This window comes from Siccirubricoccus deserti (assembly GCF_014283215.1).
Classification (GTDB): domain Bacteria; phylum Pseudomonadota; class Alphaproteobacteria; order Acetobacterales; family Acetobacteraceae; genus Siccirubricoccus; species Siccirubricoccus deserti.
The window spans coordinates 1-53022 of record NZ_JACOMF010000037.1; the positions used below are offsets into that span (position 1 = coordinate 1).

Sequence of the window (53022 nt, forward strand, 5' to 3'; positions counted from 1 at the left end):
CGCCGCGCGGACCATCGACGGGCTCTGGGATGCCATCCGCGACGCCCTGCCACGCTTTACCCCGGAAGAGTGCCGAAACTACTTCACCGCCGCAGGCTATGAACCAGAATGATCGGATTCCGCCCTAGGTCGTCGCCGCCTCCCGCAGCCCGTTCGCCTGGTGCACCGCCAGCGCGGTCAGGTTGACGATGCCGCGCGCCGTGACGCTTGGCACCAGCACATGAATCGGCTTCTTCATGCCCAGCAGGATGGGGCCGAGTTGCAACCCGTCCGCCGCCGCCTTCAGCAGGTTGAAGCTGATGTTCGCGGCGTCGAGGTTGGGGAAGACCAGCAGGTTCGCGGTGTCGGTCAGCGTGCTCTCCGGCACCGCCCGGGCGCGGATCGCCGGGATTAGCGCCGCATCGGCATGCATCTCGCCATCCACCTCCAGCCCTGGGGCGCGGGCGCGGATCAGCTCCAGGGCCGCCCGCATGGTGCGCGCGGTCGGCGCATGCGAGGCGCCGAAGGAGGAATGGCTGAGCAGCGCCACCTTCGGGGTGATGGCGAAGGCCTGCACCTGCGCGGCGGCCAGCAGGGTCATCTCGGCAATCTGCTCGGCGGTCGGCTCGACCAGCAGATGGGTGTCGACGAAGAACAGCGTGCCGGAGGGGATGATGACCGCGGAGAGCGCATAGACCCGCCCGACATCCTCGCGCTTGCCGATCACGTCATAGGCGTAATGCCATTGCCGCATCCAGTTGCCGCTGCCGCCGACCAGGCAGGCATCAACCAGCCCGGCTTCCAGCAGCACCGCGGCGGTGACGGTCGGGCGGGTGCCGACCCGGCGCGCCGCGGCCTCCGGCGGCACGCCGCGGCGGCCTACCTTCTGCTGGTACAGCGCGATCAGCGGAGCAAGGGTCGCGGTGTCGGTGGTGGGGTCGATGATGTCGACGGATTCCGAGAAATCCATGCGCAGCCCCATTGCCTTGGCGCGCGCCTCGATCACCGCACGGCGGCCGATCAGCACCGGCTCGGCGATCCCCTCGTCCAGCACGGTCTGCACGGCGCGGAGCGTCCGTTCATCCTCGCCTTCCGCATAGGCGACCCGGCGGGGCGCCTGGCGCCCGGCCTCGAACATCGGCCGCATCAGATAGCCGGAGCGGAAGACGAAGCGTTCCAGCTCCCGCCGATAGGCGGCGAAATCGGCGATCGGGCGGCGAGCGATGCCGCTTTCCATCGCCGCGCGGGCGACCGCCGGGGCGATCTCCAGGATCAGCCTTGGATCGAAGGGCTTCGGGATGATGTAGTCGGGGCCGAAGATCGGGGCATTGCCGCCATAGGCCGCGGCCACCACCTCGCTCGCCTCGACCCGTGCCAGGGCGGCAATGGCGTCGGCGGCGGCGACCTTCATCGCCTCGTTGATCGCCGTCGCACCCACGTCGAGCGCGCCACGGAAGATGAAGGGGAAGCAGAGGACATTGTTGACCTGGTTCGGATAGTCGCTGCGGCCGGTGGCGACGATGGCGTCCGGCCGCACCGCGCGCACCGCTTCCGGCAGGATTTCCGGCTCCGGATTGGCCAGGGCCAGCACCAGCGGCTTCGGCCCAAGCTTGCCGAGCCATTCCGCCTTCAGCACCCGCGGCGCCGAGAGGCCCAGGAAGATGTCGACGCCGTCCAGCACCTCCTCCAGGGTCCGCGCCGAGGTTTCCCGGGCATAACGCGCCTTGTAGGGGTCGAGGTCGTTCCGGCCGGTGTGGACCACGCCGCCGATATCGCAGACGGTGATGTTCTCCCGCCTCAGCCCCATCTCGACCAGCAGGTCGAGGCAGGCCAGCGCCGCGGCGCCACCGCCGGTGTTGACCAGCCTGACGTCCTCGATCCGCTTGCCCTGCAGCACCAGCCCGTTGCGGACCGCGGCGGCGACGATGATGGCGGTACCGTGCTGGTCGTCGTGGAAGACGGGGATCCGCATCCGTTCCCGCAGCACCCGCTCCACCTCGAAGCATTCGGGCGCCTTGATGTCTTCCAGGTTGATGGCGCCGAAGCTCGGTTCCAATGCGGCGACCACCTCGATCAGCTTCGCGGGGTCGCGCTCCTCCACCTCGATGTCGATGGAATCGATGCCGGCGAATTTCTTGAAGAGGACCGCCTTGCCCTCCATCACCGGCTTGCTGGCCAGCGCGCCGATGGCGCCGAGCCCGAGCACCGCGGTGCCGTTGGAGATCACCGCGACCAGATTGCCGCGGGCGGTGTAGTCCCAGGCGGCATCGGGGTCGGCGGCGATCGCCTCGCAGGCGGCGGCGACGCCGGGGGAATAGGCCAGGCCGAGGTCGCGCTGCGTCGCCATGCGCTTGGTCGGCTCGATCGATAGCTTCCCTGGCCGCGGCAGGCGGTGATAGTCGAGCGCTGCCTTGCGGAAATCCTCGTCCATGCGGTCACCTCTGCGGCAGAGGGTACAGGGTGGGGGCCGATCAGGCGATAGTAGGCGGCAGGGCTGCACCGGGCATTTCCATCTGGCCAGGCGGGCGATCCGGCGCTTGACGCCAGCCGCCGGCGTTGCGATGCATTCGAGGGTGAGAGACCTTGTCAGCGTCAGCCGCAGCGACGAGGACACGCTCTGGGCCGTATACGCCACGGTCGGGCGCACCCATCGCGTGGCCGAGATCTTCCGCAGCCGGGCGGCGGCGCTGGCCGACCGGGATTGGCGGTCACAGCAGGTCAGCGCCTATGCGGATTTCCTGCGCCGTTCCAGGCAGCCGCTGCCCTTCTACAGCGTGGCGCCGATCCGCCGCAGCGACCTGCCGCGGAAATGGACGCCCTTGCCGGCGCTGGGCTTCCTGCGTGGGCAGTTCATCTGATAGCAGGGGCGGTACGGTTTCGCCCTGACCAGGGCGTGACCGGCTGCTGCGTTCCGTTCTGCGAATAGCGGGCTCCGCCTGGTGGAGTCCCGGCTTGGGAGAAGCGACATGAAGGTCGGGCTGTTCCTCAATACCCAATTCCCCGAGGGCGACAGCCTGCCGGCCCGGTTGCCCGAGCTGGTCTTGCAGGTGCGGCTGGCCCGCGAATCCGGCTTCGCCTCCCTCTGGTTTCCCGACCACTACATCATCGGCCCGGTGCAGATGCCCCAGCCGGTGCCGCTGATGGCCTGGCTGATGCGCGAGGCCGAGGGCATGATGATCGGTCCCAACATCCGCATCCTGCCGCTGCTGAACCCGGTGTCGGTGGCCGAGGAATCGGCGACGCTCGACCTGCTTTCGGGCGGCCGCTACGTGCTCGGCGTCGGCCTCGGCTACCGCGAGGCGGAGTTCACCGCCTTCGGCATTCCGCTGGCCGAGCGCGCCGCCCGCTTCGGCGAGAGCATCGGCCTGATGCGCCGGCTCTTCACCGAGGAGAAGGTCACCCACGAGGGCAAATTCTACACCGTGAAGGATGCGTCGCTGAGCTGCCGGCCGGTCTCGGCGGACGGCCCGCCGATCTATGTCGCCGCCATGGTGGAGGCAGCGGTTAAGCGCGCCGCGCGCATCGGCGATGCCTGGCTGATCGTCAACTCCGCCACCATCGACACGGTGCAGCAACAGATGGCGGTCTACCGCGCTGCGCTGGCCGCGGGCGGGCGCACCCCGCGGGAATACCCGATCGCCCGCGAATGCTACGTCGGCGCCTCCCACGCCACCGCCTTCGAGGAATGCCGCGAAGCGCTGCGCTACAAATACGCTGCCTATGCCTCCTGGGGCCTCGGCGGCGGCTCGGCGGCACCGACCGACGAGGCCATGTTCGGCATGCCCTTCGAGGCATTCGTCCGCAACCGCTTCATCATCGGCGACAAGGTCTCGGTGAAGGAAGAGGTGGCGCGCTACCGCGAGACGCTCGGCGTCGACCATTTCATCATGCGGGTGCAATGGCCGGGGCTGCCGCAAGAGAAGACGCTCGGCAGCATCCGGCGGCTGGGCGAGATCTTCGCTTAGAGCATGTCCAGACCGACCGTACCGATAGCCTGAAGGTCGTGTTCCAGCAGAACACGGCACTGTGCGCCGGGACGCGGAGAGGGCAGGGCGGTGGGCCACGCCCGCACTGGAGGCTGCCAAGCGCCATGGAACGGACGAGCGCTTTGGCGACCGCGTCGCCGTAGTGCCGGGGGCGATCGCACGACGGTGTCGCTGGTAGGGATAGGGGCTACAGCGTTATTGGCTGGTCGCGTGCTTCACGGCAGGCAACGACGTCGTGGGGTTGAGCCGGCCTGCAAGCGACATTCGACGTCCGGGCCCCGAAGCCGCCCTTAGCCCTGGCGACCGCTGCCTCTCGTCGAGTGCAGCGCGCTTCAGGGTTGGCCTGATTTCCGGCAAGCGGCGGGAGCGGTGAGATCCGCTCGTTTCCGCGCCGCTCAACATTCACATTGGTGTGTTTCACGGCCGCTTCACGCCTGACCGACGCGCCCCTCACGCCGTCCGCCTAAGCCTGCGCCATCAGCTTCGGAGGATCACATGACCAGGATGAGAGACGCATTGGGCAACACGCTAAGCGGGGCGAGCCCCACCGCGAGCGAGATCTACGGTCATGCCCTGGCAGAGTTTCAGGTCTACGCCGGCGACCCGGTGGCCACGGTGGACCAGGCACTCGCGATCAGCCCTGGATTCGTGATGGGCCATGCGCTGCGGGCTTGGCTTCACCTGCTGGGCACTGAGCCGACCGGCTTGCCGGTTGCACGTGAGACGCTGGCTGCCGCACGCGCCTTGCCGGCGACAGCGCAGGAGCGCGGCCACCTCGCGGCGATCGCGCACCTTGTCGAGGGCGACTGGATGGCGTCCTCCCGCGTGATGGAGGATGTTGCGATCGAGAACCCGCGTGATGCCCTGGCGCTGCAGGTCGGGCACCAGATCGACTTCTTCACCGGCAATGCCCGCATGCTGCGTGATCGGATCGCCCGCGCCCGGCCAGCCTGGAGCCAGGGCATGCCGGGCTTCCACGCCATTCTCTCCATGCATGCCTTTGGCCTGGAGGAGACGGCTGACTACGCGCGGGCCGAGGCAGAGGGCCGCAAGGCGGTGGAACTGGAGCCGCGCGACGGCTGGGGCCAGCACGCCGTCGCGCATGTGCTCGAGATGCAGAACCGCACGGCCGAGGGTATCGCCTGGATGCGACTGAACCCCGAGGCGTGGTCGGCCAACAGCTTCTTCGCCGGGCACAACTGGTGGCACCTGGCACTCTACCACCTCGATCGCGGCGAGATCGAGGAGGTGTTCGCCCTCTACGACGGGCCAGTGAAGGGTGGGCGGAGTCAGGTCGTGCTCGACCTGGTGGACGCGACCGCGCTGCTCTGGCGGCTGCACCTGCGTGGCATCGACGTCGGCGGACGCTGGGCGCCGGTCGCGGAGGCCTGGGATGCGGTGGGTGGCGCTGGCTCCTACGCCTTCAACGACTGGCACGCGGCCATGGCCTTCGCAGCGGGGCGGCGCCAGGATGGGTTGGATGCGGTGCTGGAGGCGGCCTCGCGTGCCGCCACCGGGGCAGGAGACAATGCCATGTTCACCCGCGATATCGGCATGCCGCTGATCCGCGCCATCCAGGCATTCGAGTCCGGTGACTACGCCCGGGCCGTGGCGCAGCTCCGTCCGGTGCGGGAGATCGCGCATCGGTTCGGCGGCAGCCATGCGCAGCGCGACCTGATCGACCTGACGCTGATCGAGGCGGCGATCCGCGGTGGCGATGCGGCGCTCGCCGCAGCACTTGCGGCGGAACGCGCGGCCATCCGGCCTCACTCGCCGGTGTCGCTGGACTTCTCGCGCCAGGCCCGATCGCTGCCACGGCTCGCGGCCTGACGCGACCATGGCAGGAGCGGCGCTCCCGCCGTTGCGGGACGCCTATGCATGATCGGGAGGCGACCGCGCTGCCGGCGAGCCGCCCACCACGCGACAATTCTGCCTGTTAGGTGCTTACCGGCGCTGCCGTGCCGGCGGGGGACGGGTGCGGGACGCCACGCAGGAGGTCGTCGGGCACGTCAAGACCCGCCAGGCGTACCCCGCCCAGCAGGCGCGCGAGGTCTTCCTGCCGGGCGAAGGGGTTCACATGGGCGAGCCAGCGCGCCGGCTCGTCCGGCCTTGGGTCGCGGCCGAAGGTGATGCGTTCGCGGAAGCGCGCGCGGAAGCGGTCGAGCGCCTTGCGCGCCTCCACCATATGCCCGAGATGCGCCTCGGAGGCCGCCCGATAGGCATCCATGTCCGCCGCGATCTCCGGCGCCCGCTGGGCAAGTGCGAGTGCCGCTTCGTAGTCTCCGAGACAGAATTCCGGCATGGCGGCGTAGGCATAGTACCAGTCGTCGTGGAAAGGATTGAGCCGTGCGGCGAGCGCTGCCGCCTCCCGTCCGCGCTCGGGTTGGCCCAGCACGCAATGCGTCAGCGCGAGCTGGGTCTGCATATCCGCGTCGTTCGGATTGAGTGCCTCGGCCCGCGCGAGGTGATGCTCTCCCTTCGCGAAGTTGCGGCGGTAGAGCAGCACGCGGCCAAGGATGAAATGCGCCAGCGCGTCAGCCGGGTCGAGTTCGACGGCGCGCAGGGCGTGGGTGTAGGCGCCACGCTCCCGTTCCGCCCAGCGGTCCCAGGCCATGCAGGACCATTCATTGAAGTGGGCGAGCGAAAGCCCCGCCTCGGCGCGGGCAAAACCGGGGTCGAGGGCAAGTGCGCGGCGGAAGAGCGCTTCCGCATTCCCCTGGTGCTCCGGCGCGCCGGTGCGCAGCAGCGAGAGTCCGCGCAGCCAGCATTCCCAAGCGCGCAGATCCGCTGCTGGCTTCGCGCGCGCCTCCTGCACCAGATCCTGTTCGAGCCGCTTGACGAGGGTGCCGGCAACGGCGGCGACCAGCTCGTCCGCCGCGGCCTGCATCCGTTCCGGCGAAAGATCGAGGCGCTGCGACCATAGGTGCCGTTCGTCCAGGACATCCGTCAGGTCGGCCACAAGCCGGACCTGTGCACCGCCCCGTCGCACGCTGCCGGTCAGCAGGTAGCGGGCGCCAAGCCGCTCGGCCACCTCCTTCGGCGAGGCCGCATGCGGCCGCACCGCGAGCACGGACGCGGTTGCGATCACCCGCAAGACGCTGAAGCGGCCAAGCTCGGCCGTGAGATCCTCCGCGAAGGCGCGTGCGAACCAGGCCTGCCCGGGATCCATGGAGAGGTCGGTGAAGGGCAGCACGGCGAGCGTCGGCCCGCTGTCCTCCTGAACATGGCGTGGCGCGCGGATGCGCCGGTGCAGCGCCTCCGTCTCGGGCGAGGAGACAACCCCGAGTTCGCGGGCCAGCGCGGCACGACAGCGCTCGTACTGCCGCATGGCCGCGCCGAGTGCGCCCCTTGCAAGATGCACCCGCATGAGCGCCTGGTGCGCCTCCTCCGCCGCGGGTTCGAGCGCGAGCAGCGCCTCCGCCAGCGCGATGCTTCGCTCATCGCTGCCGGCGCATGCGAGAGCGGCCGTGAGCGCGCCGGTGACGCGGTCGCGCAGCCGGGCAGCCTCGGCACGGCGCCAGTCCTCGAAGGGCTCCGCGCCGGCATCCAGGCCGTCCAGCAGGTCGCCAGCGAAGAGGACAGCCACATCCCCGATCCTGCCGGACGCCGCAAGCGCCGCCTCCAGGGCCGAGACGTCGCATTCCACCAGCTCCGCCGGGATGATGATCGCATCGCCTGCGGCACGGATGAGTCCGTCCTCCGCATCTCCGAGATCCCGGCGCAGCGTTGCCAAGCCCTGGCGGAGGCTCGTACGGGCGGCTCCCTCCGCGCTCTCCGGCCACAGCATCGCGGCAAGCCGCGCACGCGACATGTGAGCACCCGGTCGCAGCGTGAGCAGGGCCAGCAGGGCGGCGACCTTCCGGGTCGAGAACCGGACCGGGCGCCCCGCGCACTCCGCGCTGAAGCCGCCGAGCATGCGAATGCGCAACATACCCGTCTCCTCGCCGCGCGGCGTAGCGTCGTCGGCCATTATGCGTGCCGGCGTTCGGCGACGCATGGGAATTGGCACGACCAAGGCGCGGTCATGACGTGGTGGCGTCCATGGAGCCTATATCGCCCGTGGTTGCTGCGCCACTGACCCACAGGCCGCGCCAATGGACCAGCCGGGGCGACGGGTCTTGTCTTCATACGCCTCGCCTTCCGGCATCACGGCGCCGGTTCGGCCCCGGCCTGACGAACCTTGTCCGAGGCCGTCGCACGCGTGGCGCCGGATGGAGGTATCGTGGCCATGGTCCGAGGCCGCACATGCGGCCTTCTGCTATACCTCGCGATCCGGCTTCCCGGCATGCGCCGGCTGTATGGTGGTACGCCTTCCAAGCGCCGGTTTGACCAGCGGCATGCGGCAGAGGCGTGCGCGGCGCTTGGTGCCGCGCCGCTCATCGGGTGCGCTGTCAGGTAGGGCAGGAGTTTGGATCGCAGCAGCATCCGATGTCGAACGGGTCGCGGTTGACCTCACGCCGCCCGCATCTTGCAGCGCTGCGGTCGATCGGGCCGAAACGGTTGGGGTCGGGCGGGGAACCTCCGGAGGCGGGGATTAGCATCCGCATTCCGCCTTTGGCCGCCGCATGAAGGCGCTATGTGAGAAACCGAGCGAGGGTAAGATAAGCCATAAAGAATGCACGAGGATCCACGGGCGCGGGATCCGGCCTTTACGCCGCACGGGACAGGCGCCCTGCGCAATTCGTCTGCGATCCGCTCTAATGTAAGGCCCGCAGCGCCAGCCAGCTCCCGAGCAGCGCGAGTGAGGCGAGGAACCACAGGCGGAACCGCCGGGGCTCCACCCGGGCCCGGATCCTCTGGCCGACAACCATGCCGACCAGCGCCGGCCCGAGGGCCAGCAGGGAGGCCAAGGCCATCGAGGGCGCGAAGGCGCCGTGCAGGCCGAGCCCGGCCGCCAGGGCCAGGGTCGAGACGGTGAAGGAGAGGCCAAGCGCCTGGACCAATTCATCCCGCTGCAGGCCCAGCGCCTGCAGATAGGGCACCGCCGGCACGACGAAGACCCCGGTGGCGCCGGTCACCAGCCCGGTCGCCAGCCCGGCAAGCGGCCCCAGCCACGGCTCTGCCCGCGGCGGTATCCGCAGCCGCGGCGCCCAGAGCGCCACGGCGGCATAGACCACAAGCACGGCCCCGAGCGCCGCCGTGGCCATGCTGCCCCCGGTCAGCGACCAGCTGCCAGCCACGGTCCCGGCAAAGGCGCAGCCGAGCATCGGCCAGAGGCGTGCCAGCAGCGGCGCCAATCGCGTGCCGGCGGCCATCTGCCAGAGGTTGGTGACGAAGGACGGCACCAGCAGCAGAGTCGCCGCCTGCGCCGGTGGCATGGCAAGCGTCAGCAGCCCCATCGCCAGCGTCGGCAGGCCCAGCCCGACAATACCCTTCACCATGCCAGCCAGCAGGAACACCAGCCCGATGGCGGCGGGAAGCAGGGCCTCGCCGATCATCGGCGTGCTCCCGGTTCCGCTGCCCGCGCTGCCGGCCCGAACACTCGGTCATCGACCGGCGTCGCCTCGCCCTCCGTCCCCAGGGCGCGCGCGAACCAATGTGCGACCCGCATGGCGGAGACCTCAAACAGCCGCGGCTCCGGCGTCGCCCTGATGCGCCCGGCGCCGTCGGGCCGTGGCATCATGGTCGGCCCCTCGCTCCTGAAGGCCGGCCGGTCCCAGGCATAGCCGGTGCCGGCGATCTCGACGCGCTCCACCGGCCCCCATTGCGACAGCACCGCCGCCGCCTGGGCACACTCTGGCGGGGGATTCGCGGCGTCACGATCGCCGTGCATGAGAAGGACCGGCGATGATCCGGCGGAAACGCCGACCTCATACCGCAACAGATCGCGCTCCAGCCCGATGCAGCCGGGATAGAGCATTGCCCTGGCGGCAATCCGGTCGGTCCCGTCCGGCGCGGGCGGCGCGGTCAGCGCGGCGCGGCCGCCAACCCCGAAGCCTAGCACGCCGATGCGGCCGGCAATGACGCGTGGGTCGCGGGAAAGCTCCCGGATGATGATGGCCACGGTCGCCGCGAGGCCCGGCGGTGACGCACCGGGCCCGGCGGCCTCGGCCACCGCCTGCAGATCCACTTCGAGCACCGGCAGCCCCGCGGCGCCGAGTCGCGCCACATAGGCATCCGCACGCCAGTCGGGGCCGAGTGCGTCCGGCAGGATCACCACCATGGGCGAAGGCCCGGTACCCCGTCCCGATGGCCAGGAGATCACGCCGACCACCGCCGGTCTTCCGCTGGCCTGGAACATCTCGCGCCGCACGCCATCGGCCGGCGCAGGCAGCGGCGCTGCCGTGGCCACGCCGGCGAGGACAGCCAGCATCCGCACGGACATCAATGCCTTCATCGAACCCGGCCTCCTGCACGCCTGCGCACGACCTTGCGGGCGGCCCTCCGGGCGGACAATCTGGCTCTCGGCAAGTCAGCCTTCGGCTGGGACGAAGGCATGCACGCGGAGCGCCCCGGGCGATGCATTTCGACCTGACGGATCTGCGCCTGTTCCTGGCGACGGTGGAGACGGGCAGCATCACGCGCGGCGCGGACCGCTCCGCCCTCGCATTGGCATCGGCAAGCGGGCGGATCAAGCGGATGGAACAGGCGCTCGGCGTGCCCCTGCTGCTGCGCGGCCGGCGCGGGGTGGAGCCATCGCCGGCCGGTCACGCCCTGGCCCATCACGCACGGGTCGTGCTGCAGCAGCTCGAGCGGATGCGGGGCGAACTCGGCGATTACGCGCATGGGCTGAAGGGTCATGTGCGGTTGTTCGCCAACACCGCGGCGGTCAGCGAATACCTCCCCGACCTGCTCGCGCAGTGGCTCGCGCAGCACCCGAATGTGGACGTGGACCTTGAGGAACGGCCCAGCCATGCGATTGTCGAAGCGGTCGCCGGCGGGCTTGCCGATGCCGGCATCGTCGCCGATTGGGCACAGGCGACAGGGCTGGAAGTCCTGCCATTCCGTCTCGACCGCCTGGTGCTGGTCGTACCGCGCGGCCATGCCCTGGCGGGCCGGCGCAGGATCGCCTTTGCTGACATCATCGACCAGGATTTCGTCGGGCTGACGGAGGGTGCCGCGCTGCAGGACCACCTTGCCCGCAATGCCGCCGGCGTCCGGCGAAGGCTGCGGCTCCGTGTGCGGGTACGGAGCTTCGATGCGGTTTGCCGCCTGGTCGAGCAAGGAGTCGGCCTGGGCATCGTGCCGCGGACGGCAGCGGATCGTTGCCGCCGTTCCATGGCAATACGTGCGGTGCCGCTCAATGACGCCTGGGCGGAGCGCCGTCTCGGCATTTGCGTGCGGACCATGGCGCAGCTTCCCGCGCATGCGCGGCGGCTGGTGGAACACCTCGCACGCGAAGGCCAGCAGGCGGAGCTGGCCTGACGCGCTGCGGGGCGGCCATTTGCCCCATCGACCTGCCACGCCCAGGTCGCGCAACCTGCTGATCCGGCGATGGCACGCCAAACGTGCATTGCGCTGGCGACTGCGGCCGGTATGGAGAACAGGGCGATCTGCACTGAGATGGGTGCCGGCGCCGACACGGTCGGCAAGCGGCACCGCCCTTGGCAGGATGGGGGAAAGACAGCGTCTCCTCTCCGAGCTCAATGAGCCCGGCGCCAGGTTCAACGACGTGGCTGCCACCCGGCAGCCGGCGCTGTTCCACCCCATCGCCCGCAGCCGGATGGGGCCGAACCTGAGCCGATCATCTCCCGCAATTGACTGACGTTCGGGCTCTTCTCCTGCAGCCCGCGCAGCGCCATCCTGCCCTCGGGCACCGTCGCAGCCCTATCACCGCGGTGGCCGCCACACGGTTCGCTCCGCTCAGCATAGGCGATCCGCCCCAAACTCGCGCTCGGTCGCTCCCGCACCACCATCCGGGACACGGCGGGGGCGGGACGCAGCCCTCATTTCGTCACTCTCTATGCCTGCTCTCGTTGCGCCATGCGGGATGGCGCCCGGAGGTATGGCGAGCCTTGCATGCGTCAGCCAGCCATCCGCATTACCCGCGCCGCGCAGTATTTGAATCCCGGGATCTTGCCCTCGGGATCGAGCTGCGGATTGGTCAGCAGGTTCGCCGCGGCTTCCCGGTAGGCGAAGGGAATGAATGCCATGCCCTCCGGCAGGCCCGGATCCGCCCGTGCGCGGAGCTCGACCCCACCGCGCCGCGTCTCGACACGGAGCCGCTCGCCTGGAGTCGCGCCGAGCCGTTGCAGCTCGGCCGGGTTGAGCGACACCGTCGGGCCGGGCTCAAGCCGATCGAGTACCAGGGCACGGCGCGTCATGGTGCCGGTGTGCCAGTGTTCCAGCTCACGCCCCGTGGTCAGGACGAAGGGGAAAGCCGCATCCGGCAGCTCGGCCGGGTTCGACAGCCCTGCCGGCACCAGCCGCGCCCGCCCGGTCGGGGTCGGAAAGGCATCGCCGAAGACGATCTCCAGACCGGGTGCGTCGGGTCCGCCGCAGGGATAGGTGACGCTGCCCTCGCGCTCCAGCCGCTCCCAGGTGATGTTGGCGAGTGACGGCATCGCCTGAGTCATCTCGGCGAAGACCTCCCGCGGATGGGCATAGTCCCAATCCAGCCCCAGCCGCTGCGCGAGGTCGACGATGATCGCAAGATCCTGCCGCGCCTCTCCGGGCGGCTGCAGCGCGGCGCGGCCCAGCTGCACCTGGCGGTTGGTGTTGGTCACCGTGCCGTTCTTCTCCGGCCAGGCCGAGGCCGGCAGCACGATATCCGCCAGCGCCGCCGTCTCGGTCAGGAACAGGTCCTGCACCAGCAGATGATCCAGCCGCGCCAGCGCCGCCCTGGCATGCGCCACATCCGGGTCCGACATCGCCGGATTCTCGCCCATCACATACATGCCGCGGATCACGCCGCGCTCCGCCGCCTGCATGATCTCGACCACGGTCAGCCCGGGGGTGGGGTCGAGCGGCGCACCCCACAGTTCCTCAAGGAAGGCGCGGGAGGCAGGATCCTGGGTGCGGTGATAGTCCGGGAACATCATCGGGATCAGCCCGGCATCGGAGGCGCCCTGCACGTTGTTCTGCCCACGCAGCGGGTGCAGCCCGGTACCCGGCCGCCCGACCTGGCCGCAGAGCAGAGCGAGGGCGATCAGCGCCCGCGTGTTGTCCGTGCCGTGGATCGATTGGCTGATGCCCATCCCCCACAATGTCAGCGCCGCGCCTGCCCCGGCGTACAGTCGCGCGACGTGCCGGATCTGGGCTGCCGGCACGCCGCAGATCGGCTCCATCACCTCTGGCGCATAACCCGCGAGATGCGCGCGCAACGCATCCAGCCCGTCGACGCGGGCGGCGACGAATTGCCGGTCGAACAGCTCCTCAGTCACCACGACGTACAGGATGGCGTTCAGCAGCGCCACGTCCTGCCCGGGCAGAAAGCGCACCACCTCTTCGGCGAAGCGGTCGAGGCCGGTGCCGCGCGGGTCCATCACCACCAGCTTCGCGCCGCGCGTCGTGGCTTCCTTGAGAAAGGTGGCGGCAACGGGGTGGTTCTCGGTCGGGCGGGCGCCGATGACGAGCAGCAGGTCGGCCTCCGCCGCCGCGGTGAAGGGGGCGGTGACCGCCCCGCTGCCGATCCCTTCCAGCAGCGCCGTGACGCTGGCGGCGTGGCAGAGCCGGGTGCAGTGGTCCACATTATTCGTGCCGAAGCCGGTGCGGACCAGCTTCTGGAACAGATAGGCTTCCTCGTTCGACCCCTTGGCGCTGCCGAAGCCGGCCAGTGCCTGCGGGCCGATGCTGTCACGGATGCGGAGCAGCCCCGCAGCGGCGCGATCCATCGCCTCTTCCCAGGATGCCTCGCGGAACTTCGCGCGGGCGCGTCGCGGATCGAGGCAATCCGCCGGGTCCTTCGCCGCGCCCTCGATGCGCAGCAGCGGCCGGGTCAGCCGGTCCGGATGGCCGAGATAGTCGAAGCCGAAGCGGCCCTTGACGCAGAGCCGCCCCTGATTCGCCGGCCCATTACGCCCGACCACCTCCTCCAGCCGCCCGTCGCGCAGCCGGAACCCCACCTGGCAGCCGACGCCGCAATAGGGGCAGACGCTCGGCACCTCCCGCTGCGGCGGCGCGGCCCGGCGTCCGGCATCATCCAGTACGGTCCTGGGCAGCAGCGCGCCGGTCGGGCAGGCCTGCACGCACTCGCCGCAGCCGACGCAGGATGACGCGCCCATCGGGTCGAGCAGGTCGAAGCTGACGGTCACCCCCATGCCGCGCCGGGCCAGACCGATGACATCATTATGTTGCACCTCGCGGCAGGCGCGTTCGCACAAGCCGCACTGGATGCAGGCATCGAGCTGCACGGCCATCGCGGGGTGCGACATGTCGGACGCGGGCCGAGCATCCTCCGGCACGAAGCGGGAGGTCGTGACGCCGGACTGCCGTACCCAGCGGGCGAATGCCCCGTCGGAGTCGCGGGCCTCCGGCCCGGCCGGCATGTCGGCCAGCAGCAGTTCGAACACCATCCGCCGCGCCCGCGTCGCGCGGGCCGAGGCGCTGTGCACGACCATTCCCGGCACCGGTGTCCGGATGCAGGAGGCGGCGAGGACACGCTCGCCCTCGACCTCGACGAGGCAGGCGCGGCAATTGCCGTCCGGCCGGTAACCGGGCCGCGGCAAGTGGCAGAGATGCGGAATCTCCAAGCCCTCACGCGCGGCGACGGTCCAGATCGTCTCGCCGGGTGCGGCCGCGACCGGGCGGCCATCCAGGGTGAAGTGCGTCATGGCACGGCCTCCGGGAAGAAGCGCAGCAGGCTCCGCACCGGGTTCATCGCCGCCTGGCCGAGGCCGCAGATCGAACCATCCGCCATCGCCTGCGCGAGTTCCTCGAGCAATGCGCGATCCCAGGCCGGAGCATCGAGCAGCCGCGCGCCCTTGGCGGTGCCAACGCGGCAGGGCGTGCACTGGCCGCAACTCTCGTCACGGAAGAAGCCGAGCAGGTTGCGCACGGCGGCCGCCAAGTCGTCCTGCTCGCTGAGCACGATGACGGCGCCCGAGCCGACGAAGCAACCCTCGGCCTCCAGCGTGCCGAAGTCGAGCGGCAGGTCCGCCAGCCGCTCCGGCAGGATCCCGCCCGAGGCACCGCCGGGCAGATAGGCCACGAAGCGGTGCCCCGGCAGCATGCCGCCGGCGTACTCCTCGATGAGCTCGCGCGCGGTGATGCCGGCAGGGGCGCGCTTCACGCCGGGGTCCCGCACCCGGCCGGACACCGAGAACAGCCGCTGGCCGCGGCGACCCCGCCGCCCCGCCGAGGCATAGCGTGCCGCGCCGTCCGGCGTGCCGAGGATGTCGGGCAGCCACCAGAGCGTCTCGACGTTGTGGATCAGCGTGGGATGGCCGAACAGCCCGGTTTGGCCGGGAAAGGGCGGCTTGTGGCGCGGATAGCCGCGACGGCCTTCCAGGCTTTCGAGCAGCGCGGTTTCCTCGCCGCAAATGTAGGCGCCGGCGCCGCGACGCAGGTGCACGGGCATCGGCAGCAGCCCGGCGGCGTCCAGTGCGGCGATCTCGCGCGCCAGGGCGTGGCGCAGCCAAGGGTACTCGTCGCGCAAGTAGAACCAGCAGGCCTCCGCATCGATTGCGACGGCGGCCAGCAGCATGCCTTCCAGCACGCGGTGCAGGTCGGTCTCCAGGCAGTGGCGGTCCTTGACGGTGCCGGGCTCGCCTTCGTCGGCGTTGACCACCAGGTGGCGCGGGGCGGGATTGGCCAGGACCGATTGCCATTTTCGGGCGACGGGGAAGCCCGCCCCGCCCAACCCGCGCAGGCCGGAAGCGGTCAGCGCGGCCAGCATGGCCCCGGTCACGAGGTGGCCGGCGCGCGCGCCGCGCAGCGTGGCGTAGCCGCCCTGTGCGGCGTAGGTGGCGAAGCCGGGCGGTTCCGGGGCGGCTGGGGCCTGGACCAGTGCGGTGGCCACGACCTCCGGTGTCGCGTGTTCGACCAGCGCGTGGCCCACGGCGCAGGCGGGGGCACGATGGCAGGCCCCCATGCAGGGTGCGGCCAGCACCCGTGCGCCGGCGGGCGGGGCCTGCCTCAGCGTGCCAAGCAGCGACTCGCCACCCGCCATGGCGCAGGGCAATCCCTGGCAGACCCGGAGGGTGACCGCGGGCGGGGCGGGCGCGTCGTCCGGGAGGATGTCGAAATGGGCGTAGAAGCTGGCGGTCTCGAACACCGCGACGGGTGCCAGGCGCAGCAGCGTGGCGAGCGCGACCAGATGCCCTTCCCGCAGGCAGCCCTGGCTGTCCTGCAGGGCGTGCAGGTGCTCGATGAGGAGGTCGTGGCGAAGTTCCAGCCCCCGGGCCGCCAGCGCTTCCTCGACCGTGGCCTGCGCACCCGGCACTACGCCACGGCCACGCGGCCCGGAGCGCGGCAAGGCCCAGCCGGCGATCCCCCCGGCCGGCGGCGACGGACGGATCATGTGACGCAACCTTCCAGTGTCGTCCTGCATCAGCGCCTTCCAGGCATGGCGGCGCATGATATCACCGGACGTGGCCTCGCCGATCCGGTTGCCGTGCCGGAAGTGCCGACGCAGAAGCGACTACGTCTTGAAGTACCACTGTTCCGGGTGCGCGCCCCAGGGGGTACGGATGTGCTGGGAGATGCCGGTACGTGCCGGCACATTTTCCAGCCGCTCGCTGACGACGCGCACGCCCATGAAGGCGGGCGAAAGGCCGACCAGGCCAATGCCCCATTGCTGCTCCACCGCAAGCTTCCAGATCTCCCTCGCGGTGGCGACACGCTCCGCCTCCCGCTGGCCGGCTGCGGCGCGCATCAGCTCGAAGCCGCGCAGCATTTCCGGCTCCACCGGCTTCGTGCCGCGCTCGCCATTGGAGGCGAACCACAGCGCATAGGCATTGCCCATCACCCCTGCGGTCGGATCGACCGGCAGGGTATAGCGCGGGTACAGGTACAGGCTCTCCGTGCCGTTGTTGGTCCACATCAGGATCTGGTTCTGGTCGTTGCGCGCACGGGTTAGCGCCAGGCTGCGCTCCATCACCTTGACATCGCCCGCGATGCCAATCTGCCGCCAGTGCTGGACGATCATCTCCGCCTGCTGCGGCCAGGTGGGCGAGAGCGTCTGCGCCACCGCGATCTCGATGCGCAGGCGCTGGCCGTTGTCGCGGCGCAGCCGGTACCCCTCGCGATCCTTGCGGTTGAGGCCGAGGCCATCGAGGATCTTGTTCGCCTGCGCCGGATCATGGGTCGACCAGCGCGTGCGCCATTCCTCGCCCGGCGACTCCGGGATCACCTTGTCCGGGATGACCGAGCCCGGCGTGCCGAGGCCGAGCCAGAAGGCCTCGTTCAGCTGCTCCCGGTCGATCCCGAGCGAGAGCGCGCGGCGGAAGCCGGCCTGGCCCAGCCAATGGCCGATCTCCTTGTCCTCGGTATAGGTCAGCGTGGGGAACAGCACCGAATCCGCGCCGTTGAAGCCGAGGTCGAGATGCACGCGGTAGCCGCTGCGCTGCCGGTTCTCCAGAATCACCGGCAGCTTGCCGAGATCGATGAAACGCTCCTGGTAGTCGTATTCGCCGGCGATGGCGCGCAGGTTCACCACCTCGGGGTTCTCGGCCAGGGTAAGCTGGATGCGGTCGATGTAGGGAAGCTGGTTGCCCTCGGTATCGACCGCGTAGAAATAAGGGTTGCGCTCCAGCACCCATTGCTGGCCGGTGATCGGCTGCACCATCCGCCAGGCGCAGAGCGTCGGCAGCTCGCGGTTCAGCCGCCAGTCCGAGCGGTTCTGGAAGAGCTGCACCCAGTTGTTGAAGCCGGCGGCGCGTGCCTGCGCGTTCAGCGCCTCCACCGAGGAATACTTCGGCAGGAACTGCTTGAGGTAGTGCCGCGGCGCATAGACGCTGTAGGCGCGCCCGTCCGATTGCTGCCGCGTCTGCCCGCCGCCCACCAGCGTGTCGCCGGCAAGCAGATAGGGAAACAGGTAGTAGGGTTCGTCGAATTCGAAGGCGACGGTGACATCGTCGATCTTCACCACGCGGCCGGGTTTGCCGTTCGCCGCCATCTCGGCGGCCGGCGCCGGCACTAGGTCGCGGTTGCCGTACAGCTCCTCGAACCAGAACACCCAATCGTCGGCGGTGTGCGGCGTGCCATCGGACCAGCGCATGCCGCGGCGCAGGAAGACGGTGGTGCGCTTGCCATCCTCCGCAAGCTCGTAGCCGCGCAGCAGGCAGGGTTCGAGCTGCGTGCCGGTCTTGTCGAAGAACAGCGGCTTGTCGGCGGACATGAGTCGATTGCCGTTCTCGCTGTCGCCGGGGCCGATGAAGCCGCGGCGCCAAGTGCCGCCGTAGCGGCCGATGCTGCGTAGCGGCTGGATCACCATCACATCCTGCGGCAGGCGCTCCTCGACCGGCGGCAGGCGCCCCGCCCGTACCTGCTCGGCCAGCATCGGGGCCTCCTGGAAGCGTCGCGGGACGCGGGCCGGGTCGGTGACGATGGCCGGGCCCTCCAGCGTGCCGACCAGGCCGGACTGGCCGATCGCCCCGCCGCCGCCCGATTGCGCTGCGGCGGCCGCGGCAAGGCTCGTCGCCGCCAGCACCGTCGCCCCGAATTCGCGTCGCCGCATTGTTCTTTCCTCCCTATCCCACGCCGGCGAGTTCGAGCTCCCTGGCGCGATGGCAACTGGTCCAGCGTCCCGGCGTCACCTCGGTCAGCTCCGGCCGCTCGATACGGCAGCGCTCCACCGCATAAGGGCAGCGCGGATGGAAGGCGCAGCCGGGCGGCGGGTTGGCGGGGTCCGCCACCTCGCCCAGCACCGCCAGCTGCCGGCCACGCCGCGCCGGGTCGGGCGCCGGCACCGCGGCCAGCAGTGCCTCGGTATATGGGTGGCGCGGCGTGCGGTAGAGGGTGGCGGTCGGCGCCACTTCAACGATGCGGCCGACATACATCACCGCCACACGGTCGCTGACATGCCGCACCACGCCAAGGTCATGCGCGACGAACAGCATGGACAGCCGCAGCCGGTCCTGCAGGTCCAGCAGCAGGTTGATGATCTGCGCCTGCACCGAGACGTCGAGCGCCGATACCGGCTCATCCGCCACCACCAGCCGCGGCTGCAGCGCCAGTGCCCGGGCGATGCCGATGCGCTGCCGCTGCCCGCCGGAGAAAGCATGCGGGAAGCGCGAGCGGGCGCTTGCCGGCATCTGCACCAGGTCGAGCAGCTCCAGCACCCGCGCCTGGCGCTCCGCCGCGGGCACCCCGTTCACCTTCAGCGGCTCGGCGATGATGTCGCCCACCATCATGCGCGGGTTCAGCGAGGAATAGGGATCCTGGAAGATCATCTGCATGTGCCGCCGGAGCGGCCGCAGCTGGCGCTTGGGCAGCCCCACCAGCTCCACCACCCGGCCGTCCTCCGGTGCAAAGCGGATCTCGCCGGAGGTGGCGCGCAGCGCCCGCAGGATGCAGCGGGAGACGGTGGTCTTGCCGCAACCGCTTTCGCCGACCAGGGCCAGCGTCTCGCCGGCCGCGATATGGAAGCTGACGCCATCCACCGCGCGTACCCGCCCGACTTCCCGCCGTAGCAGCCCGGCGCGGATCGGGTAGTGCTTGCGCAGCTCGGACACCTCCAACACGTTCATGCCGGTACGTCCAGGAAGCAGCTGGCGCCCGCAATGCCGGGCGGGATGGCGGGCGGCATCTCCGCGGTGCAGCGGCCCGGAATCACCTCGGCGCAGCGCGGGTGGAAGGCGCAGCCGGCGGGGCGGGCGCCGGGATGCGGCACCGCGCCGCCGATGGTCGCCAGTCGTTGCCGCGGCGCCGCCAGCACGCTGGGCACGGCGCGCAGCAGGGCGCGGGTATAGGGGTGCCGTGGCGCGGCGAAGAGCGCCGCGACGGGAGCATATTCGACGACGCGGCCGAGATACATCACCGCCACCTCGTCGGTCATCTCGGCGATCACGCCCATGTCGTGGGTGATGAGCATCAGCGCGATCCGCTTCTCCGCCTGGAGCCGGCGCAGCAGGGCGAGGATCTGCGCCTGGGTGGTGACGTCGAGCGCGGTCGTCGGTTCGTCGGCGATCAGGATGTCCGGGTCGCCGGCCAGGGCCATGGCGATGCCCACGCGCTGGCGCAGCCCGCCGCTGAGCTCGAAGGGGTAGGCGTCAATGCGTGTCTCCGGGCGCGGGATGCCGACCTCCCGCAGCAGCTCGATGGCGCGGTTGCGCGCCTCGGCTTTGGAGATGTCGCTGTGCTGGCGCACCGCCTCGATGATCTGGTTGCCGACGGTGTAGTGGACGCTGAGCGCCGTCATCGGCTCCTGGAAGATCAGCCCGACCCGGCCGCCGCGCACCGCGCGCATCCGCGCCGATTCTGGGTCGAGCGCCGCCAGGTCGACCTCCTGCGGGGTGCCGGGGTCGAGCAGGATGCGACCGCCGGTGATGCGGCCGGGCCGGTCGATGATGCGGAGGATGGAGCGGGCCGTCACCGACTTGCCGCAGCCGCTCTCGCCGACAATGCCGAGGGTGCGGCCGGCGCGCAGGTCGAAGCTTACGCCCTCAAGCGCATGGACATTGCCCTGCTCCATTTCGAACCGCACCGCGAGGTCGCGGACGGCGAGGGCGATCGGCTCAGCCATAGGGGTCGGCCGCATCGCGCAGTCCGTCGCCGAGGAAGTTGAAGGCCAGGATCACCACGGTCACCGGTACGGCGGCGGAGAGCAGCCAGGGTGCCCCCGCCAGCACCTGGATGTTCTGCGCATCCTGCAGCAGGATGCCCCAGCTCACCGCCGGCGGCCGCAGGCCGAGGCCGAGGAAGCTCAATGCCGTCTCGCTCACGATCATGGCCGGCAGGGCAAGGCTGACGGCGGCGATGATATGGCTGGCGAAGGAGGGCAGCATGTGGCGGAAGATGATCCGACCCTGGCTGGCCCCGGCGAGCTCCGCCGCCACCACGAAATCTTCCTCCCGCAGCGACAGGAAGCGGCCGCGCACCACGCGGGCGAGGTCGGTCCAGCCGATGAGCGAGATGATGACGGTGATCGCCAGATAGACCTGCGTGACGCTCCAGGTGTTCGGCAGGGCCGCGGCGAGGCCCATCCAGAGCGGGATGGTGGGGATCGAGCGCAATATCTCGATCACCCGCTGGATCACCGTGTCGACCCAGCCGCCATAAAGGCCGGAAATGCCGCCCAGCAGCACGCCGAGCAGCAGGCTCAGGGTGACACCGGCCAGCCCGATCGACAGCGAGACGCGCGTCGCCACCACCATCCGGGAATAGAGGTCGCGGCCGAGCTGGTCGGTGCCGAGCAGGAAGATGCCGTCGCCACGGCTGCCGCCCTCGATGCCCAGCAGGTGGATGTTGGTCTCGAACAGCCCGAACAGCGCGTAGTCGTAGCCGCGGGCGAAGAGCGTCACTGGCAGCTTGCGGTTCGGGTCCGGCGTGTAGACCAGCTTGAAGGTCTGCGGGTCCCGCACCCCGCGCAGGCCATAGACATGCGGGCGGAAGGCGCCGTCGTCGAACAGGTGGATGGCCTGGGGCGGGATGAAGCTGCGCCGGGCATCCGTGGCATGCGGGTCGCTGATCGCCAGGAAGTCGGCGAAGACCGCCACCGCATAGAAGAGCGCGACGATGAACAGGCTGATGAGAGCCAGCCGATGGCGGCGGAAGCGCCACCAGGTGAGCTGGAGCTGGGTCGCCTGGGCGAAGCGGTCCTGCCCCGCCGTCGCGCCGATGTCGGCCGCTGCCGCGCTCATCCGTGTCCCTCCAGGCGGATGCGGGGGTCGATCCACATCAGCAGCACGTCGGAGATCAGCGTGCCGACCACGGTCATGATGCCGAGCAGCAGCACGATGGTGCCGGCCAGGAACATGTCCTGCGCCACCAGCGCCTGCAGCAGCAAAGGCCCGACCGTGGGCAGCCCGAGCACCAGCGAGACGACGATGCTGCCGGAGACCAGATAGGGAAACAGATAGGCGACCGAGCTGGCGAAGGGGTTCAGCGCCGCCCGCACCGGGTATTTCAGGATGGTCCGCCGTTCCGTCAGCCCCTTGGCGCGGGCGGTGACGACATAGGGCTTGCGCAGCTCGTCCAGCAGGTTGGCGCGCATGATGCGGATGAGCTGGGCGGTGCCCGCCAGCGCCAGCACCGCTGCCGGCAGCGGCAGGTGTTTCGCCAGGTCCCAGACCCTGGCCCAGCTCCAGGGCGCCTGCACGTAGTCCGGTGAGAACAATCCACCGACGTTGAGCCCGAGGTAACGGAAGCCGAGGTACATCAGGATCAGCGCCAGCAGGAAGTTCGGCACCGCCAGCCCGATGAAGCCGAGCGTGGTGAAGACGTAGTCACCGATCGAGTATTGCCGCACCGCGGAATAGATCCCGATCGGCAGGGCGATGGCCCAGGTCAGGAAGAGCGCCGCGAAGGACACTACCATGGTGAGCCAGAGCCGGTCGCCGATCACCTCCGTCACCGGCCGGCGCCAGACCATGGAGACTCCGAAGTCACCCTCCAGCACGCGTCCCAGCCAGCGGGCGTATTGCACGAGGGCGGGCTGATCCAGGCCGTAGTCGCGCCGCATCGCCTCCGCCTGCTCGTTGGAGACGGTGCTGCCGCTGGCCGCCAGGTTGGCGATGTAGGCATCGACGAAGTCGCCGGGCGGCAGCCGGATGATGATGAAGGTGAGCACCGAGATGAACAGGCAAGTGACCAGCGCGAGGCCGAGCCTGCGCAGCAGGTACATCAGCATGCGCGTGCGCTTCCGGCGGCGCCGTTTGCTGCCACTTCGACATTCCCCCCGCCCGGCGCGCGTGCATGCGGCCGATGCGTAACCATTAGACATGGGTGTACCGATGGGGGCAAGCGCCCACGACAGGTTCGCCCGCCATGTCTTCGGGGCAACTGAGGGCGCTGCTGCCTCCCCCCAGCCTGGCATCCTCGGCGGACCGGCGTCTTCATGGGAGGATTGCGGCACCGCCGAGCGGGCGTCTAGAGATGCAGCGGGCAACCCACGGTGCCCGCAAAGGTTGGTCACTGCCAAAGGCACAGCGCCGAGCCAGCCGCCGAGGTTTGCCTAATCCAATCCTCCTGGAGGTACGAGAATGATCAGCCGACGTGCGGTGCTGGGGGGCGCGGCCCTCGCTGTCCCGGCCCTTTCGGGTGCTCGCGGCCAAGCTCCTGACTTCCCTGCGCGCCCGATCCGCATCGTCGTGCCGTTTGCGCCTGGCGGGGCGGTGGATCTTACTGGCCGCTTCCTGGCTGAGCGCCTCCAGTCGGCCGTGGGGCAGAACGTGCTGGTGGAAAATCGGGGCGGGGCTGGTGGCAACCTTGGTGCCGATGTCGTTGCCAAGGCCGAAAAGGATGGCCACACCCTGCTGCTTGGCTCCGCCTCCATCCTCTGCGCCAATAAATTCCTGTACCGCCGCTCGATGCCGCTGGATCCCATGCGCGACCTGGCGCCGGTGACGCGGGTGGCCACGGGGACGGTGCTGCTGATCGTGAACTCGGGCCGTCCCTGGAAGACATTTGGCGAGTTGATTGCAGCAGCCAAGCGGAATCCCGGCAGGATCACCATGGGCTCTTCCGGTACGGGGACGATCAGCCATCTGGCGATCGAGTCGCTGAAGCGGGCTGCGGGCGTGGATATCACCCACGTGCCTTACCGTGGCGGTGGCCCGGCCTTTCAGGACCTGTATGCGGGCAACATCGACATGATGTTCGACGTGATCCCGGCGGCGATGCCGAACGTGCGAGAGGGAAAGTTCCGCCCCCTGGCAGTCGGCAGCGCCGAGCGCATCACCTACGTGCCGGAGCTGCGCGACGTGCCCGGCATGAAGGAGCTTCTGCCAGACTCGGGCATCGATATGCAGAGCTGGTACGCCATCAATGCACCAGCGGGTACGCCTGAAAGCCGGATTGCATATCTACATCAGGCCATAACACGGGTCGTCCGGTCGGACGAGTTTCGGCAGCGCATGGAGCCGATTGGCTTTACGCCTGTCACGGATGATTCTCCCGCGGCTTACCATGCCTACATGCGCGAGCAGGAGCAGGTATGGCAGCGCCTGGTGGAGATCTCGGGCGCTTCGCTGGACTGACGATCGCCTCCAGTTGCGGCGAAGCGGGCTGAGCACGTTTCGGAGAAGGGCGTGAGCACTGACTGCGGCATCGCAGCACCGTACAGACCCGGCAGTGAAGCGCATTGCCAGAAGCTCGTTGATCTGAACATCGTGCCGAGCACCACCCCTACGTAGCGATGCGCTGCTCGACGCCTTTAAGGACGGGCTCGGCGATGCCGCGACCGAGGAGATCCGGGCGCCTGGGGTGAGGCCTACTGGTGTCTGGCGGAGGTGCTGATCGCCCGGGGGAGTTCCATCTAGGCCAGCTTGGCTGCCGCTCCCGGGGGCTGGACCGGCTGGCGCGAATTCCGGGTGGAGCGAAAGGAGCGCGAGAGCGACGTCATCATCTCCTTCACCCTCTGGCCAGTACCTGACCTTCGGACCGGACCTTCCCGGGCACCCCCCGCTGAAGCGAAATTACAGCGTCTCCTCCGCGCCGAGCGGGGGGATTACCAGATCAGCGTGAAGTAGGTGGTTTATTGATCGGGACGACGCTGGGGTTGTGGGCGTCGTCGCTGTGGGAGACCTAGGCACGGCTTCGTCCATTGCTCACCCAGGACCGGGTGGCGGCATTGGCTGACAGGTTCCTCAATGGGCTGCTCGGTCCGGAGCGGCGTAAGACGGGCTGAATGGGGGCCGGCGGCAGCAGACCAACCTTCTCCTTACCACCTACGCCTCTACATCCCCTGCCGCTGTCTCCCACCCCACCCCAACCACAGCCACGATCCTGCGCCCTGCCGCATTTGGCCGGCACACCACCAGCCCCGCCTCCTCGATGAAACCCAACGCCCGCCGCGCCCGCCCCACCGATCGCGTGCCATAGGCCCGCGCGATCGCCGCATCTCCCGGGCAGGGCGCCCCCGCCAGCGCCGCCGCGGCCAGCAGCAGGAACACCCCTTGCAAATCCTCCGGCAGCGGCGCCGCCAGCGCCTGTGCCTCCGCCCACTCCGGTTGCGCCGCCACCTCCTCCGGCACCGCCGCCTTGCCCACCGCCAGCATCCGCCGGAAGGCGCCGAGGTCCGGTGGGGGACCGCTCAGCGCCTGGATGCGGCAGCGCACCAGGAAATCCTGATACAGCACCGGCACCGGCCGGTAGGCGCTGTCCTCCTCCGCCAGCACCGCCCGCATCACCGCCTCCAGCCGCCGCTGGTGCGCGGCCAGCGCCTCCGGGTCCAGCGGCGGCGGCGCTTCGGCCGGTGCGGCCGGCCGGGCGGCGGCGAGCTGGGCCAGGATGTCGGGCGGGGGCGCGGCAGGGATACGGCGCGGCGGCCGCGGCGCCTCCGGCGGCGGCGCGGCCAGGATCACCGCACGGGCATCGGCCAGCGGCACCTCCGGCAGCGGGGTCAGGCTTGGCCCGGCGCCGCGCGACTCCGTCTCCACCGCGCCGACCCGCACCGCCAGCGGCCGGCGTGAGAGGGCAGGGCCGAGCGCCATGAAATGCCCCCGCGCCAGATCGCGGAACATCTCCGCCTGACGCCGCTCCATCCCCAGCAGATCGGCGGCGCGGGCCATGTCGATGTCGAGGAAGGTACGCCCCATCAGGAAGTTGGAGGCCTCGGCGGCGACGTTCTTCGCCAGCTTGGCCAGCCGCTGGGTGGCGATCACCCCGGCCAGCCCGCGCTTCCGCCCGCGGCACATCAGGTTGGTCATGGCGCCCAGCGCGGCGCGGCGGGCGTCCTCCGCCACCTCCACCGCGCCGGAGGGGGCGAACAGCTGCGCCTCGTCCACCACCACCAGCAGCGGCGTCCAGTGTTCGCGCGGCGCGTCGAACAGCCCGTTGAGGAAGGCGGCGGCGCGGCGGAGCTGGCCGTCCTGGTCCAGCCCTTCCAGGTCCAGCACCACGGAGACGCGGTGGCGCCGCGCCCGGTCACCGGCCAAAGTCAGCTCAGCCTCGGTATGCGCTGCGGCGTCGATGACCAGATGGCCAAAGCGTTCGGCGAGGGAGGTGAAATCGCCCTCCGGGTCGATCACCGCCTGCTGGACCCAGGGGGCGCTGCGTTCCAGCAGCCGACGCAGCAGATGCGACTTGCCGCAACCGGAATTGCCCTGCACCAGCAACCGGGTGGCCAGCAATTCCTCAAGGTCCAGCAGCGCCGGCGCGCCACCCTCCGCCAGCCCCAACTCGATCCCGACCGTCATCCCACCTCGGCTGTCATGGAGTCGGGGGGTCTAGCGCCGCGATGCGGTGGTTGGAAGCCGTGGCGGCGCCGGGCCTAACCCGGCTTTCACCATCTTGGTGTCTGCTGTGGCGCGACCGACCTTCTTCCCGATGCGGAGGCTGCAGCATGCTCCTGGAGACCAGCACGACCCTGCCGGAGTCGCTGCGCGCCGGCCTGCGCTCCGAGCTGGCACCGATGTTCGCCGAGCTGCGCGGCTTCATCGACCGCCGCATTGCCGAGCTCAGCGCCGAGGTGGCGGCGACGGTGCAGATCGTCGATTTCTCCGAGGCCAACCTCTCCGGCCAGCTCGGCCGGATTCATGAGCAGATCGCGACCCTGGTCGCCAACCCCGCCAGCACCACCCGCAACAGCGGGATCGAGCTGGAGGCGGTGGTGCAGACCACCGAGGCGGCGGCCAACACCATCATGGAGGCGGCCGAGGCGATCCAGGACTGGATCAGCCGCGACACCAAGGACCCCGAGGCGCTGAAGCTGCTGTCCGAGAAGGTGAACTCGATCTTCGAGGCCTGCAGCTTCCAGGACGTCACCGGCCAGCGCATCCGCCGCGCCATCCAGCACCTGCAGCAGGTGGAGAGCATGCTGGAAGGCATGGTTCCGGCCATCGTCCCGGCGCCGGAGGCGGCGCGGCTGGAGGTCAAGGCGGTGCTGCACACGGTGGATGCCGCGGCCCAGGCTGGTCCCGATCTTGACCAGGACGACATCGACCGCCTGCTGGGCGGTTGACACCCCGCGCCGCGCCCCCGAGCCTGCCCGCAACAGGCGGGAGGATCGGATGTCCGCGGCATTGGAGGATCGCGAGGCGATCCGTGAATTGCTTGCCGAATACTGCTTCGCGCTTGACGAATGCCGCTTCGAGGCGTTCGGCGCGCTCTTCGCCGAAACCGCCGAATGGGGCCCGAAGCGCATCCCGCAGAAGGCTCGCGGCCCGCGCGCGATCGCCGAGCTGGCCCGCAGCATCGTCCCGGTGAAGGGGGAGGGGCCGGTGCGCCGCCACCTGACCACCAACATCGTCATCCGGCTGGAGGGCGACCAGGCGCGGGTCAAGTCGAATTTCCTGATGGTGCGGGAGAGCGAAGCCGGGCCGCTGCTGGCCATCGCCGGGACCTATGAGGATCTGGTGGTCCGCACCCCGGCGGGCTGGCGCTTCCAGCACCGCGAGATCCTCAACGACATCGCCGGCGACCTCGGGCTGAAGCGATGATCGGCCGGCGGGGTGCGCTGGCTGCGCCATTCCTGCTGTCCGGCGCCGCCCGGGCCCAGGGGCACTTCACCCGCCCGCTGCGGCTGATCGCCCCCTTCGGCCCCGGCAGCACCGTGGACCTCATGGCCCGCGCCCTGGCCGGGCCGCTGGGGGAGGCGCTGGGCCAGCCGGTGGTGGTGGAGAACCGGGCCGGCGCCGGCGGCAACATCGGGGTGGAGGTGGCGGCGCGGGCGGCGAAGGACGGCCACACCCTGGCGCTCGGCACCAGCGGCCCGTTAGCGATCAACCCGGCGCTGCTCGATCGCATGCCCTATGATGTGGCGACGGAACTGGCACCGGTCTCGCTGCTGGCGATCGGGCCGAACCTGCTGGCGGTGGGGCCGGCGGTGGTGGCGGCCGATCTCGGCGCGCTGATCGCCCAGGCGAAGGCCCGGCCGGCCAGGCTGACCTACGGCTCCTCCGGCATCGGCAGCAGCAACCACCTGGCCGGGGCGGTCTTCGCCGCCGCCGCCGGGGTTGAATTGAACCACGTGCCCTATCGCGGCAATGCCGAGATGGCGAACGACCTGCTGGCCGGGCGGCTGGACATGGTGTTCTCCGGCCTGCCGCCGGTGCTGCCGCTGCTGCAGGCCGGCAGCCTGCGCGCGCTGGCCATCGCCGGTCCGCGCCGGGTGCCGCTGCTTCCGGCGGTGCCGACCATGGCCGAGGCCGGGCTGGCGGAGGCTGAGGCGGTGGTGTTCTACGGGCTGGTGACCGTAGCCGGCACGCCGGCGCCGGTGCTGGCGGCGCTCTCCGCCGGGATGCGCCAGGCGCTCGGTCGGGCGGATCTGCAGGCGACCTATACGGGTCTTGGCTCGGCGGCGGAGGGATCCTCACCGGAAGAATTCGGGCGGCTGATCAGCAGCGAGACGGTGCGCTGGCGCGGGGTGATCCAGCGCTTCGGGATCCGGCCGGGGTAGGACGGGCTGGCACCCTGCCGGCTTCCCGTCCGGGCTGAGATCGGCGAATCTGGCAGGCAAGGCGCTGTTTATTCCATTCAGCCGTACCCGGCCATTCTGCCGCCGCCCGACGCGGGCGACTGGCTGCCGGCCGGCGACGTCCCGCGACCTCGGCGTGCGCCCAGTGGCGGCGAAGCTGCACCCCGACCATGACACCCCGGGACTGTACAACTAGACGGGGTTGCTCGACGGCGGCGTGTCGAGCCCCGCGCCCGGCTGAAGGTTCCGCAGCTTCTCGGGGTGGAAGCGGTCGCCGAAGATGTCGCCGAGCGAGGTCTGCAGTGCCGTTCGGGCTCGCACGAAGGCGGTGCGGGCGGTGGTGTCCTCGGGGTGTTGCAGCGTGTCGCGCTCGGCGTCGCGCAGCAGCCGCAGCTCGTCGTTCAGCTGCTTCGCCGTCTCTCGCGGCAGCGCCTTGCCGGCGACATAGACTGCCTGGCTCAGGCCGATCAGGTATTTCAGCGTATCCGGCACCTCGAAGCGTTCCAGGTCGTTCGGCCCGTTGGCCACCAGCGCCGCGGCGGCGAAGGCGCTGAAGGCGAGGGCCTGCACCCGGGTCACGTCGATCTCGCCATCGGCGCCGAGCAGGTCGTGCCAGCGCGGCCGGCGCGGCGCATTGTCCAGCACGCCGGTCGCCAGCAGCCACAGCCGGTTGCCGGTCGATACCACTGGTCCGCCGGCGATGGAGGCAAGGGCGGAGCCGGCCATGGTGATGCCGAGCAGCCAGAGCACGTCGCTCGACAGCGATGACAGCTCCCCGGTGCGGATCAGCACATAGGCGTAGACGCCGACCGCCGCGAGGGTGAAGAGCAGCACCTGGAAGCGCGAGAGGCTGGCGGTACCGAAGGCATCCTGGCTGATGACGATAGGGCTGAAGGCGCGCAGCCAGGCCTGCAGCGGCCGCCGGTCGGGGGCGCGGGAGGCGGTCTCCCGCAGCTGCAGCTCGTGCAGCTGCCGTGCGGCGAGCGCCAGCATCAGATAGAGCACGCCGACGCTGCCGAGGCCGGCCGCCACCGACAGGTAGTATGAGGAGACGGTGACGGTGGTCAGGCCAAACATCGCCGGCCGGTTGGCGAAGGGGGGTGGCGCGGCGCCTTCCGCTACCGCGGGCCGCAGGCAGACGGCAACCGCCAATTGCCAGGTCGAGCGCCAGCCGGTCTCCGGCGGGCGGAAGGCGATGCGGGTCGGGGTGATGCCCTTCTCCGGGATGGGCGGATCGACCCGGGCGACCAGCACGCCCCTGCCATCGGGGGGCGGCAGGGTGCCGGGCTCGCCGCGATAGGCGATGGCCATGAAATAGCCGCCGTTCCAAACGGCATCGGGCATCGCCTCCGGCTTGAGCACCGACACCAGGACGATCGCCTCGGCACCCGAGATCTGCTTCACGTCGCGGTCGATCCGGAGACTGCCCAGCCGCTGGAAGTCGATCCATTGGGCGATGGCGCGGGCGGTACGCCCGGGGTTGCCGGCGGTGCCGCCACCGGACAGCCACCCGGGCAGGCTGCAGAGCGTATCCATGTCGCTTTCGCGCCCCGCGGCGGGCGTGGCCTCCGGCTGGGCGCGCGCCGGCCCGGACAGCGCAAGCAGCAGCAGAACCAGCAGGGGCAGGCCGCGCATCGGGGAGTCCTTCCGCCTCGACGGGCTGAAGCCTAGGGCATGGGCTGCGTCGTCGGAACGGAATCCCGCGTCCCCGGCCGCTATCCGGAGGCGAAGCCCTGCACCAGGCTGCCCGCCACCAGCCGCCAGCCATCGACCAACACGAAGAAGATCAGCTTGAACGGCAGTGAGACCACGTTCGGCGGCAGCATCATCATGCCGAGCGACATCAGCAGGCTGGCCACTACCATGTCGATGACGAGGAAGGGCAGGAACAGCAGGAAGCCGATCTCGAAGGCGCGCTTCAACTCGCTGACCAGGAAGGCCGGCAGCAGCGCCCGCCAAGGCAGTTGATCCGGCCGCGCAGCCTCGGGCAGTGGCGGCAGGCGGGCGAGGTCCATGAAGAGCGCCAGATCGCCTTCCCGCACCTGCGCCGCCATGAAGCCGCGAAAGGGTTCGGCCGTGGCGGCCAGCCCCTCCAGCTCGCCGACCTGGCCTTCCATCAGCGGTGCCAGCCCGGCCCGCCAGCTTTCCTCCAGCACCGGCTGCATGACGAAGAGGGTCAGGAACAGCGCCAGCCCGATCAGCACCGGGTTGGGCGGCACGCCCTGGGCGCCGATGGCACTGCGCAGCAACGACAGCACGATGGCGATGCGGGTGAAGGCGGTGGCCATCACCAGCAGTGAGGGTGCCAGCGACAGCACCCCGATCAGCGCCGTGAGCTGGATGATGCGTGAGGTCGCGCCCACCTGACCGGCGGCGCCAAGGTCGATGCTGACGCTCTGTGCCGCCGCCGGCAGCGCGCCCCCAACCAGCAGCAGCGCGACGAGCCAGCGGGTCACGGCGCCGACCCCGGCGCAGGCGGCAGCCAGCCGACGACCGTATCCTGGCCGCCACCGGTCAACAGCAGTACCTCCCGCCCGTCGCAGCGCAGCAGCAGCAGGCGGCGGCGCGGATCGAGCGCCAGCACCTCCTGCACGGCGAGGCGACGGCCGGTGCGGGGGGCGCCGCCGCCGGCGCGGAAGGCCCGGCCGGTCAGCCAGATCAGCAGCAGCACAACGGCGAGCGCCGCCGCGGCCTGCAGCCAGTGTCCCATCTCCAGACTCATCCCGCGGCCTCCTGCCGGCGGTTGGGGGTTCAGGCGGTGCTCAGGCTTCAGCCGGCGGGCTCGGCAGCGCTGCGGCCAGGCCCTCCACCTCCGCCACCAGCGCCTCCAGCGCCGGGCGTAGCGGCCTTGCGGCGAAGGCCGGCAGCAGGGCGACCGCGGTGCAGAGCCGCGCCGCTTCGGCATCCAGCCCGGCGAGGTCGATCTGCCGCCCGCCCTGCGCCAGGATGCGGGCCAGCGTCACCGTGCCCTGCATGGATTGGATGGCGGTGAGGATCGGCAGGGTCAGCGGTTCCGCACCGGGGCCTTGGGTCATGCCGGGATGCTCGCATGGCCAGGTTAAGCGATGCTTGCGACGGCACCGGCACTGCCGCCGATGGCCGCCGCCCGGCTTAACGTTCCCTTTGCGGAATTGCGGCATATCGGGCGCATGGACCCCTCGCGCACCTCGACCATCGCCCTTGCCGAACGCCGCCTGGCTTGGCTGGACACCCGGCAGGCGGTGCTGGCGCAGAACATCGCCAATGCCGATACGCCCGGCTACCGGCCGCGCGACATCACCCCCTTCGCCGCGCTGCTGGCGCGGGGCGGCGGCGTGGCATTGGCGCGCACCGATGGCCAGCACATCGCCCAGCGCCGGGGTGAGCCACTGGCACGGCCCGACCGCGGCGCCGTGGAACGGGCGCCGAATGGCAATGCCGTCTCCCTGGACCGGGAGGCGATGCGGGTGGCGGACACCGATACGGCGCATGCGCTGGCCACCGGCCTGCATCGCCGCTGGCTCGGCATGTTCCGCACTGCGCTGGGCCGGCAGCAGTAATCCTCGCACGGAAGGCAGGCCGCATGGATCTCGATCAGGCTTTACGCATCTCGGCCGCCGGCATGCAGGCGCAGTCGACGCGGCTGCGGGTGGTGGCGGAGAACCTCGCCAACCGGGACAGCACCGGCCAGTCGCCCGGCGCCGACCCCTATCGCCGCAAAACCGTGACTTTCGCCAACCGGCTGGACCGCCAGGCGGGGATGGAGACGGTGCGGGTCAGCCGCGTCGGCACCGCGCCCGGCGAGTTCCGCCAGGACTACGACCCCGGCCACCCGGCGGCCGACGCCCGCGGCTACGTCATGCGCCCCAACGTCGACAGTCTGGTCGAGATGATGGACATGCGGGAGGCCCAGCGCAGCTACAGCGCCAACCTCTCGGTGCTGGAGACCACACGCGGCATGCTGACCCGCACCATCGAGGCGCTGCGCTGATGCCAGCCCCGATCGCCCCGGCGCAGGCGGCGGCGGCCTATCGCGCCGCGGCGGCCGGTGAGGGCGTGGGCGGGGCCGAAGGCGGCTTCGGCGCCACCCTGCGGCGCGCGGTGGAAAGCGCGGTGGACCTTGGCCGCAGCGCCGATGCCGCGACCAGCCAGTCGATGCTCGGCCAGGGCAGCGTCACCGATGTGGTGCTGGCGGTGTCGCGCGCCGAACTCGCGCTGCAGACCGCAGTCGCGGTGCGAGACCGCATGGTGGCCGCCTATCAGGATGTGATGCGCATGCCGATCTAGCCGGCTGCGGTAACCGTCATGCGCGGGCTCGACCCGCGCATGACGGCAGGGTGGCGGTGTGAAGCCGGCGCCATCTTCAACGCCACCCAATACGGGTGGCCGCAACACCCGCAGGAGGCGGGCGATGGACGAGACCCCCACCTCTCTCGCGGTGCGCGAGGCACTCTGGATGGCGGTGCAGCTGGCCGGGCCGCCGCTGGCGGCGATGCTGGTGATCGGCCTCATCATCTCCATCCTGCAGGCGCTGACCCAGATCCAGGAGGCGACGCTCGCCTTCCTGCCCAAGCTCGCCGTCATGGGAATGGTGCTGCTGCTGCTGGGGCCGGCCATGGTCGGCTCCATGCGCGGCTATGCCGTCGGGCTGTTCGACCGCATCGTCGCCGTTGGCGGCCTGCCATGAGCTGGGAGGCGCTGCCCGATCTCGCCTTCCAGTCGATGCTGCTGCTGGCACGGCTCGGCGGGGCGGTGATGCTGCTGCCCGGCCTTGGCGAGCAGGAGGTGCCGGTCGCCCTCCGCCTCGCCCTGGCGCTGGCGCTGGTGGCGTTGCTGCTGCCGCCGCTGGCCGCCGGCCTGCCGCCGCTGCCGGCCGAGCTGCCGGAGCTGCTGCGGCTGCTGCTGGGTGAGACCGCCATCGGGCTGCGGTTCGGCATGCTGGGCCGGCTGGTGGCGCTGGCGATGGCGCAGGCCGGGCAGATGGTGGCGCTGATGATCGGGCTCAGCAGCCCGCTGCAGACCGACCCGATGCTGGGGGCGCAATCCACCGCCACCGGCCGGCTGTTTGCGCTGTTCGCCGCCACCCTGGTGCTGGCCAGCGGGCTCTATGCCATCCCGCTGGAAGGGTTGGTGCGGAGCTATGCGCTGCTGCCGCCGGGCGCGCCGCTGCCGCTCGGCAGCACGGCGGAGGCGCTGGCGCAGGGGCTGGCGGACAGTCTCGGCGTCGCGCTGCGGCTGGCCGGGCCGCTGGTGCTGGCCGGCATTCTCGGCAATTTCGCCCTGGCCCTGCTGGCCAGGGTGGCGCCGCAGGTGCAGGTCTTCGCCCTGGCAGCGCCGGTGCAGATCATCGGCGGGCTGCTGCTGCTCATGCTGGTGCTGCCGTCGCTGGCCGGCGTCTGGCTGGCCAGCAGCCACGACGGCTTTCTCGCCATGACGGGCCCGCCCTGAGCCATGGCCGGGGAGAATGGCAAGGAGGCCGAGGATCGCACTGAAGCCCCCTCGCAGCGCCGGCTCGACAAGGCGCGCGAGGAAGGCCAGGTCGCGCTCTCCCGTGAGGCGGTGGGATTCGCCACCCTGCTGGCGGCGACCCTCGCCGGCTTCATGGCGCTGCCGCCGCTTGGGCTGGAATGGCTGCGGGCGATGCGTCTGGTGTTCGAGGCGCCGAACCTGGCCGGCGGCCTGCCGGCGGTGGAGGCGCTGCTGCGCGCCTCCGCCCTGGTGCTGCTGCCGGTGCTGGGGCTGGTGGCGATGGCCGCAATCTTCGCCAGTCTGGCGCAGACCGGCCCAGGGCTGCATTGGCAGAAGCTGGCGCCGGATCTGGCACGGCTCAGCCCGCTGGCGGCACTCGGCCGGCTGTTCGGGGCGGAAGGGTTGGCGGAGCTGCTTCGCACCCTGCTGAAGCTTGACGTGGTCGGCGGGGCGCTGTGGCTGGCGGTGGAGCCGGAGGTGCTGCGGGCGGCGCCGCACCAGCCGGCGGCGATGCTGCTGCGGGACGCCGGGCGCGGCGTGCTGCGGCTGCTGGTGGCGATGCTGCTGGCCTTCGGCGGCCTTGCCCTGCTCGACCTGCTCTGGGTCCGCTGGCGGCACCTGCGCAAGCTGCGAATGAGCCGCGAGGAGGTGAAGCAGGAGCAGCGCGAGAGCGAGGGCGACCCGCATGTCAGGGCACGGCTGCGGCAGATCCGCGAGACCAGGGCGCGGCGCCGGATGCTGGCGCAGGTGCCGAAGGCCACGGTTGTCATAACGAACCCAACTCATTACGCTGTGGCTCTGACCTACCAGCAGGGGCAATCCGCGGCGCCGAAGCTGGTGGCCAAGGGGGCGGATGCGATGGCCGCGCGCATCCGCACGGCGGCCGAGGAGCATGGCGTGCCGATCGTCTCCAACCCGCCGCTCGCCCGCGCCCTGTTCAGGCTGGAACCGGATACCGAGATTCCCGCCGAGCATTGGCAGGCGGTGGCCGAGATCATCGCCTATGTCTGGCGCCTGCAGGGAAGCCGGCTGGGGATGACGGGTGGCTGAGCCGCGCCACGACATGGGCCGAGGCGCCCGGCAGCCGCGACCGGCAGGCGGCTGGCCAGGCTTCCTCGGCCGCGGCAGGGGCTCGGGGGAGGCGTTCCGGCTCCTTTTTGGTGCGGCACCGGAGGGCATGGCGCTGCTCGATGCCAGCGGGGCCATTCTCGCTGCCAACCCGGCGCTCGGCCGGCTGGCCGGGCTGGCGGTGCCGGTCCGGCCTGGGCTGGCGGTGGCCCAGCTGGTGGTGCCGGCGGAGCGCGCGGCGCTGGCGACCCTTCTGGCCGAGGCCTTGGCCGGTCGGGCGGCGGCACCCCTGGCGGCCACCCCGGCCGGTCCCACCGCGCCTGAGGATGCGAGCTGGGAAATCTCGGTTGAGGCACTGCCAGCAGGTGCCGGGGCGCCGCTGCTGCTGCGGGTCGGCGACCGCACCGCGGCGCGGCGGGTTGAGGCGCGGTTGACCTCAGCCGGGCGGCTCGAGACCATCGGCCGGCTGGCTGGCGGCATCGCGCATGACTTCAACAATCTGCTCGCCGTCGTCGTCGGAGGCGTCGGGGCGATCCGGGCCGCCGGGGTCAGCCCGGCCCAGGCGGCGGATGTGGCGGCGGTGGAGGATGCCGCCCGGCGCGGCGCGGCGCTGGTCGCCCATTTGCTTGCCTTCGCCCGGCAGCACCGGCTGCAACCGCGCATCCTGGAGCTGAACGCCGCGGTTGCCGGCATCGCCCCGCTGCTGCGCCGGCTGCTTGGCGAGGCCATTGTGCTGGAGCTGCGGCTGGAGGCGCCGGGGCGGCGGGTGCGGGTCGATCCCGTGCAACTCGACCAGGTGATCCTCAACCTCGCCGCCAATGCGCGGGAGGCAATGCCGGCCGGCGGCACGCTACGGATCGCCACCGGGCATGCGGTGGTGCTGCGGCCGGAAGGCGAGGGGCCGGGCGCCCTGCCGCCGGGGTGCTATGCGGTGCTGGAGGTGACCGACACCGGCAACGGGATGCCACCCGAGGTGCTGCCGCGGCTGTTCGAGCCCTTCTTCACCACGCGGCCGGACAAGGGCGGCACCGGCCTCGGCCTGGCGACGGTGCAGGGTATCGTCGCCCAGTTCGGCGGCCATATCGACGTCACCAGCCGGCCGGGGGAGGGGAGCTGCTTCCGCATCCACCTGCCGCGGCAGGATGCCCAGGCGGAACTGCCGGCTGCGCCGGCGCCACCCGCTCCGGCCGTGACGGCGGGCGAGAGGCGGCCGGTACTTCTGGTGGAGGACGAGGCCTCGCTGGCCCGGCTGGCGGAACGGCTGGTGCAGCGGGCGGGGCATGCCGTGGTGGTGGCGGATTGCGCCGAAGCGGCGCTCGAGTTGATAGAGGCGGGCATGGTGCCGGCGGCGTTGATCAGCGATGTGGCGATGCCGGGCATGGACGGGGTGGCACTGGCCCGGATGCTGCGGCAACGCTGGCCGGGGCTGCCGGTGGTGCTGCTCTCGGGCTATGCCAAATCGGCGCTTGGCCAGGATTTCGAGGATGAGGGCTTCCGATTCCTGGCAAAGCCCTATGTGCCCCAGGAGCTGCTTCACATGCTGGAGCGGGCAATGCCCGCGAAGGTTGTGGCGGATGAGGAAATCAGCCGGAGCACGCTTGATGTTTACTAAATGTTCTTGTGCTTCGGCGTCAGCCGGACCATATTCGTCAGGCCGCAGCGGAAGGACGCTGCGAATTCGGTTGCGGTAGTGTTCCAAAACGATTCGGCTGCGTGTTAAGATTCGGACGGCACAACCCGTCCCCTGCGCGCAATGGTTGTGCCGGGCCCAGGGCGGGCCAGGGCGCAGTTGCAGGGACGGGGCAGCGGCGCGCAACAGCGGGGATAGCCAGATATGGATAAGGGAAAGGCGCTCGACGCCGCGCTGAGCCAGATCGAGCGGGCCTTCGGCAAGGGCTCGATCATGCGCATGGGCGCGCGCCAAGCGATGGATGGCGAGATCGAGGTGGTCTCCACCGGCTCGCTCGGGCTCGACATCGCCCTCGGCATCGGCGGCGTGCCGAAGGGCCGTATCATCGAGATCTATGGGCCGGAAAGCTCGGGCAAGACCACCCTGGCGCTGCACATGATCGCCGAGGCGCAGAAGAAGGGTGGCACCTGCGCCTTCATCGACGCCGAGCATGCGCTCGACCCAGGCTATGCGAAGAAGCTGGGCGTCGACATCGACAACATGCTGATCAGCCAGCCCGATGCCGGTGAGCAGGCACTCGAGATCTGCGACACGCTGGTGCGCTCCGGCGCCATCGACGTGCTGGTGGTCGACAGCGTCGCGGCGCTGGTGCCGCGGGCCGAGCTGGAAGGCGAGATGGGCGACAGCCATGTCGGCCTGCACGCCCGGCTGATGTCCCAGGCGCTGCGCAAGCTGACCGGCACCGTCTCCCGCTCCAACTGCCTGCTGATCTTCCTGAACCAGATCCGGCTCAAGATCGGCGTCATGTTCGGCAACCCGGAGACCACCACCGGCGGCAATGCGCTGAAATTCTATGCCTCCGTCCGCCTCGAGATCCGCCGTACCGGCGCGATCAAGGACCGCGAGAGCGTGGTCGGCAACCAGACCCGGGTGAAGGTGGTGAAGAACAAGATGGCGCCGCCGTTCCGCGTCGTCGACTTCGACATCATGTACGGCGAGGGCATCTCCAAGCTCGGCGAGCTGATCGACCTCGGCGTCAAGGCCGGGGTGGTCGAGAAGTCGGGTGCCTGGTTCAGTGCCGAGGGCCAGCGGATCGGCCAGGGACGGGAGAACGCCAAGCTCTTCCTGCGCGACAATCCGGCGCTGGCGGCCACCATCGAGCAGAAGGTGCGGTCCCAGGCCGGCGTCGTCGCCAATGCCATGCTGGTGGCCGGCGAGGAGAACACCGAGGACAGCGCCGCGGCCGAATAGGCCGGGGCAGGGCGGGCGCCTGGGGAGCATCCCCGGGCGCCCGTTTCGCATCAGGCGGCGCCGCGGCTCGCCTTCTGGTCATTCGCCGGCTTCTGGCCGAGCGCGGCGGGGTTCACCTCGCCTTCGGCGATCTCGGTCAGCAGCTCGTCGGTGTCCTTCTCCTCCTTCAGCGTCTGCGCCATCAGATCGGCGCTCTTCTGCTCGCCCATCGCCTTCAGCATGGCGGTCAGCGTGCCATAGGCGGCCATCTCATAGTGTTCCACCTTCTGCGCGGCGCCGATCAGGGCGGCGTCGAGCACCGGCCCCTGACTCAACTCCTCGATCATCTCCTCGCCTTCCTCGACGAGGCCCTCCATCGCCTCGCAGGTCTCACCCTCGGGCTCGATGCCGAGCGCCTTGCAGACCTGCTCCAGCCGCTCAACCTGGCGCTTGGTGACAGCGAGGTGTTCCTGGAAGGCCTGCTTCAGCTTCGGGCTGGTCGCCGCCTTCTGCATGTTCGGCAGGGCTTCGAGGATCTGGGTCTCGGCGCTGTAGGTGTCTTGCAACGACATCTCAAGCAGGTCGCGGATGCTGTCGGCCATGCGGGTGCCTCCTTGTGTTTCCCTTGGGTGTTTCCCTCGGGGCGCGGCACGGAACCCCGTGCCGACACGCTGGGGGGAAACGGGCGCCCCGCGCGGTGGTTGCCGCGCCACACGGAACGTCACCAGGTGCAACGGGTGCCGCCAGCCGGGGCGGCGCCACTCGACTGCCCTCCCGCCGCGCGGTAGGACGGATTTCGGCGCCGCGGGCCGGATCGCGCGCGGGCCAGGAGACAGGAACCCCGCCCCGGGGGCAAATGGACAGCGATGACCAGCAGCAACGACATCCGCGCCACCTTCCTCGACTACTTCGCCCGCAATGGCCATCAGGTGGTCGAGAGCTCGCCGCTGGTCCCGCGCAACGACCCGACCTTGATGTTCGCCAACAGCGGCATGGTCCAGTTCAAGAACGTCTTCACCGGCCAGGAGAAGCGCGCCTACAGCCGCGCGACCACGGCGCAGAAATGCGTCCGGGCCGGCGGCAAGCACAACGACCTGGACAATGTCGGCTACACCGCCCGGCACCATACCTTCTTCGAGATGCTGGGGAATTTCAGCTTCGGCGACTACTTCAAGGAACAGGCTATCGGCCACGCCTGGGAGCTGCTGACCAGGGACTTCGCCCTGCCGAAGGATCGGCTGCTGGTCACCGTCTATTCCGAGGATGAGGAAGCCCCGGTCTACTGGAAGAAGATTGCCGGCCTGCCGGACAGCCGGATCATCCGCATCCCGACCGCGGATAATTTCTGGCGTATGGGCGACACCGGCCCCTGCGGCCCCTGTTCCGAGATCTTCTTCGACCATGGCGACAAGATCCCCGGCGGCCCGCCCGGCTCTCCGGATGAGGATGGCGACCGGTTCATCGAGATCTGGAACCTGGTCTTCATGCAGTTCGAGGAAGGCCCGCCCGGCACCCGTGTGCCGCTGCCACGCCCCTCGATCGATACCGGCATGGGGTTGGAGCGCTTCGCCGCCATCCTCCAGGGCAGGCACGACAATTACGACACCGACACGCTGCGGGCGCTGATCCTCGCTTCGGCGGAGGCGACCGGGCAGGACCCTGACGGCCGCTGGAAGGTCAGCCACCGCGTCGTCGCCGACCATCTGCGCGCCGGCACCTTCCTCATTGCCGATGGCGTGCTGCCCTCCAACGAGGGCCGGGGCTATGTGCTGCGCCGCATCCTGCGCCGCGCCATGCGCCACGCCCATCTGATGGGCAGCCGGGAGCCGCTGCTGCATCGGCTGGTCCCCACCCTGATCCGCCAGATGGGCGCGGCCTACCCGGAGATCGTCCGCGCCGAGGCGCTGGTGACCGAAACGCTGAAGCTGGAGGAGACGCGGTTCCGCAGCCTGCTGGAACGCGGCCTTGGCCTGCTGGCGGAGGAGGCGGGACGGCTCGGCACCCAGGGCACGTTGCCTGGCGAGGTCGCCTTCCGCCTCTACGATACCTATGGCTTCCCCCTCGACCTGACGCAGGACGCATTGCGCGCCGAGGGCAAGCATGTGGATGTCGCCGGCTTCGAGGCGGCGATGGCCGAGCAGAAGCGCCGCGCCCGCGCCGCCTGGGCCGGCAGCGGCGAGGCCGCGACCGAGACGGTCTGGTTCGACCTGAAGGAGAAGCTCGGCGCCACGGAATTCCTGGGCTACTCGACCGAAACCGCCGAGGCCGAGATCCTGGCCATCGTCCACGACGGCAAGCCGGTGGACCGCGCCCCGGTGGGCGCCGAGGTGGCCGTGGTGCTGAACCAGACGCCCTTCTACGCCGAGAGCGGCGGCCAGGTCGGCGACACCGGGCTGATCTCCGCCGGCGAGGCCTGCCGCATCATCATCCGCGACACCCAGAAGAAGCTGGGCGAGCTGTTTGTCCATATCGGCACGGTGGCGCATGGCGAGGCGACCCCCGGCCTCGCGGTGCAGGCCGAGGTGGACCACGTCCGGCGCGGCAATATCCGCGCCCACCACAGCGCGACGCATCTGCTGCATGAGGCGCTGCGCCGCCGGCTCGGCACCCATGTGGCGCAGAAGGGCTCACTGAACGCGCCGGACCGGCTGCGCTTCGACATCTCCCAGCCGACGCCGATGACCGATGCCGACCTCGCCTGGACCGAGGCGGAGGTGAATGCCCGCATCCGCGAGAACGCCGAGGTGACGACGCGGCTGATGACGCCGGATGCCGCGGTGCAGATCGGCGCCATGGCACTGTTTGGCGAGAAATACGGCGATGAGGTGCGCGTCGTCGCCATGGGCCATGACCCGGCGGCCACGGAGAAATTCGGCGTCTATTCGCTGGAGCTTTGCGGCGGTACCCACGTGCGCCGGACCGGCGACATCGGCCTGTTCAAGATCGTCTCGGAAGGCGCCGTCGCCGCCGGCGTGCGCCGCGTGGAGGCCGTCACCGGCGAGGCGGCGCTGCGGCTGATCGAGGAGTCCGAGATGCGGCTGCGGGAGGCGGCGGCGGCGCTCAGGGTTGCGCCAGCCGAGGTGCCGGCCCGGGTCGCCGCGCTGGTCGAGGAGCGCCGCAAGCTGGAGCGTGACTTGGCCGAGCTGCGCAAGCAGTTGGCGACCGGCGGCGGCGCGGCGGCGGTGGAGACGATCAACGGGCTGGCAGTCGCGCTGCGCAACCTGGGCGAGACGCCGGCGCGCGACCTGAAGGGCATTGCCGAGGCGATCCTGAAAGGCGGCGATGTTGAGGTTGTGGCGCTGGTCTCGACCGCCGAAGGCAAGGCCAGCATCGTCGTCGGCCTGGCCGAGGCGGCGAAGGGCAAGGCCGATGCGGTGGCGCTGGTGCGCGCCGCGGCAGCGGCGGTCGGCGGCAAGGGCGGCGGCGGCCGGCCGGAGATGGCGCAGGCCGGCGGGCCGGATGGCGGCAAGGCAGATGAGGCGCTGGCGGCGATCCGGGTGGCGCTGGGCGGCTAGCGTTGCGAGGGGAGCGGGGCTCCCCTCGTTGGACGTCTTCGGCGTCCAAACCTTACACCGACGGCCCTGGACCTTGGCACTTTCAGGGCCGCCATGACCCGGGCGAGCACCGGATGGGCGCTCGCCCGGCGCCGCTTTAATGCAGGCTCTCGGCCTGTGCCACGAAGCTGGTGACATCCTCCGCCAGCAGCAGCCGTTTCGCCACCAGCGCCTCCGCCGCGGCACGCACCGCCGCCACATAAGCGGCCGGTGTCGCGTAGCGCTCGGCCAGGCTCGGGCGCGGATCGCCGCTCGCCTGCCGCGTCGCCGCATCCGGCGCGAAAACCAGGAAGCTGCCCTCGCGGTCGCAAAGCTCGCCCTGCAGCCCCTCGGCGGCATAGAGGTTCCAGCCGGTGTAGGTGCCGCGCGGCACGGCGATGTCGGGCAGCCGCACCCCGCCGAGTTCATTGCCGTCCGCATCCACCGCCGGCACCAGCGGCCGCCAGGCCTCTTCCGGGCCGCGGATCCCGGCGACCCAATCCGCCACCGGGGCGATCGGCGTGACGAAGCGTGGAAGGAGTATCCCGGGCACTGCGGGGAAACTGGCGATCGCCGCCTCCCCCGGTACCAGCGTGCCGTCGGCCAGACGGGGCACGCGGCTTTCGGGCGGTGCGACGCCGCGCTCCACCCACTCCTCCATCGCCGCCTGCAGGGCCCGCAGCAGCGGGCTGGCGGAATGTGGGTTGTTGGGATGGAAAGCGTTGCCCCGCTCGGTGGTGGCGCCGCTGCGGCCGCCGTGCTTGGTCCCGGCCACCAGATACTGCCGCGCATTCTGCGGCGCCGGCAGGTCACGGGTGCCATCCGGGTTGGTGTGGATCAGCGAAGCGCCCTTCTGCCAGTACTCGGTGGAGGTGTTCACCTCCATCAGCAGCGGGTCGGTGGTGGCGTCCCGCAGCAGCCCGTCGCTGCGGCCGGAGATCGGGTCGGTCGCCGGCGCGGCGGCCATCGGGAACCAGACCTCCGGGAAGGCGAAATCCTCGTGCCAGGTGGCGGTGCGGTCGGGCTGGCCGAAGCGTTCGTTGATGAATACCCGCCCGGCGCCGGCGATGTGGGAGAGCACGCCGTCGAACACCCGCCGCCCCGCGGTATCGGCGTTCATCCCAAGGTCGATGTGGTGGCGCAGGTATCGTCCGGCCTGGCTGATGCCGATGGCGAAGGCGTGGCGCGGCAGCATCCCGGCCAGCGGGCTGGGCCGCCCCGCGGCATCCGCTTCGGCGTGGCGCAGGAAGCTGACCAGGTCGCGCGTCGCCGCGAAGCCGATGCCGAGGGGCCGGGCACCGCCCGCCGGATAGGTGAACTCATAGATGCTGCCGGCCTCGAAGCGCGTGCCCTCCGGCAGCAGGCGGATGGCGCGCGGCCCGGCGTATTCCCAGGCCCCGACCGGTTGCGGCGCGGCACCGCGGGTGCGCCGCACTGTCAGCCGCGCCCTGGCCGGATCAGTGTCGGCCACGGGGTAGCTCAGCGGCGCGGCCGGCCGGTCGGCCGGGTTGATGCGGGTGCCGAAGACGAATTCATCCCGGACCATGCCGGTGACCCCGGGCAGCATCGGGATCTCGATCCGCAGCCCGTCATTGGCACGCGGCGCCTCCGGGTCCCAGCCGGACCAGACAATGGCGGTGCCGCTGCGCAGCGGGATGGCATTGCCGGCCGCGGCGGCACCGCGCATGGCGTTCTGCTCCGCCGGCGAGGCACGATGGCCCTCATACACCGCTGCGAAGACCATCTTCCGGCCGCGGTTGGTGACGTCGTACAGCAGCCGGCCATTGGCCCGCGCCGGATCGGCGGGGCGGAGGATCACCACCTCGGTCGCATACTCCACCCGCCCGGCGGCATTGCGTGGCGCCAGGGCGAGGTCGGCGATGATGGCGTTGCGGGGGTTGGCCGGGTCCAGCTCACCCCGGGCGATGCCGGCGATGCGCAGATAAGGGCCGGCGCCGAAATCCTGGCCCTCGGCAAAGCTTTCGGTCGAGGTGATCTCGAAGGCCACGGTCTGCGCCGCGACGGGGGCGGCGCTCAGCGTGGCGGCGGGCAGCGCCGTGGTCATCTTGGTCGTCATAGGCGAATCCTCCGCCCAGGACGGTAGGGCAGCGGCAGCGCCAGGGCCAGCAGGGGGCCGCGGCCGGGGCAGGCCCCGGCCGCGCACCCAGCTACTGATCGGCGTAGCTGTGGGTTTCCGCCGCGCCGCCCGGATGGGTGACGGCGCCGCGATGCGCCGGCCCGACGAGCTGGGCATATTTCCATAGCGCGCCGGAGTTGTAGTCGGTCTTGCGTGGCTTCCAGGCGGCGCGGCGCTTCGCCATCTCGGCGTCATCGACCAGCATGTCGATGGTGCCCTTGGCAGCGTCGATGATGATCCTGTCGCCGTTCTGCAGCAGCGCGATAGGCCCGCCGACCGCGGCTTCCGGCCCGACATGGCCGATGCAGAAGCCGCGGGTCGCGCCGGAGAAGCGGCCATCGGTGATCAGCGCCACGCTCTCGCCCATGCCCTGGCCGTAGATCGCCGCGGTGGTGGAGAGCATCTCGCGCATGCCAGGGCCGCCTTTCGGGCCTTCATAGCGGATGACGATGACGTCGCCCGCCTTGTAGGCGCGCTGTTCGACGGCGCGGAAGGCTTCCTCCTCGCTGTCGAAGCAGAGGGCGGAGCCTTCGAAGCGTAGCGTCTTCATGCCGGCAATCTTCACGATGCCGCCGTCCGGCGCCAGGTTGCCCTTCAGCCCGACCACGCCGCCGGTCTTCGAGATCGCCTGGCTGACCGGGTAGATGACATCCTGGTCGAGCGGGAAGACCACATCCTTGTGGTTCTCCGCCAGGGTCTTGCCGGTGACGGTCATGCAGTCGCCATGCAGCAGCCCGGCATCCAGCAGCGCCTTGATGATCACCGGGATGCCGCCGACCTTGTAGACATCGTAGGCGACATACTTGCCGCCCGGCTTGAGGTCGGCGATGTAGGGCGTGCGGCGCATGATCTCCACCACATCATCCATGGTGAAGTCGATGCCCGCCTCATGCGCCATCGCCGGCAGGTGCAGCCCGGCATTGGTCGAGCCGCCGGTGGCGCCGACCACGACCGCGGCATTCTCCAGCGCCTTGCGGGTGACGATGTCGCGCGGGCGCAGGTTCAGCTTCACCAGATTCATCACCGCCTTGCCCGACTCCAGGGCCCAGCGGTCGCGCTCCTCATAGGGTGCCGGGGTGCCGGCGGAACCGGGCAGGGCGAGGCCGATCGCCTCGCTCACGGTGGCCATGGTATTGGCGGTGAACTGGCCGCCGCAGGCGCCAGCGCTCGGGCAGGCGACGCATTCCAGCTCGTGCAGCTCCTCTTCCGACATGTTGCCGGCGGCGTGCTGGCCGACCGCCTCGAACACATCCACGACGGTGACGTCGCGGCCCTTGAACTTCCCGGGCAGGATCGAGCCGCCATACATGAAGACGCTCGGCACGTTCAGCCGCAGCATGGCCATCATCATGCCGGGCAGCGACTTGTCGCAGCCGGCGAGGCCGACCAGCGCGTCATAGCAATGGCCGCGCACCGTCAGTTCCACCGTATCGGCGATGGCGTCGCGGCTGGCCAGGGAGGATTTCATCCCCTGGTGGCCCATGGCAATGCCGTCGGTGACGGTGATGGTGGTGAATTCGCGCGGCGTGCCGTGGGCTTCCTTGACGCCCTTCTTCACGCTCTGCGCCTGGCGGGAGAGGTCGATGTTGCAGGGCGCCGCCTCGTTCCAGCAGGTGGCGACGCCGACGAAGGGCTGGTCGATCTCGGCCTCGGTCAGGCCCATGGCGTAGTAGTAGCTGCGGTGCGGGGCGCGCTCCGCGCCCACGGTCACGTGGCGGCTCGGCAGCTTCGACTTGTCCCACTCGGTCATGCGTTCCTCCGTATCGGGGCTCCGCCCCGAACCCCGCCAGGAGGCGCTGCCTCCTGGATCTCCGCCAAGGGCCGAAGGGCCCTGGGAACCCTTTAGTTTTTTGGTGGCGGGTTGCCAAGGCTGTGGGCCGCAGCCGTTTGCGCTGGCCTCGGTGGCCCGCGGCGCGGCAGATTACCGGCAGCGGCCGCAGAGCCGAGCCAAGGGAGCCCCAGCATGTCCGAGCCCAGCCCAACCCGCCGCCTGCTGCTTGCCGCCAGCCTCGCCCTGCCCAGCCTCGCCCGCGCCCAGGCGGAGGCCGGCGACTGGCCACGGCAGCCGGTGCGCTACATCAACCTCTACGCCGCGGGCGGCGCCAACGACATCCTGTCCCGGGTCTTCTGCCAGGCGATGACCCAGATCACCGGCCAGCAATTCGTGGTGGAGAACCGCACCGGCGCCGGCGGCACGGTGGGCAGCGACGCCATCGCGAAGGCCCGGCCGGATGGCTATACGGTGGGGCTTGGCGGCGTCGCCAACCTCGCTATCGCGCCCTCGCTCTTTCCCACGCTGCCCTACGACCCGATGCGGGATTACAGCTTCATCACCGGGCTCTACCGCCAACCCAATATTCTCTTCATCAACAACGACGTGCCGGCGCGCAGCGTGCCGGAGCTGATCGCGCTGCTGAAGGCCAGTCCGGGCAAGTACAATTACGCGACCGGCGGCGCCGGCACCACGCCGCATCTCTGCGCCGAGATGTTCAAGATGATGACCGGCACCGACATGCCTTTCGTGCAGTACCGCGGCGGCGCCCCGGCGCTGCTCGACCTGATGGCCGGGCAGGTGCATGTCATGGTCGACAACCTCGCCGGCCCGATCGGCGCCATCCGCGACGGCAAGGTGCGCGCCCTGGCGGTGACCAGCCCGGAGCGCAACCGGCTGCTGCCCGATCTGCCGGCCCTGGCGGAATTCCTGCCGGGGTTCGACCTGACCAGCTGGAACGGGATGATCGCCCCGGCCGGCCTGCCGCCGGCCCAGGTCCTGCGGATGGCAAGCCTGGCACATCAGGCGCTGCAACGGCCGGAGCTGATCCGCAGCTTCACCGACAATGGCGCAACACCCTGGCCGGTCGGGCCCGAGGAGTATGCCGCCTACATCCGCACGCAGGAGCCGATCATGCGCCGGCTGGTCAAGCTCAGCGGCGCCTCGGCGGGGTAGCGGCTGGGGCGCGGCCGGGCCGCGGGGCTACCCCGCGATCCGCGCCAGCGCCGCATCCAGCCGGGCGATCTCGGCCTTCGCCGCGACCAGCCGCTCGCGGTTCTCCTCCACCACCTCCTCCTTGGCGCGGGCGACGAAATCGGCGTTGCCGAGCTTCGCCTCGATCTTCTTCGCATCGCCCTCGGCGGCGCCGCGCGCCTTCAGCAGCCGTGCCCGCTCGGCGGCGAAGTCGATGACCCCCGCCAGCGGCAGCATCACCGTCGCCTCGCCCACCACCACCTGGGCGACGCCTTTCGGCGCCTCTCCCTCCAGCGGCGTGACCTCGGTCACCCGGCCAAGCCGGCGGATCGCCTCGATCCAGCGGGCGGCGCGGGCCAGGCTCTCCGGCGCCGCATCCTTCAACAGCAGGGGGGTGGTGACGGAGGGGGCGACATTCACCTCGGCGCGTGCCGCCCGCACCTCGGTGATCAGCGTCACCACCCAGTCCAGCTCGGCGTGCGCCGCCTCGGCATCGGCCACTGGCACCGCCTCTGGCCAGGCGGTGCGGATCAGGCTGTATTCCGGGCCATAGCCGAAGCGGTCCCACAGCTCCTCGGTCACGAAGGGCATCGAGGGGTGCAGCAGCCGCAGGATGGTGCCCAGCACATGCTGCGCCGCGCCCATCACCTCCGCCTTCTCGGGCCCGTCCGGGCCGTTGAACACCGGCTTGGCGAATTCGATGAACCAGTCGCAGAAGCTGCCCCAGACGAAGCGGTAGCAGGCGGCGGCGTAATCGTCGAAGCGATAGGCTTCCAGCGCCGCACTCGCCTCGGCGGTGGCGCGGTTGGCCGCATCCAGCACCCAGCGGGCCAGCGGCGTGGTCGCCGAGGCCGGATCCCAGGTCGGATCCGGGGCGATGCCGTTCATCTCCAGGAAGCGTGCCGCATTCCACAGCTTGGTGCCGAAGCTGCGGAAATCCTCCACCCGCTTCCGCCCGAGCTTCACGTCGCGCCCCGGCCCGGTCAGAGAGCAGATGGTGAAGCGCAGCGCATCGGCGCCATAGGCGTCGATCAGCTCCAGGGGGTCCATGACGTTCCCCTTGGACTTCGACATCTTCTGGCCCTTCTCGTCCCGGACCAAGCCATGGATGTAGACGTGGCGGAACGGCACCTCGCCCTTGAAGTGCAGCCCCATCATCATCATCCGGGCGACCCAGAAGAAGATGATGTCGAAGCCGGTCACCAGCACGTCGCCGGGGTAGTATTTCGCCAGCTCCGGCGTCTGCTCCGGCCAGCCGAGGGTGCTGAAGGGCCAGAGCGCGCTGCTGAACCAGGTGTCCAGCACGTCGGGGTCGCGTTCCAGCGGCACGTCGCGGCCGAAGTGGGCGCGGGCGGCGGCCTGGGCCTCGGCTTCGGTCTTCTCGACGAAGATCATCCCCTCTGGCCCATACCAGGCGGGGATCTGGTGGCCCCACCAGAGCTGGCGGGAGATGCACCAGGGCTGGATGTCGCGCATCCAGGCGAAGAAGGTGTTCTCCCACTGCTTCGGGACGAACTGGGTCTTCCCGGTCTCCACCGCCTCGATCGCCGGCTTCGCCAGGGTGGCGGCATCGGCGTACCACTGCCAGGTCAGCCGCGGCTCGATCGGCACGCCGCCGCGGTCGCCATGCGGCACCTGATGGGTGTGCGGCTCGATCTTCTCGACCAGCTCCAGCTCCTCCAGCCGGGCCACGATCGCCTTGCGCGCCGCGAAGCGGTCCTGGCCGGCGAGGCCACGGAGGAAGTCCGGATCGGCCACGCCCTCCACCGCGCGCAGCTCTCCCTCGATCTCACCCAGGAAGACCCGCCCCTCGGCATCGAGGATGGTCGGCATGGCGACGCCGTGGCGCTTGCCGACCTCGAAGTCATTGAAGTCATGCGCCGGGGTGATCTTCACCGCGCCGGTGCCCTTCTCCGGATCGGAGTATTCATCTGCCACCACCGGGATGGCGCGCCCGACCAGCGGCAGGATCACCCGCTTGCCGACCAGCGTGGCGAAGCGCGCATCTTCCGGATGCACCGCGACAGCGGTGTCGCCCAGCATCGTCTCGGGCCGGGTGGTGGCGACGGTGATATACTCGCCCGGCTGGCCCTCCACCGGGTAGCGCAGGTGCCACAAGTGCCCCTTCACCTCGCGGCTCTCGACCTCAAGGTCCGAGATCGCGGTCTGCAGCTTGGGGTCCCAGTTCACCAGCCGGCGGTCGCGGTAGATCAGCTTCTGCCGGTGCAGGGTGACGAAGACCTCGCGCACCGCGGCGGAAAGCCCCTCATCCATGGTGAAGCGCTCGCGCGGCCAGTCGAGGCTGGCGCCGAGCCGGCGGAGCTGCTGGGTGATGGTGCCACCGCTCTCGGCCTTCCACTGCCAGACCCGATCGAGGAAGGCGGCGCGGCCCAGGCTGCGGCGGTCCTGGTTGCCCTCGGCGGCCAGCAGCCGCTCCACCACCATCTGGGTGGCGATGCCGGCGTGGTCGGTGCCGGGCTGCCACAGCGCATCACGGCCCTGCATCCGCCGCCAGCGGATCAGTGTGTCCTGAACGGTGAAGGTGAGCGCATGTCCCATGTGCAGGCTGCCCGTGACGTTGGGCGGCGGGATCATGATGGTGAAGGGCTGCGCGCTGCTCTCGGGATGGCAGGCGAAGGCGCCAGAACGCTCCCAGCCTTCATAGAGGCGGGTTTCGAAAGCGCCCGGGGTCAGGGTCTTGTCCAGCATGGTGCAGAGGTCCATCGCCGCCCCGTGCCCGTCAAGGGGGATTGATGCGGGTCTGCTCCGCGGCGAGCGAGCGCGCCGCCCTGCCGGTTACCGGTCGCTGAGGGCCCGTCCCACGACGCGCTCGATCTCGGCCCGCACCAGCCGCTCGACCAGCGGCGGCAGGTAGCTGTCCAGCCATTCCTTGAGCAGCGGCCGGACTTCCTCCCGCACCACATCCTCGATGGTTGGGCCGCTCCGGTGGACGGCGCTGCCGCGGCCCTGGGCGACGGCGCGAAGAAGATCGCCGACCGAGGCGGAAGCGGCGGCGGCGGCGGCCGGGGCCAGCAGTGCTCCAACCTCCGGCGTGGGGGTGGCGGAGGCCGGCTGCGGTGCCGGGGGCTGCGGCGCCGGGTCAGGCGGGGCGGCCTGTGCCACCGGTGGCGATGGTGGCGGATCGGCCGGGGAGGGGGGAGGGTCCACCAGCATGTCCTCGGTCAGCGCGAGCGCCTCCGGCTCGGGTGTGCTGGACGGGGCCGCCGGCGGTGGTGCCTGGCCCGGCTCGTCCTCGTTCAGGATGCGGCGGATCGAGGCAAGGATATCCTCCATGCTTGGATCGCCGCCGGGCGGCTGGCCGCCCCCGGGCGGAGGGGAGCCGGTCCCCGACATCAGCGGCGTTCCGCGACGCCGGAGTAGTCCCCGAGGCCGGCCCAGCGGTTGCGCACGGCATTGTAATAGGCCTGGGCGTCATAGACATCGACCGCCAGGCCGAGATCCTGGGCGGTCAGCCGGCCGATGCTCGCCGCCAGGGTGTAGGATTGCGCCACCACCGTCGCCAGCGCCTGGACCAGGCTGGTACGGGCGTTCAGCAGCTCCTGCTCGGCGTTCAGCACGTCTAGGGTGGTGCGGCTGCCGACGATCGCCTCGCGCTGCACGCCATCCAGGGCGATCTCCGCCGCCCGGATCTGCGCCCGCGCCGAGTCGGCCTGCGCCTTGCTGGCCTGCACCTGTTCGAAGGCCTGGGTCGCGGCCTGCGCCGCGGTGCGGCGCTGGTCGTCGACCACGCCGCGGGCCTGCTGCGCGGTCTGCCGCGCCTGCCGCACCAGGGCGTATTCCGCGCCGCCCTGGTAGATCGGGACGGTGAGGCTGGCGATCAGCTGGCTGCCGGTCAGCCTGGTGTGCGGCTGGGCGGGGTTGTCGTTGCGGAAGGCCTGGCCCTGCACGCTGAGCTGCGGCAGCAGCGCCGAGACCTGGATGTCGATGTTGTCGCGTGCCCCGGCCTCATCGAACAGGGCGGCGACGACGGCCGGATTGTTGGTCGCCGCCACCTGCGCCGCGGCGGCGGCCGAGGACACCGGCGAGCGCAACGGCTGCGGCGCCACCAGCCGCTGCGGCGCGGTGCCGATGAAGCGCTGGAAGGTGGCCCGGCTGATCTGCAGCGTGCCTTCGGCATTGGCGCGGTCCGACCGCGCCCCGGCCAGCCGGCTTTCCGCCTGGGCCACGTCGGTGCGGGTGATCTCGCCGACGCGGAAGCGTTCGTTGGTGGCGCGCAGCTGTTCGGTCAGCACCTGCTCGTTGTTGATGCGCAGCCGCAGGATTTCCTGATCGCGGATGACGGCGACATAGGCGTTCACCGAATCCGCCATCACCTGCTGCTCGGTCGCCAGCAGCCGCGCCCGCTGCGCCAGCACCTGGTTTTCCGCCCGGCGGGTGGAGGCGACAGTGCGGCCGCCACGGAACACCGGCTGGGTGATGGTGACGGTCTGCGAGCCGGTGGTGCGGTCGGACTGAGCCGGGCCGGTCAGGGAGGTGATTCCTTTGGCCCGGGTCTGGCTGTCGGTCACGCCAATGCTGCTGGCGATGGACACCGTCGGCCGCCAGCCGGCCAGGGCCTGGGGCACGTTTTCGTCCACCGCGCGCAGGTTGGCCCGCGCCGCGAGCAGCGCGGGGTTGTTGGCATAGGCCTGAGCCAGGGCCTCGGTCAGGGTTTGCGCCTGCGCGGCGGCGCCGAGGGCGGCGGGCGCGAGCAGGGCGGCGAGGGCCAGTGCGGAACGGTGAAGCATCATCGTAACCGTATCCTTGCATCGCGGCCTTGCCGCCGAGTGAATTGGGGTGGGCTGCCGGCAGAATGCAGCCCCCGGCCGCGGGTCCCGGCCGTCACGCTCAGAAAACGAAACTGGGTGCCGGAGCGAAGGCCGGCAAGGCAGCGGTCGCACAATCAAACGCAGGGGTGAGCGTCACCACGCCACCGAGCCGGCGGCCGAGCACCGCCCGCCCCTGGCGCCCGCCGGCATCCTGCACCGCCACCAGCCGCCCGCCCTCGGCGAGCTGGTCGATGATGGCGGCCGGAATTTCCGGCACCTCGCCCTCGATGAGGATGACATCATAGGGCGCGCCGGCAGGATGGCCGCCCGTCGGATCGGTCTGCTCGAGGCGCACCCGGCCGGCCGGCAGGGTGGCGGCCAGCGCCGCCTTCGCCAGCCTTGCGAGCGCCGGATCCGCCTCCAGCGCGATGACCCGAACGCCGATATGGCCGAGCACCGCGGCGCCATAGCCGGTGCCGGCGCAGACCACGAGGCCACGATCGCCCGGCCGCGGCTCGGCCAGCTGGAGCAGCCGGGCGATGACCATCGGCTCCATCAGGCTGCGGCCACCGGGCAGCGGCACATCCTCATCGGCATAGGCACGGCTGCGCAGCGCCGGTGGCAGGAATTCCTCACGCGGCAGCGTCCGCATGGCATCGAGCAGGCGTGGATCGGTCACCCGGTTCGGGCGGAGTTGCCCATCCACCATGCGGCGTCGCGCATCGGTGTAGTCCATGCAGCCAGTACCTCCGTCGTCCCGCGAGTTATACCGGCCGGGCGGGGGTGGCGCCAAGCGCCAGCGTGGTTGCTGCCGCTTGACCTGCCGCCGGTGTGGCCCGATAGAGAGGCGCCCACGGGCTGCACCCATCATGGGCTGGTGGGCGATGCGACGGTGGTCCGGTGGCCGAGTGGTCAGGCAAGGGTCTGCAAAACCCTCTACGGCGGTTCAATTCCGCCCCGGACCTCCAAACTTTGGAAGTCAATTGGTCCCGCCGGCGGGCCGAGGGGCTTCCTTCCACCGCGGTGGCCTGTTATAGGCGCCGCCCTGGCTGATCCGGCGTGGCGCAGCGGTAGCGCAGCGGACTGTTAATCCGTTGGTCGTTGGTTCGAATCCAACCGCCGGAGCCATCATCCCCAAACTTCACCTCCACGGCGTAGCCCGAGGAAAATCACAGTCCTAGCGGCTGGGACGGGTCATCGCGCCCCCGGCGTGGCAGCGCCCGAACCGGAGTCGGTCGAGGGTTAATCGTCGATCTCCGCACGGCTTGTGCCGGTGTTTGTGCCGACATCCCCAGCCCCGTGGCGGCCCATGGCTCGGTGGAGGTGTTCGGTCATGAGGTGCGAGTAGCGCATCGTCATGCTGATCGTCCTGTGACCGAGGATGGCCTGTAGGGCGGCGAGGTCTCCGGTCCGCTGGGCGAACTCGGAGGCGAAGTGGTGCCTGAGGTCGTGGCAGCGGAACGGCACCCCGGCCTGCGGAGGCGGCTGACGCCCGCGCGGCGCGCCACCTCCAGAACCGGCAGCCACTCGGCGGAGAGCAAGATGATGTTGACCCGCTGCACATGCTTTAGCGGGCGGTTCCGGTCACCAAGGATCGCAGCGAGGCGGATACGATCCTCAGATCCAACGATGACGCTGACGGTCTGGGCCATGCCTGGAGAATTCCACCGCAGCGCCCCGCTGTGAATCCTCCGTCTGCGTCAGTGCACTAGGACTGTGATTTTCCTCGGGCTGCGCCGTGGAGGTGAAGTTTGGGGATGATGGCTCCGGCGGTTGGATTCGAACCAACGACCAACGGATTAACAGGAAGAACGGCATGGGAGAGCGGGGCTCCCGCAGCCCAGAATCGGCGCGTCTTCAATGTCTTGCGAGTTCGATCT

Annotated in this window: 42 protein-coding genes, 2 tRNA genes and 3 pseudogenes; 22 read left to right on the forward strand and 25 right to left on the reverse strand. The window is 70.4% G+C overall.

Annotation, left to right across the window (positions count from 1 at the left end):
* A pseudogene (locus H7965_RS31155) lies at positions 1-112 on the forward strand (IS630 family transposase); the annotation flags it as partial.
* A gap of 12 nt (positions 113-124) precedes the next feature.
* On the opposite strand, the gene H7965_RS21475 reads toward H7965_RS31155, so the two are convergent.
* Complete coding sequence (locus tag H7965_RS21475) at positions 125-2410, reverse strand: NADP-dependent malic enzyme (RefSeq protein ID WP_186772637.1); 2286 nt, start codon at positions 2408-2410, stop codon at positions 125-127.
* A 142-nt stretch (positions 2411-2552) separates the two neighbouring features.
* Between H7965_RS21475 and H7965_RS21480 the strand changes: the two genes are divergently transcribed.
* The 3 genes from H7965_RS21480 to H7965_RS21490 all read left to right on the forward strand — a co-directional run bounded on the left by H7965_RS21480 (position 2553) and on the right by H7965_RS21490 (position 5795).
* Positions 2553-2837, forward strand: a complete 285-nt coding sequence (locus H7965_RS21480) for a hypothetical protein (RefSeq protein ID WP_390624589.1) — start codon at positions 2553-2555, stop codon at positions 2835-2837.
* 108 nt (positions 2838-2945) lie between these two features.
* Positions 2946-3944 (forward strand): LLM class flavin-dependent oxidoreductase, encoded by a 999-nt coding sequence (locus tag H7965_RS21485; protein ID WP_186772639.1) that lies wholly within the window; start codon positions 2946-2948, stop codon positions 3942-3944.
* Positions 3945-4460: 516 nt separating this feature from the next.
* On the forward strand, positions 4461-5795 hold the full coding sequence (locus tag H7965_RS21490) for a tetratricopeptide repeat protein (RefSeq protein WP_186772640.1): 1335 nt from the start codon (positions 4461-4463) through the stop codon (positions 5793-5795).
* 106 nt (positions 5796-5901) lie between these two features.
* Here H7965_RS21490 and H7965_RS21495 read toward each other — a convergent pair whose 3' ends face one another.
* The 3 genes from H7965_RS21495 to H7965_RS21505 form a co-directional block, all read right to left on the reverse strand.
* Positions 5902-7896, reverse strand: a complete 1995-nt coding sequence (locus H7965_RS21495; protein WP_186772641.1) for a BTAD domain-containing putative transcriptional regulator — start codon at positions 7894-7896, stop codon at positions 5902-5904.
* Between the two features lie 766 nt (positions 7897-8662).
* Entirely contained in the window at positions 8663-9403 is a 741-nt protein-coding gene (locus H7965_RS21500; RefSeq protein WP_186772642.1) for a sulfite exporter TauE/SafE family protein, read from the reverse strand.
* Entirely contained in the window at positions 9400-10302 is a 903-nt protein-coding gene (locus H7965_RS21505; protein ID WP_186772643.1) for a dienelactone hydrolase family protein, read from the reverse strand. The genes H7965_RS21500 and H7965_RS21505 overlap by 4 nt, the downstream gene beginning before the upstream one ends.
* A 122-nt stretch (positions 10303-10424) precedes the next feature.
* On the opposite strand from H7965_RS21505, the gene H7965_RS21510 reads away from it, so the two are divergent.
* Positions 10425-11330, forward strand: coding sequence for a LysR family transcriptional regulator (locus H7965_RS21510; RefSeq protein WP_186772644.1), 906 nt, complete (start codon positions 10425-10427; stop codon positions 11328-11330).
* A gap of 599 nt (positions 11331-11929) precedes the next feature.
* Here the strand turns inward: H7965_RS21510 and fdhF are convergent.
* The 7 genes from fdhF to H7965_RS21545 all read right to left on the reverse strand — a co-directional run bounded on the left by fdhF (position 11930) and on the right by H7965_RS21545 (position 22635).
* On the reverse strand, positions 11930-14677 hold the full coding sequence (gene fdhF, locus H7965_RS21515) for a formate dehydrogenase subunit alpha (protein ID WP_186772645.1): 2748 nt from the start codon (positions 14675-14677) through the stop codon (positions 11930-11932).
* Positions 14674-16365 (reverse strand): NADH-ubiquinone oxidoreductase-F iron-sulfur binding region domain-containing protein, encoded by a 1692-nt coding sequence (locus H7965_RS21520; protein ID WP_186772646.1) that lies wholly within the window; start codon positions 16363-16365, stop codon positions 14674-14676. The genes fdhF and H7965_RS21520 overlap by 4 nt, the downstream gene beginning before the upstream one ends.
* Before the next feature lie 120 nt (positions 16366-16485).
* A complete protein-coding gene (locus H7965_RS21525) occupies positions 16486-18522 on the reverse strand; it encodes an ABC transporter substrate-binding protein (protein WP_186772647.1) in 2037 nt (678 codons plus the stop codon).
* A 13-nt stretch (positions 18523-18535) separates the two neighbouring features.
* Positions 18536-19534 carry an ABC transporter ATP-binding protein gene (locus H7965_RS21530; protein ID WP_186772648.1) on the reverse strand — a complete coding sequence of 333 codons (999 nt, stop codon included), beginning with the start codon at positions 19532-19534 and terminating at the stop codon, positions 18536-18538.
* The gene (locus tag H7965_RS21535; RefSeq protein ID WP_229682734.1) at positions 19531-20544 is read right to left on the reverse strand and encodes an ABC transporter ATP-binding protein; all 1014 of its coding nucleotides are present in this window, start codon (positions 20542-20544) and stop codon (positions 19531-19533) included. Before H7965_RS21535 ends, H7965_RS21530 begins: the two co-directional genes overlap by 4 nt.
* Positions 20522-21646 (reverse strand): ABC transporter permease, encoded by a 1125-nt coding sequence (locus tag H7965_RS21540; protein WP_186772649.1) that lies wholly within the window; start codon positions 21644-21646, stop codon positions 20522-20524. The genes H7965_RS21535 and H7965_RS21540 overlap by 23 nt, the downstream gene beginning before the upstream one ends.
* Positions 21643-22635 carry an ABC transporter permease gene (locus H7965_RS21545; protein ID WP_186772650.1) on the reverse strand — a complete coding sequence of 331 codons (993 nt, stop codon included), beginning with the start codon at positions 22633-22635 and terminating at the stop codon, positions 21643-21645. The genes H7965_RS21540 and H7965_RS21545 overlap by 4 nt, the downstream gene beginning before the upstream one ends.
* A 352-nt stretch (positions 22636-22987) precedes the next feature.
* Here H7965_RS21545 and H7965_RS21550 point away from each other — a divergent pair, with 352 nt between their 5' ends.
* Positions 22988-23983, forward strand: a complete 996-nt coding sequence (locus tag H7965_RS21550) for a Bug family tripartite tricarboxylate transporter substrate binding protein (protein ID WP_186772651.1) — start codon at positions 22988-22990, stop codon at positions 23981-23983.
* Between the two features lie 500 nt (positions 23984-24483).
* Positions 24484-24630: pseudogene (locus H7965_RS21555) on the forward strand (IS701 family transposase); the annotation flags it as partial.
* Positions 24631-24673: 43 nt separating this feature from the next.
* On the opposite strand, the gene H7965_RS21560 reads toward H7965_RS21555, so the two are convergent.
* Positions 24674-26143, reverse strand: coding sequence for an ATP-binding protein (locus H7965_RS21560; protein ID WP_186772652.1), 1470 nt, complete (start codon positions 26141-26143; stop codon positions 24674-24676).
* Between the two features lie 146 nt (positions 26144-26289).
* Between H7965_RS21560 and H7965_RS21565 the strand changes: the two genes are divergently transcribed.
* Genes H7965_RS21565 through H7965_RS21575 form a run of 3 tightly spaced genes read left to right on the forward strand, consistent with a single transcriptional unit; the run spans position 26290 to position 28344 of the window.
* Positions 26290-26907: a hypothetical protein gene (locus H7965_RS21565; protein WP_186772653.1), complete on the forward strand. Its 618-nt coding sequence runs from the start codon at positions 26290-26292 to the stop codon at positions 26905-26907.
* Positions 26908-26956: 49 nt separating this feature from the next.
* Positions 26957-27385: a nuclear transport factor 2 family protein gene (locus H7965_RS21570; RefSeq protein ID WP_186772654.1), complete on the forward strand. Its 429-nt coding sequence runs from the start codon at positions 26957-26959 to the stop codon at positions 27383-27385.
* On the forward strand, positions 27382-28344 hold the full coding sequence (locus H7965_RS21575; RefSeq protein WP_186772655.1) for a Bug family tripartite tricarboxylate transporter substrate binding protein: 963 nt from the start codon (positions 27382-27384) through the stop codon (positions 28342-28344). The genes H7965_RS21570 and H7965_RS21575 overlap by 4 nt, the downstream gene beginning before the upstream one ends.
* Positions 28345-28554: 210 nt before the next feature.
* Here H7965_RS21575 and H7965_RS21580 read toward each other — a convergent pair whose 3' ends face one another.
* From H7965_RS21580 to H7965_RS21595, 4 genes are all read right to left on the reverse strand, one after another.
* Entirely contained in the window at positions 28555-29997 is a 1443-nt protein-coding gene (locus H7965_RS21580) for a hypothetical protein (protein WP_186772656.1), read from the reverse strand.
* Positions 29998-30077: 80 nt separating this feature from the next.
* Positions 30078-30818 carry a flagellar type III secretion system pore protein FliP gene (fliP, locus tag H7965_RS21585; protein ID WP_186772657.1) on the reverse strand — a complete coding sequence of 247 codons (741 nt, stop codon included), beginning with the start codon at positions 30816-30818 and terminating at the stop codon, positions 30078-30080.
* Positions 30815-31084 carry a flagellar biosynthetic protein FliO gene (locus H7965_RS21590; protein ID WP_186772658.1) on the reverse strand — a complete coding sequence of 90 codons (270 nt, stop codon included), beginning with the start codon at positions 31082-31084 and terminating at the stop codon, positions 30815-30817. Before H7965_RS21590 ends, fliP begins: the two co-directional genes overlap by 4 nt.
* Positions 31085-31124: 40 nt before the next feature.
* Positions 31125-31397 (reverse strand): hypothetical protein, encoded by a 273-nt coding sequence (locus H7965_RS21595; RefSeq protein WP_186772659.1) that lies wholly within the window; start codon positions 31395-31397, stop codon positions 31125-31127.
* 30 nt (positions 31398-31427) lie between these two features.
* On the opposite strand from H7965_RS21595, the gene H7965_RS21600 reads away from it, so the two are divergent.
* From H7965_RS21600 to recA, 8 genes are all read left to right on the forward strand, one after another.
* Complete coding sequence (locus H7965_RS21600) at positions 31428-31901, forward strand: flagellar basal body rod protein FlgB (protein ID WP_229682733.1); 474 nt, start codon at positions 31428-31430, stop codon at positions 31899-31901.
* Between the two features lie 23 nt (positions 31902-31924).
* Positions 31925-32332: a flagellar basal body rod protein FlgC gene (flgC, locus tag H7965_RS21605; RefSeq protein ID WP_186772660.1), complete on the forward strand. Its 408-nt coding sequence runs from the start codon at positions 31925-31927 to the stop codon at positions 32330-32332.
* A complete protein-coding gene (locus H7965_RS21610) occupies positions 32332-32628 on the forward strand; it encodes a flagellar hook-basal body complex protein FliE (RefSeq protein ID WP_186772661.1) in 297 nt (98 codons plus the stop codon). The genes flgC and H7965_RS21610 overlap by 1 nt, the downstream gene beginning before the upstream one ends.
* Positions 32629-32752: 124 nt before the next feature.
* The gene (locus H7965_RS21615; RefSeq protein WP_186772662.1) at positions 32753-33028 is read left to right on the forward strand and encodes a flagellar biosynthetic protein FliQ; all 276 of its coding nucleotides are present in this window, start codon (positions 32753-32755) and stop codon (positions 33026-33028) included.
* Entirely contained in the window at positions 33025-33789 is a 765-nt protein-coding gene (locus tag H7965_RS21620; protein WP_186772663.1) for a flagellar biosynthetic protein FliR, read from the forward strand. The genes H7965_RS21615 and H7965_RS21620 overlap by 4 nt, the downstream gene beginning before the upstream one ends.
* 3 nt (positions 33790-33792) lie before the next feature.
* Complete coding sequence (locus H7965_RS21625) at positions 33793-34860, forward strand: EscU/YscU/HrcU family type III secretion system export apparatus switch protein (RefSeq protein WP_186772664.1); 1068 nt, start codon at positions 33793-33795, stop codon at positions 34858-34860.
* A 127-nt stretch (positions 34861-34987) separates the two neighbouring features.
* On the forward strand, positions 34988-36490 hold the full coding sequence (locus H7965_RS21630; RefSeq protein ID WP_186772665.1) for an ATP-binding protein: 1503 nt from the start codon (positions 34988-34990) through the stop codon (positions 36488-36490).
* A 222-nt stretch (positions 36491-36712) separates the two neighbouring features.
* Positions 36713-37759, forward strand: coding sequence for a recombinase RecA (recA, locus tag H7965_RS21635; RefSeq protein WP_186772666.1), 1047 nt, complete (start codon positions 36713-36715; stop codon positions 37757-37759).
* A gap of 50 nt (positions 37760-37809) precedes the next feature.
* On the opposite strand, the gene H7965_RS21640 is transcribed toward recA, so the two are convergent.
* Positions 37810-38340 (reverse strand): YciE/YciF ferroxidase family protein, encoded by a 531-nt coding sequence (locus H7965_RS21640; RefSeq protein ID WP_186772667.1) that lies wholly within the window; start codon positions 38338-38340, stop codon positions 37810-37812.
* Positions 38341-38604: 264 nt separating this feature from the next.
* Between H7965_RS21640 and alaS the strand changes: the two genes are divergently transcribed.
* Positions 38605-41253, forward strand: coding sequence for an alanine--tRNA ligase (gene alaS / locus H7965_RS21645; protein WP_186772668.1), 2649 nt, complete (start codon positions 38605-38607; stop codon positions 41251-41253).
* A gap of 136 nt (positions 41254-41389) precedes the next feature.
* On the opposite strand, the gene H7965_RS21650 is transcribed toward alaS, so the two are convergent.
* Both H7965_RS21650 and ilvD read right to left on the reverse strand, forming a co-directional pair.
* Positions 41390-43348, reverse strand: coding sequence for an alpha/beta hydrolase domain-containing protein (locus H7965_RS21650; protein ID WP_186772669.1), 1959 nt, complete (start codon positions 43346-43348; stop codon positions 41390-41392).
* Positions 43349-43439: 91 nt separating this feature from the next.
* Positions 43440-45158, reverse strand: coding sequence for a dihydroxy-acid dehydratase (gene ilvD, locus H7965_RS21655; RefSeq protein ID WP_186772670.1), 1719 nt, complete (start codon positions 45156-45158; stop codon positions 43440-43442).
* Between the two features lie 213 nt (positions 45159-45371).
* On the opposite strand from ilvD, the gene H7965_RS21660 reads away from it, so the two are divergent.
* Positions 45372-46355, forward strand: coding sequence for a Bug family tripartite tricarboxylate transporter substrate binding protein (locus H7965_RS21660; protein ID WP_186772671.1), 984 nt, complete (start codon positions 45372-45374; stop codon positions 46353-46355).
* A gap of 27 nt (positions 46356-46382) precedes the next feature.
* Here H7965_RS21660 and H7965_RS21665 read toward each other — a convergent pair whose 3' ends face one another.
* From H7965_RS21665 to H7965_RS21680, 4 genes are all read right to left on the reverse strand, one after another.
* Positions 46383-49082 carry a valine--tRNA ligase gene (locus tag H7965_RS21665; protein ID WP_186772672.1) on the reverse strand — a complete coding sequence of 900 codons (2700 nt, stop codon included), beginning with the start codon at positions 49080-49082 and terminating at the stop codon, positions 46383-46385.
* Positions 49083-49169: 87 nt separating this feature from the next.
* Complete coding sequence (locus tag H7965_RS21670) at positions 49170-49667, reverse strand: DUF2497 domain-containing protein (RefSeq protein WP_186772673.1); 498 nt, start codon at positions 49665-49667, stop codon at positions 49170-49172.
* A gap of 59 nt (positions 49668-49726) precedes the next feature.
* A complete protein-coding gene (locus tag H7965_RS21675; protein ID WP_186772674.1) occupies positions 49727-51121 on the reverse strand; it encodes a TolC family outer membrane protein in 1395 nt (464 codons plus the stop codon).
* A 100-nt stretch (positions 51122-51221) separates the two neighbouring features.
* Positions 51222-51878, reverse strand: a complete 657-nt coding sequence (locus H7965_RS21680) for a protein-L-isoaspartate O-methyltransferase family protein (RefSeq protein WP_186772675.1) — start codon at positions 51876-51878, stop codon at positions 51222-51224.
* 158 nt (positions 51879-52036) lie between these two features.
* Here H7965_RS21680 and H7965_RS21685 point away from each other — a divergent pair.
* Positions 52037-52110: transfer RNA gene (locus H7965_RS21685), tRNA-Cys, on the forward strand.
* Between the two features lie 85 nt (positions 52111-52195).
* Positions 52196-52270: transfer RNA gene (locus H7965_RS21690), tRNA-Asn, on the forward strand.
* A gap of 114 nt (positions 52271-52384) precedes the next feature.
* Here the strand turns inward: H7965_RS21690 and H7965_RS32035 are convergent.
* Both H7965_RS32035 and H7965_RS21700 read right to left on the reverse strand, forming a co-directional pair.
* Entirely contained in the window at positions 52385-52669 is a 285-nt protein-coding gene (locus H7965_RS32035; RefSeq protein ID WP_186772676.1) for a tyrosine-type recombinase/integrase, read from the reverse strand.
* Positions 52624-52794 (reverse strand): annotated as a pseudogene (locus H7965_RS21700) (IS630 family transposase); the annotation flags it as partial. The gene H7965_RS32035 and the pseudogene H7965_RS21700, both read right to left, overlap by 46 nt.
* Positions 52795-53022: the final 228 nt, after the last annotated feature.

Excerpts from the sequence above, each read along its gene's own strand:
- H7965_RS21475 (WP_186772637.1), bottom strand. The coding sequence starts at position 2,410 with ATGGACGAGGATTTCCGCAAGGCAGCGCTCGACTATCACCGCCTGCCG.
- H7965_RS21485 (WP_186772639.1), top strand. The coding sequence starts at position 2,946 with ATGAAGGTCGGGCTGTTCCTCAATACCCAATTCCCCGAGGGCGACAGC.
- H7965_RS21490 (WP_186772640.1), top strand. The coding sequence starts at position 4,461 with ATGACCAGGATGAGAGACGCATTGGGCAACACGCTAAGCGGGGCGAGC.
- H7965_RS21495 (WP_186772641.1), bottom strand. The coding sequence starts at position 7,896 with ATGTTGCGCATTCGCATGCTCGGCGGCTTCAGCGCGGAGTGCGCGGGG.
- H7965_RS21500 (WP_186772642.1), bottom strand. The coding sequence starts at position 9,403 with ATGATCGGCGAGGCCCTGCTTCCCGCCGCCATCGGGCTGGTGTTCCTG.
- H7965_RS21505 (WP_186772643.1), bottom strand. The coding sequence starts at position 10,302 with ATGAAGGCATTGATGTCCGTGCGGATGCTGGCTGTCCTCGCCGGCGTG.
- H7965_RS21510 (WP_186772644.1), top strand. The coding sequence starts at position 10,425 with ATGCATTTCGACCTGACGGATCTGCGCCTGTTCCTGGCGACGGTGGAG.
- fdhF (WP_186772645.1), bottom strand. The coding sequence starts at position 14,677 with ATGACGCACTTCACCCTGGATGGCCGCCCGGTCGCGGCCGCACCCGGC.
- H7965_RS21520 (WP_186772646.1), bottom strand. The coding sequence starts at position 16,365 with ATGATCCGTCCGTCGCCGCCGGCCGGGGGGATCGCCGGCTGGGCCTTG.
- H7965_RS21525 (WP_186772647.1), bottom strand. The coding sequence starts at position 18,522 with ATGCGGCGACGCGAATTCGGGGCGACGGTGCTGGCGGCGACGAGCCTT.
- H7965_RS21530 (WP_186772648.1), bottom strand. The coding sequence starts at position 19,534 with ATGAACGTGTTGGAGGTGTCCGAGCTGCGCAAGCACTACCCGATCCGC.
- H7965_RS21535 (WP_229682734.1), bottom strand. The coding sequence starts at position 20,544 with ATGCGGCCGACCCCTATGGCTGAGCCGATCGCCCTCGCCGTCCGCGAC.
- H7965_RS21540 (WP_186772649.1), bottom strand. The coding sequence starts at position 21,646 with ATGAGCGCGGCAGCGGCCGACATCGGCGCGACGGCGGGGCAGGACCGC.
- H7965_RS21545 (WP_186772650.1), bottom strand. The coding sequence starts at position 22,635 with ATGCTGATGTACCTGCTGCGCAGGCTCGGCCTCGCGCTGGTCACTTGC.
- H7965_RS21550 (WP_186772651.1), top strand. The coding sequence starts at position 22,988 with ATGATCAGCCGACGTGCGGTGCTGGGGGGCGCGGCCCTCGCTGTCCCG.
- H7965_RS21560 (WP_186772652.1), bottom strand. The coding sequence starts at position 26,143 with ATGACGGTCGGGATCGAGTTGGGGCTGGCGGAGGGTGGCGCGCCGGCG.
- H7965_RS21565 (WP_186772653.1), top strand. The coding sequence starts at position 26,290 with ATGCTCCTGGAGACCAGCACGACCCTGCCGGAGTCGCTGCGCGCCGGC.
- H7965_RS21570 (WP_186772654.1), top strand. The coding sequence starts at position 26,957 with ATGTCCGCGGCATTGGAGGATCGCGAGGCGATCCGTGAATTGCTTGCC.
- H7965_RS21575 (WP_186772655.1), top strand. The coding sequence starts at position 27,382 with ATGATCGGCCGGCGGGGTGCGCTGGCTGCGCCATTCCTGCTGTCCGGC.
- H7965_RS21580 (WP_186772656.1), bottom strand. The coding sequence starts at position 29,997 with ATGCGCGGCCTGCCCCTGCTGGTTCTGCTGCTGCTTGCGCTGTCCGGG.
- H7965_RS21590 (WP_186772658.1), bottom strand. The coding sequence starts at position 31,084 with ATGAGTCTGGAGATGGGACACTGGCTGCAGGCCGCGGCGGCGCTCGCC.
- H7965_RS21595 (WP_186772659.1), bottom strand. The coding sequence starts at position 31,397 with ATGACCCAAGGCCCCGGTGCGGAACCGCTGACCCTGCCGATCCTCACC.
- H7965_RS21600 (WP_229682733.1), top strand. The coding sequence starts at position 31,428 with ATGCTTGCGACGGCACCGGCACTGCCGCCGATGGCCGCCGCCCGGCTT.
- flgC (WP_186772660.1), top strand. The coding sequence starts at position 31,925 with ATGGATCTCGATCAGGCTTTACGCATCTCGGCCGCCGGCATGCAGGCG.
- H7965_RS21610 (WP_186772661.1), top strand. The coding sequence starts at position 32,332 with ATGCCAGCCCCGATCGCCCCGGCGCAGGCGGCGGCGGCCTATCGCGCC.
- H7965_RS21615 (WP_186772662.1), top strand. The coding sequence starts at position 32,753 with ATGGACGAGACCCCCACCTCTCTCGCGGTGCGCGAGGCACTCTGGATG.
- H7965_RS21620 (WP_186772663.1), top strand. The coding sequence starts at position 33,025 with ATGAGCTGGGAGGCGCTGCCCGATCTCGCCTTCCAGTCGATGCTGCTG.
- H7965_RS21625 (WP_186772664.1), top strand. The coding sequence starts at position 33,793 with ATGGCCGGGGAGAATGGCAAGGAGGCCGAGGATCGCACTGAAGCCCCC.
- H7965_RS21630 (WP_186772665.1), top strand. The coding sequence starts at position 34,988 with ATGGCGCTGCTCGATGCCAGCGGGGCCATTCTCGCTGCCAACCCGGCG.
- recA (WP_186772666.1), top strand. The coding sequence starts at position 36,713 with ATGGATAAGGGAAAGGCGCTCGACGCCGCGCTGAGCCAGATCGAGCGG.
- H7965_RS21640 (WP_186772667.1), bottom strand. The coding sequence starts at position 38,340 with ATGGCCGACAGCATCCGCGACCTGCTTGAGATGTCGTTGCAAGACACC.
- alaS (WP_186772668.1), top strand. The coding sequence starts at position 38,605 with ATGACCAGCAGCAACGACATCCGCGCCACCTTCCTCGACTACTTCGCC.
- H7965_RS21650 (WP_186772669.1), bottom strand. The coding sequence starts at position 43,348 with ATGACGACCAAGATGACCACGGCGCTGCCCGCCGCCACGCTGAGCGCC.
- ilvD (WP_186772670.1), bottom strand. The coding sequence starts at position 45,158 with ATGACCGAGTGGGACAAGTCGAAGCTGCCGAGCCGCCACGTGACCGTG.
- H7965_RS21660 (WP_186772671.1), top strand. The coding sequence starts at position 45,372 with ATGTCCGAGCCCAGCCCAACCCGCCGCCTGCTGCTTGCCGCCAGCCTC.
- H7965_RS21665 (WP_186772672.1), bottom strand. The coding sequence starts at position 49,082 with ATGCTGGACAAGACCCTGACCCCGGGCGCTTTCGAAACCCGCCTCTAT.
- H7965_RS21670 (WP_186772673.1), bottom strand. The coding sequence starts at position 49,667 with ATGGAGGATATCCTTGCCTCGATCCGCCGCATCCTGAACGAGGACGAG.
- H7965_RS21675 (WP_186772674.1), bottom strand. The coding sequence starts at position 51,121 with ATGCTTCACCGTTCCGCACTGGCCCTCGCCGCCCTGCTCGCGCCCGCC.
- H7965_RS21680 (WP_186772675.1), bottom strand. The coding sequence starts at position 51,878 with ATGGACTACACCGATGCGCGACGCCGCATGGTGGATGGGCAACTCCGC.